This is a genomic window from Streptomyces sp. NPDC001056 (assembly GCF_053598955.1).
Map to the genome: position 1 here is coordinate 115,035 of NZ_JBSFLI010000005.1, position 56,590 is coordinate 171,624.

Annotated in this window: 49 protein-coding genes (2 of these 49 only partly in view); 24 read left to right on the forward strand and 25 right to left on the reverse strand. The window is 72.7% G+C overall.

The window, feature by feature from the left end; all coding sequences use genetic code 11:
- The 4 genes in view from ACWDD7_RS08335 to ACWDD7_RS08350 are tightly spaced (each overlapping or abutting the next) and all read left to right on the forward strand, a layout consistent with a single transcriptional unit that may run on beyond the window.
- Positions 1-721: the 3' portion of an ABC transporter ATP-binding protein gene (locus ACWDD7_RS08335; RefSeq protein ID WP_351865057.1), read on the forward strand. It extends 83 nt beyond the left edge of the window; the window shows 721 of its 804 coding nt (coding positions 84-804); the start codon falls outside the window, past its left edge; it ends in the stop codon at positions 719-721.
- Positions 721-1,521: an ABC transporter ATP-binding protein gene (locus ACWDD7_RS08340; protein WP_450456909.1), complete on the forward strand. Its 801-nt coding sequence runs from the start codon at positions 721-723 to the stop codon at positions 1,519-1,521. The genes ACWDD7_RS08335 and ACWDD7_RS08340 overlap by 1 nt, the downstream gene beginning before the upstream one ends.
- Positions 1,521-2,408: a branched-chain amino acid ABC transporter permease gene (locus ACWDD7_RS08345; protein WP_351865054.1), complete on the forward strand. Its 888-nt coding sequence runs from the start codon at positions 1,521-1,523 to the stop codon at positions 2,406-2,408. Before ACWDD7_RS08340 ends, ACWDD7_RS08345 begins: the two co-directional genes overlap by 1 nt.
- Positions 2,405-3,544, forward strand: coding sequence for a branched-chain amino acid ABC transporter permease (locus ACWDD7_RS08350; RefSeq protein ID WP_351865051.1), 1,140 nt, complete (start codon positions 2,405-2,407; stop codon positions 3,542-3,544). Before ACWDD7_RS08345 ends, ACWDD7_RS08350 begins: the two co-directional genes overlap by 4 nt.
- A gap of 304 nt (positions 3,545-3,848) precedes the next feature.
- Here ACWDD7_RS08350 and ACWDD7_RS08355 read toward each other — a convergent pair whose 3' ends face one another.
- The 7 genes from ACWDD7_RS08355 to ACWDD7_RS08385 all read right to left on the reverse strand — a co-directional run bounded on the left by ACWDD7_RS08355 (position 3,849) and on the right by ACWDD7_RS08385 (position 10,625).
- A complete protein-coding gene (locus ACWDD7_RS08355; RefSeq protein ID WP_450456798.1) occupies positions 3,849-5,258 on the reverse strand; it encodes an NAD(P)(+) transhydrogenase (Re/Si-specific) subunit beta in 1,410 nt (469 codons plus the stop codon).
- 3 nt (positions 5,259-5,261) lie between these two features.
- On the reverse strand, positions 5,262-5,594 hold the full coding sequence (locus ACWDD7_RS08360) for an NAD(P) transhydrogenase subunit alpha (RefSeq protein ID WP_351865046.1): 333 nt from the start codon (positions 5,592-5,594) through the stop codon (positions 5,262-5,264).
- A 19-nt stretch (positions 5,595-5,613) separates the two neighbouring features.
- Positions 5,614-6,816, reverse strand: coding sequence for an NAD(P) transhydrogenase subunit alpha (locus tag ACWDD7_RS08365; protein WP_450456799.1), 1,203 nt, complete (start codon positions 6,814-6,816; stop codon positions 5,614-5,616).
- A 336-nt stretch (positions 6,817-7,152) separates the two neighbouring features.
- A complete protein-coding gene (locus tag ACWDD7_RS08370; RefSeq protein WP_351865042.1) occupies positions 7,153-7,617 on the reverse strand; it encodes a universal stress protein in 465 nt (154 codons plus the stop codon).
- A 188-nt stretch (positions 7,618-7,805) separates the two neighbouring features.
- A complete protein-coding gene (locus tag ACWDD7_RS08375; RefSeq protein ID WP_450456800.1) occupies positions 7,806-8,396 on the reverse strand; it encodes a VanZ family protein in 591 nt (196 codons plus the stop codon).
- Positions 8,397-8,492: 96 nt separating this feature from the next.
- Positions 8,493-9,155, reverse strand: a complete 663-nt coding sequence (locus tag ACWDD7_RS08380) for a DUF4230 domain-containing protein (RefSeq protein ID WP_450456801.1) — start codon at positions 9,153-9,155, stop codon at positions 8,493-8,495.
- Between the two features lie 288 nt (positions 9,156-9,443).
- A complete protein-coding gene (locus ACWDD7_RS08385) occupies positions 9,444-10,625 on the reverse strand; it encodes a cellulose-binding domain-containing protein (RefSeq protein ID WP_450456802.1) in 1,182 nt (393 codons plus the stop codon).
- A gap of 597 nt (positions 10,626-11,222) precedes the next feature.
- Here ACWDD7_RS08385 and ACWDD7_RS08390 point away from each other — a divergent pair.
- From ACWDD7_RS08390 to ACWDD7_RS08400, 3 genes are all read left to right on the forward strand, one after another.
- A complete protein-coding gene (locus ACWDD7_RS08390) occupies positions 11,223-12,374 on the forward strand; it encodes a carboxylate-amine ligase (protein WP_450456803.1) in 1,152 nt (383 codons plus the stop codon).
- A gap of 250 nt (positions 12,375-12,624) precedes the next feature.
- On the forward strand, positions 12,625-14,406 hold the full coding sequence (locus ACWDD7_RS08395) for an N-acetylglutaminylglutamine amidotransferase (protein ID WP_450456804.1): 1,782 nt from the start codon (positions 12,625-12,627) through the stop codon (positions 14,404-14,406).
- Positions 14,382-16,676 (forward strand): prolyl oligopeptidase family serine peptidase, encoded by a 2,295-nt coding sequence (locus ACWDD7_RS08400; RefSeq protein WP_450456805.1) that lies wholly within the window; start codon positions 14,382-14,384, stop codon positions 16,674-16,676. The genes ACWDD7_RS08395 and ACWDD7_RS08400 overlap by 25 nt, the downstream gene beginning before the upstream one ends.
- A gap of 35 nt (positions 16,677-16,711) precedes the next feature.
- On the opposite strand, the gene ACWDD7_RS08405 is transcribed toward ACWDD7_RS08400, so the two are convergent.
- Positions 16,712-17,533, reverse strand: coding sequence for a restriction endonuclease (locus tag ACWDD7_RS08405; protein ID WP_450456806.1), 822 nt, complete (start codon positions 17,531-17,533; stop codon positions 16,712-16,714).
- Positions 17,534-17,733: 200 nt separating this feature from the next.
- The gene (locus ACWDD7_RS08410; RefSeq protein ID WP_450456807.1) at positions 17,734-18,561 is read right to left on the reverse strand and encodes a 3-hydroxybutyrate dehydrogenase; all 828 of its coding nucleotides are present in this window, start codon (positions 18,559-18,561) and stop codon (positions 17,734-17,736) included.
- A gap of 287 nt (positions 18,562-18,848) precedes the next feature.
- Here ACWDD7_RS08410 and ACWDD7_RS08415 point away from each other — a divergent pair, with 287 nt between their 5' ends.
- Positions 18,849-20,306 carry an extracellular catalytic domain type 1 short-chain-length polyhydroxyalkanoate depolymerase gene (locus tag ACWDD7_RS08415; protein ID WP_351865019.1) on the forward strand — a complete coding sequence of 486 codons (1,458 nt, stop codon included), beginning with the start codon at positions 18,849-18,851 and terminating at the stop codon, positions 20,304-20,306.
- Between the two features lie 113 nt (positions 20,307-20,419).
- Here ACWDD7_RS08415 and ACWDD7_RS08420 read toward each other — a convergent pair whose 3' ends face one another.
- Positions 20,420-20,983, reverse strand: coding sequence for a fasciclin domain-containing protein (locus tag ACWDD7_RS08420; RefSeq protein ID WP_450456808.1), 564 nt, complete (start codon positions 20,981-20,983; stop codon positions 20,420-20,422).
- Positions 20,984-21,395: 412 nt separating this feature from the next.
- On the opposite strand from ACWDD7_RS08420, the gene ACWDD7_RS08425 reads away from it, so the two are divergent.
- Positions 21,396-22,910, forward strand: coding sequence for a DUF1254 domain-containing protein (locus ACWDD7_RS08425; RefSeq protein WP_450456809.1), 1,515 nt, complete (start codon positions 21,396-21,398; stop codon positions 22,908-22,910).
- Between the two features lie 108 nt (positions 22,911-23,018).
- Here the strand turns inward: ACWDD7_RS08425 and ACWDD7_RS08430 are convergent, their stop codons facing one another.
- On the reverse strand, positions 23,019-23,651 hold the full coding sequence (locus tag ACWDD7_RS08430) for a TetR family transcriptional regulator (protein ID WP_450456810.1): 633 nt from the start codon (positions 23,649-23,651) through the stop codon (positions 23,019-23,021).
- Between the two features lie 126 nt (positions 23,652-23,777).
- On the opposite strand from ACWDD7_RS08430, the gene ACWDD7_RS08435 reads away from it, so the two are divergent.
- From ACWDD7_RS08435 to ACWDD7_RS08445, 3 genes are read left to right on the forward strand one after another with little or no spacing between them, the layout of a single operon-like run.
- A complete protein-coding gene (locus tag ACWDD7_RS08435; protein WP_450456811.1) occupies positions 23,778-25,373 on the forward strand; it encodes a bifunctional 3-(3-hydroxy-phenyl)propionate/3-hydroxycinnamic acid hydroxylase in 1,596 nt (531 codons plus the stop codon).
- A gap of 8 nt (positions 25,374-25,381) precedes the next feature.
- Entirely contained in the window at positions 25,382-26,245 is an 864-nt protein-coding gene (locus ACWDD7_RS08440; RefSeq protein WP_450456812.1) for an alpha/beta fold hydrolase, read from the forward strand.
- Positions 26,242-27,318 (forward strand): VOC family protein, encoded by a 1,077-nt coding sequence (locus ACWDD7_RS08445; RefSeq protein WP_450456813.1) that lies wholly within the window; start codon positions 26,242-26,244, stop codon positions 27,316-27,318. The genes ACWDD7_RS08440 and ACWDD7_RS08445 overlap by 4 nt, the downstream gene beginning before the upstream one ends.
- A 12-nt stretch (positions 27,319-27,330) precedes the next feature.
- On the opposite strand, the gene ACWDD7_RS08450 is transcribed toward ACWDD7_RS08445, so the two are convergent.
- The 4 genes from ACWDD7_RS08450 to ACWDD7_RS08465 form a co-directional block, all read right to left on the reverse strand.
- The gene (locus ACWDD7_RS08450) at positions 27,331-28,368 is read right to left on the reverse strand and encodes an NlpC/P60 family protein (RefSeq protein ID WP_450456814.1); all 1,038 of its coding nucleotides are present in this window, start codon (positions 28,366-28,368) and stop codon (positions 27,331-27,333) included.
- A gap of 184 nt (positions 28,369-28,552) precedes the next feature.
- Positions 28,553-29,800, reverse strand: coding sequence for an MFS transporter (locus ACWDD7_RS08455; protein WP_450456815.1), 1,248 nt, complete (start codon positions 29,798-29,800; stop codon positions 28,553-28,555).
- Positions 29,797-30,936, reverse strand: coding sequence for a PLP-dependent cysteine synthase family protein (locus ACWDD7_RS08460; RefSeq protein ID WP_351864996.1), 1,140 nt, complete (start codon positions 30,934-30,936; stop codon positions 29,797-29,799). The genes ACWDD7_RS08455 and ACWDD7_RS08460 overlap by 4 nt, the downstream gene beginning before the upstream one ends.
- Before the next feature lie 131 nt (positions 30,937-31,067).
- Entirely contained in the window at positions 31,068-31,502 is a 435-nt protein-coding gene (locus ACWDD7_RS08465; RefSeq protein WP_450456816.1) for a hypothetical protein, read from the reverse strand.
- A 920-nt stretch (positions 31,503-32,422) separates the two neighbouring features.
- Here ACWDD7_RS08465 and ACWDD7_RS08470 point away from each other — a divergent pair.
- Together ACWDD7_RS08470 and ACWDD7_RS08475 are read left to right on the forward strand one after the other, a co-directional pair.
- On the forward strand, positions 32,423-32,662 hold the full coding sequence (locus tag ACWDD7_RS08470) for a hypothetical protein (protein WP_450456817.1): 240 nt from the start codon (positions 32,423-32,425) through the stop codon (positions 32,660-32,662).
- Between the two features lie 77 nt (positions 32,663-32,739).
- Entirely contained in the window at positions 32,740-34,209 is a 1,470-nt protein-coding gene (locus ACWDD7_RS08475) for a SulP family inorganic anion transporter (protein WP_450456818.1), read from the forward strand.
- 606 nt (positions 34,210-34,815) lie between these two features.
- Here ACWDD7_RS08475 and ACWDD7_RS08480 read toward each other — a convergent pair.
- From ACWDD7_RS08480 to ACWDD7_RS08495, 4 genes are read right to left on the reverse strand one after another with little or no spacing between them, the layout of a single operon-like run.
- On the reverse strand, positions 34,816-36,792 hold the full coding sequence (locus ACWDD7_RS08480) for an acetoacetate--CoA ligase (RefSeq protein WP_450456819.1): 1,977 nt from the start codon (positions 36,790-36,792) through the stop codon (positions 34,816-34,818).
- Positions 36,789-38,384, reverse strand: a complete 1,596-nt coding sequence (gene mhpA, locus ACWDD7_RS08485) for a bifunctional 3-(3-hydroxy-phenyl)propionate/3-hydroxycinnamic acid hydroxylase MhpA (protein WP_450456820.1) — start codon at positions 38,382-38,384, stop codon at positions 36,789-36,791. The genes ACWDD7_RS08480 and mhpA overlap by 4 nt, the downstream gene beginning before the upstream one ends.
- A 19-nt stretch (positions 38,385-38,403) precedes the next feature.
- Positions 38,404-39,342, reverse strand: a complete 939-nt coding sequence (locus ACWDD7_RS08490; protein WP_450456821.1) for a fumarylacetoacetate hydrolase family protein — start codon at positions 39,340-39,342, stop codon at positions 38,404-38,406.
- Positions 39,343-39,376: 34 nt separating this feature from the next.
- On the reverse strand, positions 39,377-40,531 hold the full coding sequence (locus ACWDD7_RS08495; protein ID WP_450456822.1) for a VOC family protein: 1,155 nt from the start codon (positions 40,529-40,531) through the stop codon (positions 39,377-39,379).
- A gap of 158 nt (positions 40,532-40,689) precedes the next feature.
- Between ACWDD7_RS08495 and ACWDD7_RS08500 the strand changes: the two genes are divergently transcribed.
- From ACWDD7_RS08500 to ACWDD7_RS08510, 3 genes are all read left to right on the forward strand, one after another.
- A complete protein-coding gene (locus ACWDD7_RS08500; protein WP_450456823.1) occupies positions 40,690-41,325 on the forward strand; it encodes a TetR/AcrR family transcriptional regulator in 636 nt (211 codons plus the stop codon).
- A 623-nt stretch (positions 41,326-41,948) separates the two neighbouring features.
- Positions 41,949-42,386 carry an archease gene (locus ACWDD7_RS08505; RefSeq protein ID WP_351864975.1) on the forward strand — a complete coding sequence of 146 codons (438 nt, stop codon included), beginning with the start codon at positions 41,949-41,951 and terminating at the stop codon, positions 42,384-42,386.
- A 53-nt stretch (positions 42,387-42,439) separates the two neighbouring features.
- Positions 42,440-43,867: an RtcB family protein gene (locus tag ACWDD7_RS08510; protein WP_351864972.1), complete on the forward strand. Its 1,428-nt coding sequence runs from the start codon at positions 42,440-42,442 to the stop codon at positions 43,865-43,867.
- Positions 43,868-43,906: 39 nt separating this feature from the next.
- Here the strand turns inward: ACWDD7_RS08510 and ACWDD7_RS08515 are convergent, their stop codons facing one another.
- The 4 genes from ACWDD7_RS08515 to ACWDD7_RS08530 form a co-directional block, all read right to left on the reverse strand.
- Positions 43,907-44,842 carry a ribose-phosphate diphosphokinase gene (locus ACWDD7_RS08515; protein ID WP_351864969.1) on the reverse strand — a complete coding sequence of 312 codons (936 nt, stop codon included), beginning with the start codon at positions 44,840-44,842 and terminating at the stop codon, positions 43,907-43,909.
- A 130-nt stretch (positions 44,843-44,972) separates the two neighbouring features.
- Positions 44,973-45,848, reverse strand: a complete 876-nt coding sequence (locus tag ACWDD7_RS08520; RefSeq protein WP_450456824.1) for a universal stress protein — start codon at positions 45,846-45,848, stop codon at positions 44,973-44,975.
- Positions 45,849-45,911: 63 nt separating this feature from the next.
- The gene (locus tag ACWDD7_RS08525; protein ID WP_450456825.1) at positions 45,912-47,006 is read right to left on the reverse strand and encodes a baeRF2 domain-containing protein; all 1,095 of its coding nucleotides are present in this window, start codon (positions 47,004-47,006) and stop codon (positions 45,912-45,914) included.
- A gap of 203 nt (positions 47,007-47,209) precedes the next feature.
- The gene (locus ACWDD7_RS08530) at positions 47,210-48,343 is read right to left on the reverse strand and encodes a site-2 protease family protein (RefSeq protein WP_450456826.1); all 1,134 of its coding nucleotides are present in this window, start codon (positions 48,341-48,343) and stop codon (positions 47,210-47,212) included.
- Between the two features lie 291 nt (positions 48,344-48,634).
- On the opposite strand from ACWDD7_RS08530, the gene ACWDD7_RS08535 reads away from it, so the two are divergent.
- Positions 48,635-49,306 (forward strand): lysophospholipid acyltransferase family protein, encoded by a 672-nt coding sequence (locus ACWDD7_RS08535; protein ID WP_351864957.1) that lies wholly within the window; start codon positions 48,635-48,637, stop codon positions 49,304-49,306.
- 10 nt (positions 49,307-49,316) lie between these two features.
- Here ACWDD7_RS08535 and ACWDD7_RS08540 read toward each other — a convergent pair whose 3' ends face one another.
- Positions 49,317-50,420, reverse strand: coding sequence for a baeRF2 domain-containing protein (locus ACWDD7_RS08540; protein ID WP_450456827.1), 1,104 nt, complete (start codon positions 50,418-50,420; stop codon positions 49,317-49,319).
- 224 nt (positions 50,421-50,644) lie between these two features.
- Between ACWDD7_RS08540 and ACWDD7_RS08545 the strand changes: the two genes are divergently transcribed.
- The gene (locus ACWDD7_RS08545) at positions 50,645-50,872 is read left to right on the forward strand and encodes a DUF1918 domain-containing protein (RefSeq protein WP_351864951.1); all 228 of its coding nucleotides are present in this window, start codon (positions 50,645-50,647) and stop codon (positions 50,870-50,872) included.
- A gap of 40 nt (positions 50,873-50,912) precedes the next feature.
- Complete coding sequence (locus ACWDD7_RS08550; RefSeq protein ID WP_450456828.1) at positions 50,913-52,247, forward strand: phosphoribosyltransferase family protein; 1,335 nt, start codon at positions 50,913-50,915, stop codon at positions 52,245-52,247.
- 39 nt (positions 52,248-52,286) lie between these two features.
- Here the strand turns inward: ACWDD7_RS08550 and ACWDD7_RS08555 are convergent, their stop codons facing one another.
- Positions 52,287-53,087 carry a ribosome hibernation promotion factor gene (locus tag ACWDD7_RS08555; RefSeq protein ID WP_450456829.1) on the reverse strand — a complete coding sequence of 267 codons (801 nt, stop codon included), beginning with the start codon at positions 53,085-53,087 and terminating at the stop codon, positions 52,287-52,289.
- Between the two features lie 504 nt (positions 53,088-53,591).
- Between ACWDD7_RS08555 and ACWDD7_RS08560 the strand changes: the two genes are divergently transcribed.
- The 4 genes from ACWDD7_RS08560 to ACWDD7_RS08575 all read left to right on the forward strand — a co-directional run.
- Positions 53,592-54,023, forward strand: coding sequence for a DUF2267 domain-containing protein (locus ACWDD7_RS08560; RefSeq protein ID WP_351864943.1), 432 nt, complete (start codon positions 53,592-53,594; stop codon positions 54,021-54,023).
- 261 nt (positions 54,024-54,284) lie between these two features.
- Entirely contained in the window at positions 54,285-54,971 is a 687-nt protein-coding gene (locus ACWDD7_RS08565) for a FadR/GntR family transcriptional regulator (RefSeq protein WP_450456830.1), read from the forward strand.
- A 71-nt stretch (positions 54,972-55,042) separates the two neighbouring features.
- Positions 55,043-56,407, forward strand: coding sequence for a hypothetical protein (locus ACWDD7_RS08570; protein WP_450456831.1), 1,365 nt, complete (start codon positions 55,043-55,045; stop codon positions 56,405-56,407).
- Positions 56,404-56,590: the 5' end (the start) of a GMC family oxidoreductase N-terminal domain-containing protein gene (locus ACWDD7_RS08575; protein ID WP_450456832.1), read on the forward strand. 1,646 nt of this gene lie beyond the right edge of the window; only the first 187 of its 1,833 coding nucleotides appear in the window; its start codon is at positions 56,404-56,406; its stop codon lies off the right edge, out of view. The genes ACWDD7_RS08570 and ACWDD7_RS08575 overlap by 4 nt, the downstream gene beginning before the upstream one ends.

Consider the following 56,590-nt stretch of genomic DNA (forward strand, 5'->3'; position numbering starts at 1 on the left):
CGACATCGGCTGGACGGTCGGTGGCGCGACCATCGTCGACTCCGTCTCCTTCGATGTCCGCGAAGGCGAGTTCCTGGCCTTCATCGGCCCCAACGGGGCGGGAAAGACGTCGCTGTTCAACCTGGTGAGCGGGCTCAGTCCGGTCTCCCGGGGCACGATCGAACTGGACGGCCGCGACATCACCGCGGAGGCCGCCTACGCCAGGGCCCGGCGCGGCCTCGGGCGCACCTTCCAGACCTCCAGCCTGTGGCCGGGCATGACCGTCGCCGACCATGTGGGCCTGGCGGCCCAGGCCGCCGACGGCGGGTCGTACCGGGTCTGGCGCCGTGCCGACACCTACCCGGAGCGGGTCGAGGGGATACTGGCCCGCACCCAGCTCGCGCACCGCGCGGACACCTGCGCCGACGCCCTGTCACACGGCGAGAAGCGCAAGCTGGAACTCGCGGTCCTGCTCGTCGGCGAGCCCCGGCTGATGCTGCTCGACGAACCGATGGCGGGTGTGAGCGCCGAGGAGGTGCCCGCCCTGACCGAACTCATCCGGTCGCTGCACAAGGAAGAGGGGCGCACCGTGCTCATGGTCGAGCACCACATGGACGTACTGCTCGGTCTGGCCGACCGGCTGGCCGTGATGCATCACGGCACGCTGCTGGCGCTGGACACCCCGCAGGCCGTGATGGCCGACCCCACCGTGCAACAGGCTTATCTCGGGGAGGAGTTGTGATATCCACCCCGACACCCCTGCTGACCGTGCGCGACCTGCGGGTCGTGATCGGGGGCAGGCACATCCTGCACGGAGTCGACCTGGAGGTGGCCGCGTCCGGCACCACCGCCCTGCTGGGGCGCAACGGAGCGGGCAAGACGACCACCGTGCGCGGCATCCTCGGGCTGGTCCCGCGCACCGGCAGCGTGCTGCTGGCCGGCGAGGAGACGGTGCGTCAGGCCACCCACGCCCTGGTGCGCCGCGGCATCGGCTACGCACCCGAGGACCGCGCGGTCTTCGCCGCCCTCAGCGTGGCCGAGAACCTGCGCCTGGCCGAGCGGCCCGGCGCCGGTGAACCGGCCTACGACCTGGTGCACGAGCTCTTCCCGGAGCTGAGACGACGCGCCCGGCAGGCCGCCGGCACCCTGTCCGGCGGTCAGCAGCAGATGGTCGCCATCGCCCGGACCCTGCTCAACGGCAACCGGCTCATCATCGCCGACGAACCCACCAAGGGCCTTGCGCCCAAGGTCGTCACCGAGGTCGCCCAGGCGCTGGAACGCGCCGCCGAGGCGGTGCCCGTGCTGCTCGTGGAGCAGAACCTCGCCGTGGTGCGCCGTCTCGCCCGACACTGCGTGGTGCTCGCCGACGGCCGCACCGCGCACCAGGGGCCGGCCCTCGACCTGCTCGCCGACGCCGAGGCGGCCCGCCGGCTGCTCGGCGTCGGCAGCGCCGGCCACGGCGGCCCCGCGAGGACGCCGGCCGGCCCGCCCGCTCGCACCGCGGCGCGTCCCGCCGCCCGGACCACGGAGGCGGACGCCTGATGGCCACCGTCGTGCTGCTCACCTTCACGGGACTCGGCCTGGGCGCCCTGTACTTCCTGATCGCCTCCGGCCTGTCGCTGATCTTCGGGCTGATGGACGTGCTCAACTTCGCCCACGGCGCCCTGCTGTCCGTCGGCGCCTACGGCACGTGGTGGGCCGCCTCCGGCCACCTTCCCGGTGCCGGAACCGGAGGGGCCGGGTTCGCCCTCGCCGTCGTGTTCGGCACCGCGGTGGGCACCATCGCCGCCGTGCTGCTCGAAGTCGCCGTCATCCGCCCGCTCTACACCCGCCCCCGCGAGCAGATCCTCGCCACGGTGGGCGTGGGCCTGGCCGTACCGGCCCTGCTGTCCGCGATCTGGGGGGCCGACGCCCGGCCCTTCCCCGGGCCGAAGGCACTCTCCGGCACGTTCGGCCTGCTGGGCGCCGAAGTACCGCTCAACCGGCCGGTGTTGATCGGTGTGGCCCTGGTGGTGCTGGCCGCGCTCAAGCTGTTCCTCGGCCGCACCCGGCACGGACTGGTCGTCCGCGCGGGCGTGGAGGACCGGGCCATGGTCACCGCGCTCGGCATCGATGTGCGCCGGGCCTTCACCCTCGTCTTCGCCATCGGCGGCGCGGCAGCGGCCCTCGGCGGCGCCATCGGCGGCCTCTATTTCGGCTCCGTCGACCCCGGCCAGGGCACCTCCCTGCTCATCTTCGCCTTCGTGGTCGTCGTGACGGGCGGCATGGGCTCGCTCACCGGTGCCGCGCTGGCCTCGGTGGCCGTGGGCCTCGTCCAGCAGTTCGCCAACTACTACACCACCGCGGGACTCGGCGACGTCGCCGTCGTCGTCCTGCTCGCCGCCCTGCTGCTCGTCAGACCGCGGGGGCTCACCGGGAGGCTCGCATGACCACCGCCACCCAGCCGCGCGGCCGGGACCGCGCGGCGGACCACCCCGTCGCCGGCCGCTCCGAGCGGCTACGGCGAGCCACCCGCTGGTGGCCGGCCCTGATGCTGCTGGTCCTGTTCACGCTGCCCTACAGCGCGCTGCCGCTGCCGGGTCTGCTCGACGGCCCGATCGGCAGTCCGGGCAACCTGCAACTGCTCGCCCTGTGCCTCCTGTTCGGCGGCCTGGCCACCGGCTACGACCTGCTGCTCGGCCGCACCGGACTGCTGTCCTTCGGTCACGCGCTCTACTTCGCCGCGGGCACCTACGTCACCAACACCGTCATGCTGGAAGCGGGCCTGCCGTTCGCCGTGTCGGCGCTGCTCGGCCTGCTCGCCGGCGTGGTGCTGTCCGCGCTGCTGGGCGCGGTCAGCCTGCGGGTCAGCGGCATCGGGTTCTCCATGGTGACGCTCGCCTTCGCGCAGGCCGCGTCGATCCTCGTGCAGCGCGACCCCGGAGGCGTCACGGGCGGTGAGGAGGGCAGGGCCGCGCCCGCGGACCGGCTGCCCGCCTCGCTGGTCGGCATCGAGCACACCGCCAACCTGTACTGGATCGCCCTGGCCTACCTCGTGGTGGCGCTGGTCGTCGTGCAGTGGGCGGTCCGCTCGCCCACCGGAAGGGTCTGGGAGGGCATCAAGGAGAACGAGCGCCGGGTGGAGGTGCTGGGGCTGCGCCCGTACGGCTACAAGCTGGTCGCCTTCGTCCTGGCCGGCACCCTGGCCGCGCTCGGCGGCATCGTGTACCTGCCGCTGACCGGCGGCGCCACCCCGCAGACGACGACCTCCGATTTCACCCTGTCCCTGCTGGTGATGGTGGTGCTGGGCGGTTCGGGCACCCGGTGGGGACCCATGGTCGGGGGCATCCTCTACACCTGGGCCGACCACCGGCTCGGTGATCTGGCCGGCTCCGGCGCGGTCGCCGGTCTGCCCTCCGTGGTGCGGGTGCCGCTCTCGCAGCCGCTGTTCCTGCTCGGCGCGCTGTTCGTCGCGGTGATCTACCTGCTGCCCGGTGGCGTCGCGCGGCTCCCGGCCCGGCTGCGTACGGCCCGTACGGCCCGCACGTCCCGGCTCGCCGCCCGCCGGGAGGAGGCCCCGGCGTGACGAACGGTCCCAGGTCGGTCCTTCCCCCCCGGGCGGGGCAGGTCCGCCCTGGGCCTGGCGCGGGGGCCACGCCCCGGATCCGCGGCTCGGGCCGGACGGCCACGAGCACGCCATCGGAGTGTGCGCCGCCGCCGCGGTCCGGGCGTCGGCCGTCGGCCGTGGCGCCCGGTTCACCGCGATGAACGACGTCGTCACCGCGCATCGGTGACGACCGGCCCTCGACCCTGTGTTCCCGTTCGAAGAAGCCGGGGCGGTGTACCGGTACGACGAATCGGCCGGCCCGTTCGACCTCCGGTCCTTCGCCTCAGCCGGTGAGGGTCCTGACCGAGCTGAGCAGGGCCGTCAGTCCCGCCTTGGCGTCGGTGAAGAACATGCTGGTCCTGGGGTTCGTGAACAGGTCGTTGTCGATTCCCGCGTAGCCGTGCCCCAGGGACCGTTTGATCACGACGATGCTCTTCGCCGCGTCCACGTCGAGGATCGGCATGCCCGAGATCGCCGTCCCGGGGCGGCGGGCCGCCGGGTTCGTCACATCGTTGGCGCCGACGACGAGGGCGACGTCGGTCTGCGCGAACCGCGCGTTGGCCTGCTCCATGTCGATGAACCGTTCATAGGGCACGTTCGCCTCCGCGAGGAGCACGTTCATGTGGCCGGGCATACGGCCCGCCACCGGGTGGATGGCGAAGGCGACGTCGGTACCGCGCTCGCCGAGGAACCGCGCGAGTGCGGCGACCTCGTGCTCGGCGTGCGCCACGGCCAGGCCGTACCCGGGGACGATGACGACCTTGTGCGCGTAGGCGAGTTGCACGGCGGCGTCGTCCGCCTCCGTGATGTGGACGGGGCGGCCCGCCGCCGGGCCGGACGGGCCCGTGCCGCCGGAGGTACCGAATCCACCGGCGACGATCGCACCGACGGAGCGGTTCATCGCCTTCGCCATCAGGCCGGTCAGGATCGACCCGGCCGCCCCCACCAGCGCCCCGGCGATGATGAGGACGAGGTCGTCGACCACCAGGCCCGCCATCGCCACGGCCAGGCCCGTGAACGCGTTGAGCAGGGAGATCACCACGGGCATGTCGGCGCCGCCGATGGGCAGGGCCAGCAGCAGCCCGTACGCCAGCGCCACGACGAGGAGTACGAACACGGAGGCGTCGTCGCCCGGATCGACGACGAACCACACCGCCGTGCCGAGAGCGGCGAGAAGGGACACCGCGCCCAGCGCACGCCGGCCCGGGATGCGTACCGGCGCGCCCGAGACCAGTCCCTGGAGCTTTCCGGCGGCGACGAGTGAACCGCTGAGCGTGACGGAGCCGATCGCGAGCCCCAGCACCAGCGGCACGCTCACCCGGCCGGGCAGGCCGGCCCCGCGGCCGGTCAGCGCCTGGGTCAGCGAGATCAGCACGGCCGCGCCACCGCCGACGGCGTTGAACAGGCTGACGAGCTGGGGCATGGCCGTCATCCTGACCCGGCGGGCGAGGACGACACCGGCGGCGGAACCCACCGCGACGCCCGCGGCCAGCAGGAACCATACGACCGTGTCGGTGCCGCCGGCATGCACGGCGCGCGCGACGGCCGTGCAGACGGCCACGGCCATGGCGCCGGCGGACAGCAGGTTCCCCCGCCGCGCGGTGTGCGGGGCGTTCATGAGATGCAGGCCGGTCACGAAGCAGACCGCGCAGGCCAGATAGACGAACCAGGTCGCCGTGTCGAAGGTGCTCACCGGTCACCCCGCGCGGTCGTCCGCGGCAGGAGGCGCCGGTGCCGGGTCGGCGGAAGGCGCGTCGCGGAACATGCCGAGCATCCGGTCGGTGACCACGAAGCCGCCGACCACGTTCATCGCCGCGAAGACGGCAGCGAGCGTCACCAGCGCGCGGGCGAGCGGGCCGTCCGCGAGTCCGGCCACCGTGATGACGCCGACGAGCACGACGCCGTGGATGGCGTTCGCCGCGGACATCAGCGGGGTGTGCAGGGTGGCGGGGACCTTGCTGATGACCTCGAAACCGACGAGGACGCTCAGCACCAGGACCGTGATGTCGATGAGAAGGCTCGTGCTCATCGTCGTACTCCCCGGTCGCTCATCGTCGTGTCTCCCGGTTCGACCGGGGGCCGCCCGTGGCCGGCGTCGCGTCCCCCGTGCCGCCCGCGGGGGCCGGCGGGGCGACCGGTGGCAGGCCGGTGACGACCACGGCGGCATCGATGGCGTCGTCCGGATCGACACGCAGACTCCCGTCCCGGACGAAGTGCAGCAGCAGGTCGGACACGTTGCGCGCGTACGCGGTGGACGCCGCACGGGGCACCCGCGACGGCAGGTCCGGCGCGCCGATGACGGTGACGCCGTTGTCCGTGACGACCGACCTGCCCGGCTCGGAGCCCTCGACGTTCCCGCCCAGCGCGCTCGCCCCGAGGTCCACGACCACCGAGCCGGGCCGCATGGCGGCCACGGAGTCCGCGCTCACGAGCAGGGGCGGCTTGCGACCGGGAACCTGAGCCGTGGTGATGACGATGTCGTGCTCGGTGATGTGGTCGCGCAGCGACGCACGCTGCGCCTGCTGCTCCTCGGCCGACAGCTCGCGGGCGTAGCCCCCTTCGCCCTCGCCCGAGGGCGTGCCCAGGTCGAGGAAGACCGCGCCCAGGGACTCCGCCTCGGGCCTGGCCGCCGGGCGGACGTCGTACGCCGACACCCGCGCGCCGAGCCGGTGTGCGGTCCCGATCGCCTGGAGCCCGGCGACGCCCGTCCCCAGGACGAGGACCTTCGCGGGCGGTACGGTGCCGGCCGCGGTCATCAGCATCGGCAGGTACCCGGCGAAGACGTCCGCGGCGAGCAGCACCGACTTGTATCCCGCCACGTTGGCCTGCGACGTCAGGGCGTCCATCGACTGGGCGCCGCTCAGCGTGCGGGGGAGCAGGTCGAGGCCGATCGCCACCGCGCCCGCGTCCCGCAGTCGCCCGACGAGCCGTGGCGACGTGCGGGCCCGCAGCAGCGCCAGCAGGAACTGTCCCCCGCGCAACCGCCCGGCGAGATCGTCCGGGGGAGGTCCGACGGCCAGCAGGGCATCGGAGCCGCCGACGACCTCGTCGCGCGAGGAGACCCGCGCTCCGGCCTCCTTGTACGCCGCGTCCGGATACCAGGCGCGCTCTCCGGCGCCCGACTCCACGAGGACCTCGATTCCGCGCGACGTCAGCCGGCGCAGGCCCTCGGGTGTCATGGCCACCCGGTTCTCCTCAGCCGCGGACTCCTTCAGAACCCCCGCCGTGATCGCTCCTCGAAGGACGCTCATAGAGCCTTCTTCACTGTCTCGTGTGCTCCAGGGCACGGACACTCGTGCGGGGTACGGCGGCCCGGTCGTTCCCCGTTCGGACGACCGGGCGGGAGGCGACCAGGCGCCTCCGGCCGTCCGCGGAACCGCCCCCGCTGCGCACCTGCCGGCCAGGACGCGCGGAATCAGGCCGCCGGGCTGTGGGCGACGAAACCGCGCGTCCACGCAAGCCTCGCACCACGACCCACCGGACGCACCTCGTGCGGCGGACCCGGGACGCGCCCCCGCCTTCCGCGAACCGGCGATCCGGTCGCGGCGGGCCGGCCCACCGGGCGACGCGGGGCGTACGGGCCCTCCTCAGGTTTCCCGGCCGGAGCCCCGGATCACGACGACGGGGCAGGGAGCGTGCTGTACGCAGTGCATGCCGACCGAGCCCAGCAGCGTCTCGCGGAACTCGCCGCGCCCTCGGTTGCCCACGACCAGCAGGTCCGCTCCCGCGGCGGCATCGAGCAGCACGGCGGCCGGATGCCCGTGGACCGAGGTGGTGCGGAGCGCGACCGGCCGTCCCGGCCCCGGCCCGAGGGCCTCGTCGATCGCCTCGTCCAGGACCTTGCGCATGTGCTCCTCGTAGTCACCCATCTCCTTCTGCGTGGGCGGGACGAGGCCGTGCCAGCGCGTCGGGAGGTCCCAGGCGAGGACCGCGTCGACAGCGCCGCCGACCAGCTTCGCCTGGTTCACCGCCCATCGGAGAGCCGCTTTCGACTGTTCGGAGCCATCGACGCCCACCACGATGCGCGCAGGGGGTGCAGCCTCGTTGTTCATCACGTCGTTCCCGCCTGGTCGTAGACGTCACCTTGCTCCACCATCTCCGTGACCGGGGGCGGCCGCCACTTCACGGGGCGGTGGTCCGCACCGCTCGGCTCGGCGGGACGCACCGGCCGGGACCAGCCGCCCTCCGGCGCCCGGACCGGTCGTCTCTCCCGCGCGTCCCGCCTGCTCGGACGTTCGTGTCAGGCGCTCTCGCGGCGGTCGTGCACCCGCCCCAGCCTGCGGCCCATCAGCAGGTAACCGACCAACGCGCCGGACGTGTTGAGGATGACGTCGTCCACGTCGAAGGCCCGCCCGGTGACCAGGGCGCCCTGGACCGTCTCCACCAGCAGCATCACGGTCGCGGTCGTCAGCAGGACCCGCCAGATGCCCCGGGCCCCCGGCGCGAGCACCGGCAGCAGTACGCCGAACGGCACGCCCAGCACGATGTTGCCGCCGATCTGCTTGACGGCGTCCCGCAGTTCGGGCTGGTCCAGATAGGCCTTGAGGGAGCGGCCGGGGTGCAGGTTGCTGTGCGCCAGGGAGGCCGAGGCCGGGGACGGCTCCAGGGTGATCCTGGCCAGTACGACGGCGAAGGCCACCATGAGGACGAAGGCGCACAGCGTCGCCAGTATCCGGACCGGCAGCGCGAGCACATGCCGGCGGCGAGTGGCGGCCGGTGTCGCCTCACGGGAGTCCGCTCCTGTCCCGCTCCGGAACCGGCGGCCGAACCGGGCAAGGCGACTCGTCGGGTGCGAGCGGCCTGCGCGCACGTATCGAGCGGGACGAGCCATTCGGTCCTCCAGTCGTCAGCGGCCCTGAGGGGCAGGGCGGTCACCAGGGGGGCGGCGGGATGCCGGGCGCGGCGGCGCGGGCGGGGCGCGTGCGTGTCAGGACCCGTAGGAGACGTGCACCTCCGTGAAGCCGAGCGAGTGCAGCAGACCCTCCAGCATGTCCGCGGTGTTGGTCTCGGCCCGTGCGGTCAGTCCGCTGCGCCTGGCGGCCTCGCCGATGCGGGACACGGCGAGCTTCTGCACGGCGTGCTCGCTGTTGGGGTTGTCCGAGAACAGGTCGCCCAGCCGGTCGAGCAGTCCGCGCTGCTTGGAGACGGCGTAGGAGTGGTCGGCGTCCAGGGCCGGCCTGCCCAGTCGTGCGTGCGGGAGCCGCAAAGTGGCCGACGTACGGTCCTTGTTCACCGTCACGTCCTCGTCCTCGACCTCGCCGAGGTCCACGTAGGCGTCCACGGTGCCGGCGCCGACGTACAGGGTGCGGGTGCCGCGAACGGCGTCCGGCAGGTACGCGGTGTCCTTCTCCAGGTCGACGACGACCTGGAAGGTGCCCGAGGCCGCGTCGTAACGGCTCATGTCCTTGACGGACTTCAGGAGAGCGGGACCCGAACGGTCGTGCGTCCGCGTGCCGAACAGGTCCTGGACACCCGGGAGCACGGCGAGCCCGATCCCGGCGAACAGCAGCGCGAGCACCAGCACGAAGGCGGTCACGGCCTTCGCCCAGCCGGGCATGCGCCTCTGCGGGCGGCTGAGGGGAGTCGTCATCCGGCAGCCCTCCTTCCTGCTGTCCGGATGCCCCCCAAAGCCGCCGCCAGACACGCGAGTTGACGAAAGGCCGTCCCGGCGCAGGCGGCGCGGGCGACCCGGCCCGCGCCGGCGACGGTCAGGGTGCGGTATGCCTCGGCGCGCACCTGTGACGACGGCGTGTCTCCCGCGGGTGCGGTTCGCCCGGAGGTGCCTGTGGGGACATCGTGCCGCCTGTCGTCTCCCGGCCGGGACACGACGGGCGGCACGGGTGGTGCCGCGCCGGTGCCGCCTTGTTCCGACGGCTGATCAGCAGCCGACGGGCGAGGAGCCGACGGCCACGTCGTCGAACCACAGGGTGTCGTCACCACCGCCGTAGCTCTCCCAGCCGAGGCGCAGACCGGTGGGGCGGGGTGCGGTGGTGCGGGACAGCCACTGCTGGTCGATGTCCGCGGTGGGGACACCGTCCGCGTGCAGGCCGGGTACCTGCTGGTCGCCGAGCCAGGTGTCGAGGTCGCCGTCGGACGTGTCGATCATGAAGCGCAGGCACTGCCAGCTTCCGGTCGGCAGCGGCGTGCTCTGGGCCACGCCGGCCGGGCTCTGGGCGGGCAGGGTGGCGTCGTCGATCTCCCGGTTCCACTGCAGGGCGCCGTTCTGGCCGCCGATCCGCAGCGCCTTGCCGCCCTGGGAGCTGTCGGGCATGGAGACGAAGGCGACATGCCCGGTGGGGAGCGCGGTGGTGTGCCGTACCCACATCCGGATGTACAGGGGGCCCACCGACGACAGGTCGGCTGTCGTGGCGACGAAGGCGTGGTTGCAGTAACCGCCCTTGCCGTCCACCCTCATCGACTTGCCGCCGCTGTGCGCGACGGAGCTGTCGACCGTGACCGTACCGGTGCCCTGGCAGTCGGGTGCCGCGAACCGCCAGGCGCCGGAGGGCGTGGCACCGCTCTGGTCCTCGAACCCGGAGCAGAGCACGGCCCCACCGCAGTCACCGCTGGGCGGCGGAGTCGTCGGCGGCGGGCTGGTCGGCGTTCCCGGATCGGTCGGCGTCGTGCCGCCGCCGCAGGACACGCCGTTGACCGCGAAGTCGGTCGGTGTGGGGTTCGAGGACTGGTAGGTCCCCTGGACGCCGAAGTCGGCGGAACCGCCCGTCGCCAGGCCGCCGTTCCATCCGGTGTCCGTGGCGGTGACGGCGTCGCCGCTCTGGGAAACGGTGGCGTTCCAGGCCGAAGTCACCTTCTGGTCACCGCCGTACGTCCAGGTCAGACGCCAACCGGTGATCGCCGGGCCGAGGTTGGTGACCTTGATCGCGGCGGTGTAGCCACCTGACCACTGGTCGACCGTGTAGTCGACCTGGCAGCCGGCGTCCGCGGCGTTGCTGGGAGGCGCCGCGACGAAAGCGGACAGCAGCAGCCCGACGGCCGAGAAGGCCGCCAGCACCGCCAGGGCCCGGGGTCGATGCCGTAATCGTGTGACGAGAGTGCGCATGGTTGCCTCCGGGACACGGGGAAGGAGGAGTACCGACCAGGACATGGAGAACATGGGAGCGCTCCCATACATGACAACTACTCGGACCGCGCGCTGTCAATGCACCGGGATCCCGGTCCGCCCGCCGCGCCACGAGGCCCGGCCGCGTGCCGCACCGTCCGCCGCGGCGGGAACGACGCTCCGGCGAAGCAGGGGCACCGTTCCTGCGGCCGTACGGCAAGGTCACCGACGCTCCCCGGGGGGCGCGGCCGTCGGGGGTGACGGCGCCGGGGCGGATCCGGCCGCGGGGCGCCGCCGGGGCGGCCGGGACCCCAGCCGTCGGGCGCGTGAGCCGAGCCGAGAAGACCGCGTCGGCCCCGGCACCGGCTCGCGAAAGCGCGGGCGAGGGGTGAAGGTGGTCCATGCGGGCGTCGGGCGCCGGAGGTGCTCCGGACCGCGTTCGTCCGCCGCGGCGTCCTCTCCGTGGTGGCTCCGCGGTGGCCGTTGGTTAACGAGGGGCCTGGTGGGAAGTCGGAGGTGCACAGTTCGCCCACGGCGGGCCGACGGGGCGGTTCCCGGGCGAGGCAGTCGGCGTTCGCCCGTCACCTAGGAGTGCGCGTGACCGTTCGCATCGGAGTGGAAGAGGAATTCCACATCGTCGAGGTGGAGACCGGCCTGCTCGCGCCGCGAGCCGAAACCGTGCTGGAAGGGCTTCCCGCGCCCGCCTTCACGACCGAGTTGCAGCAGGCGGTCGTCGAGACGAACAGCGGTGTGCACGAGTCCCTTGCGGACCTGTACGGCGATGTGACCGGCGCGAGGCGCCGGCTTGACGCGGCGGCGAGCGCACACGGGCTGGCCGTGGTGGCCGCCGGTACCGTCCCGCTGGCCCGCGCCGCGGACACCCGGCCCACCGCCGGGCGCCGCTATCGCCGCATGGTCGACGAGTACCGCATGGTCGCGGACGAGCAGCTGATCTGCGGGACCCACGTGCACGTCGACGTCCCCGACCGGGACCTGGCCGTGCGGATCATGTGCGAGGTCTCCCCGTGGCTGCACGTGCTGCTGGCCCTGTCCGCCAGCTCCCCCTTCTGGCAGGGCGCCGACACCGGCTACGCCAGCTGGCGGACCATGGTGTGGCAGCGCTGGCCCACCGCGGGCCCGCCGGGATGCTTCGCCGACGCCGCCACGTACGACGCGGTCGTACGGAGCCTGCTCGACTCCGGCGTCATCAGCGACGCCGGGATGATCTACTACGACATCCGCCCCTCGGCCCACCAGCGGACCCTCGAACTGCGCATCTGCGACGCCTGTCCCCGCGCGGAGACGGTCGTGCTGATCGCCGGTCTCTTCCGCGCCCTGGTCACCGAGGCCCGCGAGCGGCTGGAGACGACGGACGTCCCCGCCTGCCCGGGCCGGCACGAGTGGCTGCGCGCCGCCGCCTGGCGTGCCGCGCGGTCGGGCCTCGAAGGAGCCCTGATCGACCCCGGCACCCGGCACGAGGCGCCCGCGGCCCAGGTCGTCCGGGACCTGCTGGAGCGGATGCGCCCGGCACTCGACGCCACCGGGGACTGGCCCACCGTCCGGGGCCTCGCCGAACGGGCCCTCGCGAGCGGCAGCGCCGCCCACCGCATCCGCCGTACGGCCCGCCACGACGACCTGCTCGCCTGTACGGACCTGGCGATCGCGGAGACCCGGGGCGAGGACCACCCGCGCCCACGGAGTCCCGCCCCCGCCCGCCGTGTCGCCTCCCCGGGCCAGGCCGCCGCGTAGCCTTCCGGGCCCTCGCGGGCGACGGCGGCCGGCCGAGGCGCACAAGAGGACCTCTGCCGAACCTCGAACACCATCACACACTCTCGTCGCGAAGGAGAGGCATCCCCGTGTCGACCAGTCCCGGCCACACGTCGGAGGGCGTCCCACCGTGGATCTCGCGTGCGTCGGGGGGCGCCCCACCGCGGACCTCGCCGCCGCGCGCCCCGCATGATCCGCGCGCCCCGTACCCGTGGCGGGGAGGTGGTCCCGGATGTGCGGCCTGAGCGGGGAGATGCGCTTCGACGGCACGCGGCCCGATCTGGCGGCCGTCGAGCGGATGAGCGACCGGCTCGCCGCCCGCGGCCCGGACGGCCGGGGGGTCTGGTCGCGGGACGCCGTGGCCCTGGGCCACCGCCGTCTGAAGATCATCGACCTCTCCGCGCGCGGGGCCCAGCCCCTGACGGACACCGCGCGGGAGGTCACGGGCGTCTTCAACGGGTGCGTCTACAACTACAAGGAGCTGCGGGCGGAACTGACGGCCCTCGGCCACCGGTTCGGGTCCGCCTCCGACACCGAGGTCGTCCTCGCGGCGTACCGGCAGTGGGGCACCGCCTGTGTCGACCGCTTCCACGGCATGTTCGCGTTCGCCCTCGTCGAGCACCGGACCGGCCGGCTGATCCTGGCCCGCGACCGGCTCGGCATCAAGCCCCTGTACCTGGCGCAGACCCCCGGGCGGCTGCGCTTCGCCTCCTCGCTGCCCGCCCTGCTCGCGGCCGGCGGCGTCGACACCTCGCTGGACCCGGCCGCCCTGCACCAGTACCTCAGCTGGCACGCGACCGTGGCCGCGCCCCGGACCGTGCTGGCGGGGGTGCGCAAGCTCCCTCCGGCCACCGTGCGGGTCGTCGAGCCGGACGGCACCTTCCGGGAGCACCGGTACTGGCAGCCGTCGTACACGCGCCGCCCGGAACACGCCGGCATGGGCCCCGCCGAGTGGCGGGACGCGGTGCTGGAGGCGCTGCGCACCGCCGTGCAGCGGCGCATGGTCGCCGATGTGCCGGTCGGGGTCCTGCTGTCCGGGGGACTGGACTCCAGCCTGATCGTGGCCCTGCTGGCCGACGAGGGGCAGCGGGACCTGGCGACCTTCAGCGTGGGCTTCGAGTCGGAGGCCGGTGACGAGGGGGACGAGTTCCGGTACTCCGACCTGGTGGCCCGGGAGTTCGCCACCGATCACCATCAGCTGCTGGTTCCCTCGCGGCGCGTGTCGACGGCGCTGGACGCGGCGGTCGCGGCGATGAGCGAGCCCATGACGAGCCATGACGTGGTCGCCTTCCACCTGCTGTCCGAGCAGGTCTCCCGGAACGTCAAGGTCGTCCAGTGCGGACAGGGCGCCGACGAGGTCTTCGCCGGCTACCACTGGTACCCGCGCCTGGCCGACGCGGCCCGCGAGGAGGAGCCGGAGAGGTACGCCGAGACCTACTTCGACCGGCCGCACGCCGACCTCGCCGCGATCCTGCGGCCGGACATGCTGCCACGGGACGACGTCTCCGGCCGGTTCGTCCGCGCGCACATGGCGGCGCCGGGGGCCGAGACGGCGCTCGACGCCGCACTGCGCCTGGACACCCATGTCATGCTGGTGGACGATCCGGTCAAACGGGTCGACAACATGACCATGGGCTGGGGCCTGGAGGCCCGGGTGCCGTTCCTGGACCACGAGCTGGTGGAGCTGGCGGCCGCGTGCCCGCCGGAGCTGAAGCTGGCCGACGGCGGCAAGGGCGTCCTGAAGGAGGCCGGGCGCAAACTGCTGCCCCGCGAGGTGGTGGACCGTCCCAAGGGGTACTTCCCGGTCCCGGCGATCACCCACATGGCCGGACCCGTCCTGGAAAGGGTGCGCGAGGCGCTCAACGCCCCGGAGGCGAAGCGGCGCGGCGTGTTCCAGGACTCGTACGTCGCCGGACTCCTGGCGGCCCCCGACCGACACCGCACCAAGCGCGGAGCGAACGCGCTGTGGCAAGTGGCTTTGCTGGAGATATGGCTTCAGACGCACGGAATCTGACCGGGGAGCCCGTCGCGGAACGCGTCCCCGACGCCGGCACGGACGGTGCCGAACGGCCCTCCACCGTGCACCCGGAGGGGACGCACCCGACCCGCCCGACGCACCCGGAGGGCCCCGGGGGGACCGCCGACGCACCCCCGCCCGCCCCCGACGGCCGTACCACCGCCTTCGCCGCGCCCGCCGCCGTCCCGCTGCCGAACGCCTCAGGGCCGCGCGAGGCGACGACGCGGCTCATCGCGCACGGCTGCTGGTACCCCTCGGCCGACCCGGCGGGCACCCGGCTCGCCTTCATCTGCGACCGGGGCGGGGTGCCCCAGCTCTGGACGGGCTCCGTCGACGGCGACGCCGTACGGCTGCTCGACGACGGACCGGACCCCGTGCGGGAGGTGTCCTGGTCGCCCGACGGCCGCTGGATCGCCTACACCACGGCTCCCGGCGGTGGTGAGCACACCCGGGTGCTGTGCGTCCGCCCCGACGGCAGCGACCGGCACATCCTGGCCGGGACCGAACCGGGCAGCTCCGCCCACCTGGGCTGCTGGGCGCACGACGGATCGGCGGTCGCGGTCACCGTCGCGGTCCCCACCGCCCCTTCCGCCGCCCCCGTCCCGGACGCCGGGACAGGTCCGTACCCCGCACCGGCCGACGTCCGCCTGCCGGACCACTGGCAGGGCCGCGCGGGCGAGACGGAGCTGCTCGGCCCGCCACCCCACACGGACCCCGGTCCGGCCCTGCCGTCACCCGCCGCCGTCACGGTCGGCGCGGCGACGATCGGCGCCCCGGGCGGCAGACCGCCCTCGCCGGCGACCGGCTTCGGCGACGGACTGTCGGCGTACCTCGTCGACCCCGACGGCGCCGCCGCCCCCGTCCTGATCGCCGCCGTGAAGGACGCGGCGACGCTGCGCGTGTGCGACCTCAGCCGCGACGGGGCGCTCGCGCTGCTGCGCCGGGGACCCCGCGGCCGGCGCGAGGCGGTCGTGCTGCGCACCGCGGACCGTGTGACGACCTGTGTGATGCCGGTGGCCGACGGGGACCCGTGGATCGGCAGCTTCTCACCCCGCGCGGACGCCCTCTGGCTGCGCAGCAACGCCCACCGGGAGTTCGCCGTCCTCCTCACCGCCGAACTCGACCCGGACGGGCGGCCGCGCGGCTGGTCGACCGGTGCCGCGCGCCAGGGCAGCGAGCTGGAGCTGCTGCGCTGCGCCCGTGACGGCGCTACCGCCGTGCTCGCCTGGAACGTCCAGGGCATCAGCGAGGTCGAGGTCCTGGACATGGACCCGTCCGCCTGGCCGGGCGCGGAGACCGGCCCGTACCGGCAGGTGACCCTGCCCCACGAGGTGGTCACCCGCGTCACGGCCGCCGGCCACCGGCTGGCGCTGGCCCTGTCGGGGTCCCGCCGCCGCCCCGGCATCTGGTGGCTGCCCGACGGCGCGACCCCGGTACGCACCCGGTGGTCCTCCCGGGACGAGGACGCCGTTCCCCCCGGCCGGCCGCCCGTGCGACCGGTACCCCTGCGGCCCACCGCCCGGGACGGGCTGCCGCTGAACGGCTGGTACTACCGCGCGCCGGGGCGCGATCCCGGCGAACCGGCGCCCTGCGTCATCTACCTGCACGGCGGCCCCGAGGACCAGGAGCGCCCGGTCCTCAACCCCCTGTACCACGAGATCCTCGGGCGCGGCCTGGACATCTTCGCGCCCGACGTGCGCGGCTCCTCCGGATACGGCCGGTCGTTCGTCGACGCGGACCTGGGCAGGGGCCGGTTCGCCGCCCTCGACGACGTGGCGGACTGCACCGCCCACGCGGTGCTGGCCGGCCCGGCCGATCCGTCCCGGCTGGCGGTGATGGGCCGTTCGTACGGCGGCTACCTCACCTTCGCCTCCCTGGTCTGGCACCCGGACCTCTTCCGCACCGGCGTCGCGGTGTGCGGCATGTCGGACCTGGCGACGTTCTTCGAGGGCACCGAACCCTGGATCGCGCAGTCGGCGGCCCACAAGTACGGCCATCCCGAACACGACCGCGAACTGCTGCGGGAGCTGTCGCCGATGACCCGCATCGACGCGCTGCGGGCACCGGTGTTCGCGGTGCACGGGGAGCACGACACCAATGTGCCGCCGGGGGAGTCGGAGCAGTTCGTACGGGCGGCACGCGAGCGCGGCCTCACCGCCGAACTCCTCACCCTGCGCGAGGAGGGGCACGAGTTCCTCCGTGCCGACAACCGCCGGCTCTTCCGCCGCGCCGCGGCCGACTGGCTGCAACGGCACCTGGGCGGCTGACCGGCCCGGGGCGTGCGGTGCCGGCTCCCGCCCGGCTAGCGTGGGTGCCAGGGGGTCGGGCCCGTGCCCCGGTGCCATGCCTCCAGTGCGGCGCCGTCCACGCAGACGATCCCGCACCGCCGCGCGTAGTCGAGCGCGGGTGCCGTGAACTCGCCGGTGGTGACGAGCGCCGCGACGTCGGCCTCATGGATGGTGAAACAGGTGCCGCCGAAGCGCTGAAGGTCCTGTGAGCCCACCTTGTGGGTGTCGCCGTACTGCTTGCACTGGATGACCACGCGCAGTCCCTCCGCGGTGACCGCGACGACGTCCGCCCCCAGATCGCCGGCTCCCCCCACCACCTCCACCTCGCGACAGCCCTCCCGGACGCACAGGCCGGCGACGGCCCGCTCGAATCCGTCGGGGTCCGACTCGGCGTAGACGTCGGGGTGTTCGAGCGGAGCCGTGGGCTCCGCACCGTCCCCGTCCGGCGCGGCGATCACGGTCGGTGGCACTTCCGGGCGGGGGCACTCCTCGTCGCGTCCGGCGTCCGGTACGGCGGTGTCGCCCACCGCGGTGAGGTGGAGACTGCCGGACGCCGCCTCGGCTCCCTCCTCCAGGGCGCGGGCGGCTCGCCGGGCGCACCTCCCGGCGGACAGGCCGCGCCGTCCCGGCCGCCGGAGCAGGCCCCCGGCGACACCGAGCACGGCCAGGACGGCGGCCCACAGCGGACGACGCTCGACGACACCCGCCGCGAGGCGTACCACGAGCGCGAGGAGGCAGAGGACGGTCGCGAGCAGGACGAAGAACCATGTGGTCGTCCGCAGATCGAACCGCTCGAACCGCCGCTCTCGCCGCGCACGCCGCAGAGGGCGCACCATGCCGTCTGCCCTCGCTCCGCCACCGCATGCACCGTTCCCGACGCCGCGGACGGTGCACGAATCCGTACGACCGGCCGTGCGCCGCGGCCCGCGGGTCCACCGACCGGTGACGGAGGACACCGGCCGGCCGACGAAGGCGCGTCGCCCGCCGCCGCACCCGCACCCGTCGTCGTACGACGGCGGGTGCGGGTGCGGCGGCGTCAGTGCGCGGTCCAGCCGCCGTCCAGGGGGATCGAGACGCCGGTCAGACCGGCGCTGCGGTCGGTGCACAGCCACAGGGCCGCCTCGGCGACCTCGTCCGGTTCGATCAGCCGCTTGATCGCGGTCCGTTCCAGGAAGACCTGGTCCATCACCTCCGCCGCCGGGATGCCGTGGGCGAGTGCCTGGGCGGCGATCTGCTTCTCCACCAGCGGCGTGCGGACGTACCCGGGGTTGAGGCAGTTGCTGGTCACGCCGTGCGCCGCGCCCTCCAGGGCGACCACCTTGCTCAGCCCTTCCAACGCGTGCTTCGCCATGACATACGCCGATTTGTAGGGGCTGGCCCGCAGGCCGTGCACCGAGGAGATGTTCACCACCCGGCCCCACGCACCCGCGTACATGTGCGGCAGGGTGCGGCGCAGGATGCGGAACGGAGCCTCCACCATGACCCGTTGGATCAGCGTGAAGCGCTCCGGAGGGAACTCGTGCACCGGCGCGACGTGTTGCAGGCCCGCGTTGTTGACCACGATGTCGGCGTCGTCCGGCAGCGCGTCGACGGCCTCGGCCTCGGAGAGGTCGGCCACGATCGCGATGCCCCCGATCGCCCCGGCCACCTCCTTGGCGGCTTCGGCGGCCCGGTCCACCACGTAGACCTCGGCGCCGGCCGCGGCGAAGCCCTCGGCGCAGGCCCGGCCGATCCCGCTGGCCGCACCGGTGACCAGCGCCTTGCGGCCGGTGAGGAACCGGGTCGAGGCCAGTCCTGTCGCGGCGGAGGCACCGGGTCCGGGATGCTGGGGCGAGCCCTCGGCGGAGCTCTTGGTCCTGTCCATGGCCGATCACGGTAGGCAGGAAGTCCGGGGGGAGACACGTGGCCTGCCGACATATTTCCGGAGGCCAGGATAGGCGTCGCCACCATCCACCGGCGGCGGGAGGCCGCCGGGGCTCGCATGCGTGCCGGGCCGGCGCGCCCGCCCCGGCACGTCTCACAGCACCCTCGCCGACACCATGGCTGCGTACGCCACGCCGGGCACCGCGGCCCTGGCTGCCCCTCACATGGCGCGGCGGTACGGCCGGTCGTACGTTCCGCTTCCTCCCCACCACCCATCGGAGGCGCCCCATGTCTCACATCCCCTGGCGCGGATTCTTCCGGCGCACCGCGCAGGCCGCCGTACTGGCCCTGTGCGCCGCGGGCCTGACCGCCGTCACCCCCCTCACCACGAGCGCGGCCGCCGCAGGCACCCTCCAGCAGGTCACGAATTTCGGCTCCAACCCCGGCAACCTGGCGATGTACGAGTACGCGCCGTCCAATCTGCCCGCGAACGCCCCCCTGGTCGTGGCCCTGCACGGATGCACCCAGTCGGCGAGCGACTACCACACGAACTCCGGCTGGCAGAAGTTCGCCGACCAGTGGGGCTTCGCCGTCGTCTACCCGCAGACCAGCACGGCCAACAACAGCCTGTCCTGCTTCAGTTGGTTCGACTCGACCAAGGACACCCGGGGCAAGGGCGAGGCGGCCTCGATCCGGCAGATGGTCGACACCGCCGTGGCGCAGTACGGCTCGGACCGCGGCCGCGTCTTCGTCACCGGCCTGTCCGCGGGCGGCGGCATGACCGCGGACCTGCTCGCCGACTACCCGGACGTGTTCGCGGGCGGCGCCGTGGACTCCGGCATCCCCGCGCAGTGCGCCACCACCCTGACCGCCGCCTCGGGCTGCCAGAACAGCAACCAGAACCTCACCCCGAAGCAGTGGGGCGACAAGGTCCGCAACTCCTACCCGGGTTACTCGGGGACCTGGCCGCGGGTCGCCATCTGGCAGGGCACCTCCGACACCACCGTCGCCCCGGTCAACGGCACGGAGCTGCGCGACCAGTGGACCGACGTCTGGGGCATCGGCCAGACGGCCTCCAGCACCCAGAGCCTGCCCGGGGGGACCACGGAGAGCCTCTACGACGACGGCACCGGCAAGCCCGCGGTCGCGTTGTTCTCCGTCTCCGGCATGACCCACGGCCTCGCCGTGGACCCCGGTTCCGGCGCCGACCAGTGCGGCGGCACGGGGGCCTACTTCCTCGACTACATCTGCTCCAGCTACTACACCGCGAAGTTCTGGGGCCTGGACGGCGGTGCAGGCACCGGGTCGCTGCCCGCGCCGTCCGGTCTCACGGTGACCGGCACGACCGACACCGGCGCCTCGCTGTCGTGGAGCCCCGTCAGTGGCGCCGCCTCGTACGCGGTCTACCGCGACGGCACGAAGACCGGCTCCACGACGAGCACCGCGTACACCGACACCGGCCTGTCCGCCGGTACCGCCTACCGCTACACCGTCGCCGCGGTCGACTCCTCGGGCGCCGTCGGCGCGTCGTCCGCGCCGGTCACGGCGACGACGACGGGTTCCGCGCCCCAGTGCTACACCGACAACAACTACAACCAGGTCCAGGCCGGCCGCGCGCACCAGAGCGGCGGCTACACCTACGCCAACGGCTCGAACCAGGCGATGGGCCTGTACAACGTCGCCATCACCCACACCCTGAAGGAGACCTCCCCGGGCTACTTCGTCCTCGCCGACTCCGGCTGCTGAACCCACGGACGGTCGCCGCGCCTCGCGGTGGCCGTCACGACGGGTTCCCCGGACCGCCCCGTACGCTGTTCCCGGTCGTACGGGGCGGCTCGGGCAGCACGGTGCCCCAGGTGTCAGGACGGGGGCTGGAGAACGGTGTCGATGACGTAGATGGTGGCGTTCGCGGCCTTGATGTTGCCGCAGACGATGTTCGCCTTGCCGTCGACCTTGAAGTCGGTGCCCGAGCCCGACGTGGTCAGCTTGCTGCCCTCCACCGTCGTGAAGGAGCCGTTGGACAGTTCGTCGGGGGTGATCCGCTTGTCCACGACGTGGTAGCTCAGCACCTTCTTCAGCTGCCCCTGGTTCTGGAGGAGCGAGGAGAGCTGTGAGGCGGTGACGCTCTTGAAGGCCTGGTTGTTGGGAACGAAGACGGTGATGTCGGACTTCCCGTCGAGGTCGCTGTTCAGCCTTGCTCGGACCGCGGCCGAGACCAGTTGGCTGAGCTGCGGGTAGGCGGCCGCGGCCTCCATGACCTTGTCCCTGGCCGTGTCGGCCTTCTGGGCGAGCGCCGCGCAGCCGGGACCGAACGTCCCGGAGGGGCCTGGAGACGCGCCCTGCGCGTGGCTCTGCGCTGCCAGACCTCCGAGCGCGAGCGGGACGGCGACCAGAACTGCCGCGGTGGCCTTTGTTCTACGCATGCGGGTGAACCTCATCGCGACCTTCCTCCCGTGGAGGCGTGAACAGTGCAGAGGTTGGCACGGCGGATGTCCGCCGGCGGGACGGGAGGCGGCTGTTGCGCCACGGCCTCGGCCGTCATCCCCCGGCCCCTCAGCGAGCGTATCCAGCAGGCGTCGGTGACCGCATCTCGAAGCGCGGTCGCGGTGAACGCGCGGGCAGTTGAGACCGCAGGCCGAGGGTGTCGCGGACGACGCCCGTGGCTCCGGGGCCCGGCGGCGTCGCGTCTCCCGTGCCGCCATGGGCGCGGCGGGCAGAACCTCCCCGGCTGCGTCGACCGGCCACACGGGGGAGGATGGTCCCTGGGGGTGGGACCACCGGCGGGGGGTCACGAAGACCTCGTCCCTCGATGCTGTTGAGCGAAGTGGTGCCGATATGTCCGAATCATCGCAGGCCCCCGCCTGGCGGCGGATTCCCGAAGGCGTGGCCGGCGCGGCCGTCACGGTGGCACGGGCCGCCGGGCACGCGGCCCTGCACCCGAGGTCCACGATCGATCGCGCACGCCATCTGCCGGACATCGCGCCGGCGCTGGGACAGGCGCTGAAGCCGATCCTGACCGGGCGCGTCGACGACTGGCGCGGTGAGTACGCCTACACGCTCGGTGAGCAGGCGTTCGTCTACGGGTTCCCGTACATCTACAACGCCCAGCTGAGGTATGACTGGGTGACGCAGCCGCGGAACCCCGCGACGGTGCCGTACGCGGCCGTGAACCATTTCTGGCACGCCGAGCGGTTGTTGGACGCGACGTACCGCGACGGCGGGTGCCCCAACAACGACACCCTGTATTCCGTTGCCTGGGTGAACCTCGCGGCCGAGCCGGTCATCCTCTCCCATCCGGACATGGGCGACCGGTACTTCTCCTTCGAACTGGTGGGGATCACGTCCGACAACTTCGACTACGTCGGCCAGCGCACCACGGGCCCGGGCGCGGGCAGCTTCGCCCTCGTCGGCCCGGAGTGGAAGGGAAAACTTCCCGCCGAGGTGCGACGCCTGAAGAAGGCTCCCAGCCCCTGGGTCCTCGTCCTCGGCCGCACCCTCGTCAGCGGCCCGGACGACGTGCCGCGCGTCCGGGAACTCCAGGAGCGGTACCGGCTCACCCCGCTGAGTCTGTTCGGCAAGCCGGACGCGCAGGTCCCCGAAAGCCGTGACGTCCTGACACCCATTCCGGCGCAGGAGGACCCCCTGGGGCCGTGGAAGACCCTGAACGCGATGCTGGCCGAGAACCCTCCGCCGGCCCATCACCGCGTCCTGCTCCAGCAGTTCGCGCAGATCGGCATCGGCCCCGGCCTCGACGTCGAGGCTCAGCCCGACGCGGTCAAACGCAGCCTGTCCCGGGCCGCCGCCGTCGGTGTGCCCCTGTTCCGGCAGCAGATCCTCAGCGGCGACTGGGCCCACCTCGTCCACGGCTGGCGTTATCCTCCCCCGCAGATGGGACGCTTCGGCGACGACTTCCTCAAACGCGCCGCCGACCAGTCGCTGCTCGGCGTCGCCGCCAACGACCCCGCCGAAGCGGTCTACTTGCTCAACTTCGACGACGCGGACGGCAGGAAGCTGACCTCCGAAGGCCGGTACGAACTGCGCTTCGCCGGCGACGCACTGCCACCGGTCGACGCCTTCTGGTCGCTGACCGCCTACGGGGAGGACATGAACCTCATCCCCAACCCGCACGACCGCTACGCGGTGGGCGACCGCAGCACCGGCCTGGAGTGGGACGAGGACGGCGGGCTGACCATCCGTCTGCAGAGCGAACCGCCCGAGCAGGGCGGGGAAGCCAACTGGCTGCCCACCGCGAAGGAAGGCACCTGGTTCGTGGCCCTTCGCATGTACCGGCCTCACCCCGAGGTGATCGACGGGGCCTGGGAGTGTCCTCCTCTGACCCGCGTCGCCTGACGTCTCGGCGCGTCGCGTCCTCGGTCGGCGCCGGGCTGGACGAGCTTGCGGACGAGGCGGGTGCCGGCTCGCCGGGCGGCGGCCTGTGCGCATCACCGCCGGGCAGGGTCATCCCCTGTTCCTCGCGGCCATCCGGGTGGCGGCCTCCAGGACCAGCTGTGCGTGCAGCTCGAACATCGCCACCAGGTCGACGTCGTCGCCGTTGATCTCCCGCTGCACGAACAGGCCGTCGGCGCCGGCGACGGCGTAGGTGGTGAGGGTGCGCACGGCGTCCTCGTCGAGGCCGGGAAGCAGGGTCCGCACGACTTCGGCGACCTTCTGCCGCGCGATGTCACGAACGTGGAGGAAGACGGTCCTGCCGCGGGGCTCCACCGGCCGCCGCTCCAGGGCGAGCATGAGGCCGAGGCGCAGGAAGTCGGGCGCGTCCACCAGCGACTTCGCCACGTTCGCGGCCATGGCCGTGACCCGCTCCAGGGGGGTGCCCGCCTCTTCCTCCGGCAGTTCGACGGCGGCGAGCCAGGTCTCGAAGCTGCGCTCGATGACCGCGGCGATCAGGTCGTCCTTGTCCTTGAAGTGCCAGTAGATCGAACTCGCGGGCAGGCCGCATTTGGTGCTGACCGCCGCGATCGAGGTGCCCTCGTACCCGCGCTCACCCGCGATCTCCACCGCGGCGTCGAGAATTCGCTGCCGCGACTCCACTCCGTTCGCGCGCTTCTTGCGAGCCGCCTGCGGCCTCGTCATGAGGGTCGCCCTTTCTGTCGTACCAGCCCTTGACCGTCTCTGATGACGACTTTACCGTAGCGGCTGTTCCAATTGGAATGAGCGCTACAGCAACAAGTCGATCAGGGACGACGGCGAGGTGGCCCGGTGAGCGGTGTCAGTGTCAGAGGCGACGACAGCACGTACGACGTGGCGGTGATCGGCTACGGGCCGACGGGGGTGACCGCGGCCAACCTGCTGGGTGCGAGGGGGCTGAGGGTCGTCGTGCTGGAGCGCGACGCCGAGGTGTTCTCCCGGGCGCGGGCGATCTCCACGGACGAGGAGGTCGTACGGATCTGGCAGCGCGCCGGCCTGGCCGAGCGGCTGAAGCCGGACATGCTGGCCGAGCGGCCACTGGACTTCGTGGACGCCAGGGGCCGGGCCTTCGTCAGCGTCCACCCCACCCCCCGCGGACACGGCCATCCGCCGCAGATGTTCATCTACCAGCCGGCGCTGGAGAAGGTGCTGCGTGAGGGCACGGACCGCTATCCGAACGTGGAGGTGCTGCTGCGGCACGAGTGCCTGCGGCTGCGGCAGGACGCCGACGGCGTGGAACTCACGGTCGTGGGCACCGCCGACGATTCCGTACGGCACCTGCGCGCGTCCTACGTCATCGCGGCCGACGGCGGCTCCAGCCTCACCCGCGCCCAACTCAACGTGGGATACGAGGGGCGGACGTACGACGACCGCTGGGTGGTCATCGACACGAAGATGCTCAGGCCCTGGCCGGACCACGACCGACTGCGCTTCCGGTGCGACCCGGCCCGCCCGGCGGTCGACTGCCCGACGCCGCTCGGCCATCACCGCTGGGAGTTCCCGATCCTGCCGGGCGACGACGAGACGTACCTGACCACCGACGACGCGATCTACGCGTTGGTGGCCCGTTACGGCATCGGACGCGACCAGATCGAGATCCTGCGCGCCACCGTCTACAGCCATCACGTCCGCTTCGCGGCCCGCTTCCGGGTCGGCCGCGTCTTCCTCGCCGGGGACGCCGCCCACGCCATGCCGCCGTGGATCGGACAGGGCATGGCCGCCGGGGTCCGGGACGCCGCCAACCTGTGCTGGAAGCTGGACGCGGTCCTGCGCGGCGAACTGCCGCAGGCGGTGCTCGACTCCTACGAGGCCGAGCGCAAGCCGCACGTCAGGGAGGTCACCAGACGTGCCGTGCGCGTGGGGCGGGTCATCACCGAGCGGCGCGCGGCGGTCACCCGGGTCCGTGACCGTGTGCTGCCCGCCATGAACCGCCTGCCGGGATTCAGCCGGCGGCTCCAGGACTCCCACTGGATCCCCGAGGCCCACTACGCCGACGGTTTCCAGGCCCGCCCGCGCACCAAGGCGTCCGGGCACCAGATACCGCAGCCCTGGGTCACCGGACCCGACGGCGGCCGGGTCCGCCTGGACGACGCCCTGGGGAACCGGTGGCTGCTCCTGCACGGGGGAGTGCCGGTACCCCAGCCGGAGTGGGAGTGCCTGGACGTTCCCTCGCTCACCGTCACACCGGCCGGCTCCCGCCCGGTCGAGGGCACGCTCGTCGACAGCGACGGCGTCCTGCTGCCCTGGATGACCGGGCGCGGCGTCACCACCCTCGCCCTGCGCCCGGACGCGTACGTCTACGCGGCCGCGGCCGCCGGCGCCCAACTCCCGCCGCCCCCTGTCGGCTTCACCCCCGCACCGCGCAAGTCCACTTCCCCCGCCTCGTGAGGACCGCCATGACCACGCACACCGAGCTTCCCGCCATGCGGGAGTCCCTGCTCGACATCGCAGGCAAGAAGATCTTCGTCGCCGAGGCCGGTGAGGGGCCGCCCGTGCTGCTGCTGCACGGCGGCGGTCCCGGCGCGTCCGGTGTCTCCAACTACGCCCGGAACATCGCGGAGCTGGCCAAGGAACACCGGGTGATCGTGCCCGACCTGCCCGGCTACGGCCGCAGCTCCAAGGGGATCGACCCCACCGACCCCTTCGGCCACCTCGCCGACGGCATCCGTGGGGTGCTGGACCGACTCGGCCTGGACAAGGCGCACTTCGTCGGCAACTCCTACGGCGGAGCCTGTGCCCTGCGCCTCGCCCTGGACACCCCGGACCGGGTCGACCGCATGGTGCTCATGGGGCCGGGCGGCATCGGCACCACCCGCGCCCTGCCCACACCCGGACTCAACAGCCTGCTCGACTACTACACGGGGGACGGCCCGTCGCGGCGGAAGCTGGAGGCGTTCATCCGCCAGTACCTGGTCTTCAACGCCGCCGACGTACCGGAGAGCGTCATCGACTCGCGCTACCGGGACAGCATCGACCCGGAGGTCGTCGCGGCCCCGCCGCTGCGGCGTCCGAAGTCGCTGCGCGCCCTGTGGCGGATGGACTTCACCCGCGACGCCCGCCTGTCCCGGCTGCCCGTACCGACCCTGGTCCTGTGGGGCGCCGAGGACAAGGTCAACCGGCCCTCGGGCGGCCGGATGCTGGCCGAGCGCCTGCCCGACTGCGACCTCTACATGGTCGCCAACACCGGCCACTGGGTGCAGTTCGAACGCGCCGGACTCTTCAACCGCCTCTGCGCGGACTTCCTGGCGGGCCGACGATGAACACGTACGCGAAAACCTCCGTCTTCGGTGCCGTGCACCTCGGCTACATCGTCATCGAGACCGACCGCTTCGCCGACTGGCGCCGTTTCGGCACCGACGCCATCGGCATGCACCACGACGACCTCTCCCGTGACCTGATGCGCTTCCGCCTCGACGACCAGGAGTGCCGCTTCCTGGTCCGGCGCGGCCCCGCCGAGGACGTCGTCGCCACCGGCTGGCACATCGACGACCACGCCGCCTTCGAGCGGATAGAGGCCCGGCTCCGTGCCCACGGCGTTCCCGTCACCGAGGGCACCGCCGAGGAAGCGTCCCTGCGCGGCGTCGAACGCCTCCTGCGCTTCCCCGGCCCCAAGCGCATCACGCAGGAGATCTACACGACCCCGCGCCGTTCCACCGAGCCGCTGCGCATGCTGGCCTCCGGCTTCGTCACGGGCGATTCCGGCATGGGGCACATCGCGATCACCTCCACCAGACCGACGCGGCTGCGCGGTTACTTCGACACCGTCTTCGACGCCCGCCTGACCGACTACATCGACGAGACCATCGGCGGCATCAAACTCAAGATCCGCTTCCTGCGCGTCAACGAACGCCACCACTCCGTCGCCATCGCCGCCACCCGCGGCCTGCCCCTCGACCCGATCCGCACCCGGGTCCAGCACCTCAACATCCAGGCCGCCACCCTCGACGACCTCGCCCAGAGCTACCGGCGCGTGCACGAACTCGGCTTCGACATGGCCCTGTCCATCGGCCAGCACACCAACGACAAGGAGCTTTCGTACTACGCCCGCACCCCGTCGGGCTTCGAGTGGGAGGTCGGGTGGAACCCGGTCGTCATCGACGAGAGCACATGGGAACCGAGCACCCACCAGGGCATCAGCGTCTGGGGCCACACCCCCGTCGGTCAGACGATCACCGACAAACTCGCCCAGTTCCGCCGCGCCGGCCTCTCCCTCACCCGCAGGGAGGAGACCGTGGCCGCCCTCAGCGGCGCGGGCGTTCCTGACGACCAGGGACGAAGCCCCGTGCCGACCCGATGCCGCCGGGTGCCACCGATCTCCCGGCCCCGGCGGTGATCGGCGCGACGGTCAGACGCGGACGCCGAACATGAACGGTCCGCCGATGGTGTCCATCGACTCGTACCGGACGACCGTGCCGGTGCGAGGGGCGTGGAGGACCTGGCCGTTGCCGGCGTAGAGGCCCACGTGGTGCAGGTCGTTGAAGAAGAAGACCAGATCGCCGACCTGGAGCTGGCTTCGGGTGAGGCGGGTGCCGATGCCGGCCTGGGCCTCGGACGTGCGCGGTAGGGAGACGCCGGCCTGGGCGTAGGCCCAGGAGGTCAGGCCCGAGCAGTCGTAGGAGGAGGGACCGGTGGCGCCGTAGACGTAGGGCTTGCCGATCTGGCTCTGGGCGGCGGAGAAGGCGGCACCGGCCCGGCCGGAGGCGGAGGTGTCCTTGCCGAGGTCCACGCGGGCGGTGGAGGAGCGGTCGGCGCGCTGCTGCTCGGCGGCGAGGGCCGCCTTCTCCTTCGCGGTCAGTGTGTTGAGGAGCTTCTGGGCCTCGGCGAGCTTGCCCTGGACCTCCTTCTTCTTGTTGCCCAGCTCGGTGCGGGTGGTGGCGAGGTCGTCGAGCTTCTCGGCGGCCTCGGCCCGCTCCTGGGCGAGTTCGCGCTGCTTTCCCTGGATCTTCTTCAGGGCCCCGACCTGCTGGCTGCTCAACTGGTCGATGGTGGACGCCTTGTCGAGGAAGTCGTCCGGGTCGGAGGACAGGAAGAGCTGGATCGAGGAATCGATGCCGCCGGAGCGGTACTGGGCGCTCGCCAGCGAACCGAGGCCGTCGCGAAGCTTGTTGAGCTCCTCCTGGCCTCGGGCGACGCTGTCCTGGATCGTGGATATCTCCTTTTGCAGCTTTTGCTGCTTCTCCTTGGCGCCGTTGTACTTCTCGGTGGCCTGCTCCGCCTGCTCGTAGAGCTTGTCGACCCTCGCCTTGACCTCGTCCTTGCCGGGCTTCTCGCTCGGTGCGGCATGGGCGGCGTTCGCGCTCAGCGCGGCGGCCGCGGCGGCCGCGGTGGTCAGCACGGTGACGCGCGTGCGGCTCGGCTGCTTGGATCGACGATGGGACGCCACAGGGGCGAGCTCCTTGTGCCTTCAGCCGCCTGCCAACGCGTTGGTGGGCGGAGCCCCTCCACCGTCACTCCCTCTGAGTGATCACCAGAGCGGGGGCTGGAGCAAGACCTTAATGACTGTCCCACGATCAGATCAAATGTTGGCATGGAAATTTCGTTCGTTGTGTGCCGCCCAGCCCGGACATTCACACGGCGAGGGGCTTCGGCCGCCGTGCGGCCAGGCGTCCGGAGCGGGACAGAGCGGCCACCGAGGCCGCGCACGCCAGCCCGGTGGCCGCGAGGGAGCCCCAGGTCAGCCACAGGGCGTCGTGTGTCGTGGCGAAGTCCCAGAGGGCGCCGGTGGCGAGGTTGCCCAGAGTGATGCCGAGGCCGGAGACGGTGTTGTAGAGGCCGTAGTGGGTGGCGACCAAACGGTCGCCGGAGAGGGTGACCACCGTGTCCATCTCGAAGGGGTAGACGACCGCCGAGCCGGCCGCGAGCAGTACCACCGCCACCACGAGGCACACGAGCACGGCGCCCGACGAGCCGCGCGGGGCGAACGCGAGCGGCAGGAAGGCCAGGCCCATTGCGGCCAGCCCGCGTACGAGCGCCGCGTCGGGCTGCCATCGTTTCCTCGCCCATCCGGTCAGGCGCAGCTGACCGATGACGGCCACGGCGGCGGAGACGACGAACAGGCCACTGCTGACGGTGGTGCCGTTCGAGCCGAGGGCGTCGTCGGCGGCGAGCGGCAGCGCCAGGTACACCTGGAAGGTCAGGACGTACGAGCCGATCATCGCCGCGGCGAAGAGCAGGAACGGCCGGTTGGCGACGACCGTGCGCCACTGCGCCAGCACGCCCCCTGGTGTCCTGGTGGTGCCGGTGTGACGTGCGGGCAGCGCACGCCATTGCAGCAGCGTGAGCACGCCGAAGATGCCCGCCGCGATGGTGCACACCAGGCGGAAGTCGGCGGCGAGCAGAGCGAGCCCCACCAGTGGACCGAGCAGCATCCCGGCCTGGTAGTAGACGTTGAAGGTGGCGAAGGCGTCCACGCGGCGCTCGCCGGCTTCGGCGGCCAGGCAGGCGCGGACCGCCGGGTTGAACAGGGCCCCGGCGAACCCGGTCGCGGCCGAGGCGGCGATGAGTGCGGGCAGATCGTCGACCCAGCCGAGGAGCCCGAAGCCGACGGTGCGCAGGAGGCAGCCGGTGATGATGGGGATCTTGTAGCCGAGGCGGTCGGCGAGGGTGCCGCCGATGAGGAACATGCCCTGCTGGGAGAAGTTTCGGACGCCGAGGACCAGTCCGACGGCCCAGGCCGCGAGGCCGAGCCCGTCGGACAGGTGGGCGGCGAGGTAGGGCATGAGCATGTAGAAGGCGAGGTTGATGGCGAACTGGTTGGCCATCATCAGCCGTGCGCCGCGCGGGAAGGAACGGGTCTGCTGCCACAGGTGCCTCATCGGGCGGCTCCCGCGAGACCGTGGCGCTCGGGGTGGGCGAGGGGATCGGCGACGTGGGTGCAGCGGGTCCAGCGGGTGACGGTGCGCCGGCGGCTGTCGGCGATCTCGTCCGGGTGGTCGGCGGGCGGCTGCCCCAGGAGATCGTGGCGGTGGCAGTAGGTGTCATCGAAGACCGTGCCGACGTAGCGTTGCGGGCCGTCGGGGAAGACGGCGACGATCCGTTCCTCCGCGGGCCGGGTGCGCGCCAGCCAGCGGGCGACCAGGGCGACGGCGCCGACGCTCCAGCCGCCGGTGGCGTAGTGGTCGCGGGCCAGGCGGCGGGCCGCCCACACGGCTTCCGGCGCGGCCACCCAGTGGACCTCGTCGAACAGGTCGTAGGCGACGTTGCGGGGATGGATGCTGGAGCCCAGGCCGCGCATGAGGCGAGGGGCGGCGGGCTGGCCGAAGATCGTCGACCCGGTGGTGTCGACCCCGACGACCCGCAGGCGGGGGAAGAATCCGCGCAGCACGGAGCCGATGCCCGCGGAATGGCCGCCCGTGCCGACGGAGACGACCAGGGTGTCGATGCGGCCGAGCTGGGCGACGAGTTCGTGGGCGAGCGGGGCGTAGGCGGCGACGTTGTCGGGGTTGTTGTACTGGTCCGGGCACCACGCGTCGGAGTGGACGGCCAGGAGTTCTTGGACGCGCTGTCGGCGGGACTCCTGCCAACCGCCTTCCGGATGGGGCGTGGTGACGAGGTCGACCTCGGCTCCGTACGCGGTGAGCAGGCCCGTCATCAGCGGCTCCATCCCCGGATCGGTGACGACGGTGACCGGGTGGCCGTAGGTCGCTCCGGCCAGGGCCAGGCCGAGCCCGAGGGTGCCGGAGGTGGACTCGATGACGCGGGCGCCGGGCCGCAGCCGACCGCGTTCGCGGGCGGCGCGGACCATGTGCAGGGCGGCGCGGTCCTTGATGCCGCCGGGGTTGTGGCCCTCCAGCTTGGCCCAGAAGCCGCGTCCGGTGGCGGTGAAGGGGCCGCCGATCCACAGGACCGGGGTGTCGCCGACGAGTCCGGCGGGGGTGTGCATCGGGCGTTTGGCTTCGACGAGGAGTTGGGCCGGGGAATGCGGAGTACCGGTCGGGGCGGGGTGGTTCATGGCGTGCTTCTCCTGCGGACGACGGTCTCGCGGGTGTCGTCCGCTGTGGTTGGCGGATCGTGACTGATCGACTGCCGCATCCGGGAGCGGGCGGGCGGGAAGGCCCTTTGCTCGTGCGGCTCACTTGTCGGTCACGTTCTCCACACACCGAGTCGGGCTCTCGCCCGACCGGGACGTGCCGGCCGCTGAGCCGACCCCGGGGGCGGGCCCGGCTTCGCAGGGCCGAGCATGCCCGTGTCCGCGGCGGACGCCGGCACGCTGTGCGCGGCCGGTACGGGCGAGGCGATGTCGCGGGGCGGCTGCACGGTCGGCACGTCGCCGCCCCAGCAGTGCTCCCGGTTCTCGCCCGGCCGGGGCGCGGACCGTTCCGACGCGTCGTCCGCCGGTGTCGACGCCCGCGCCCAGGAAGCCGTGGTGGCCAGGAGGCTGTCCGCCCGGCCGATCCCGGTGGGTGTGGGGCCGTGGGCGCACCCCAGCAGGTGGATCAGTGCGGCGAGCAGCACCACGAGGGCCGCCCCGGCGCGCGGCACGGGGCGGTCGGCGCGCAGCACTGACCCGGCCACCATGAACGCAGACGGTAACCGATCGTGCGCATAAGGTTCATGTGAGAGATGGGCCCGAAGTGCCGTCCGGGCCACCGTGTGCGGGGCGCGCGACACCGGGAAAGCCCATGGGGCGACCGGGTGCGACCGCGTCTCCGAGAGGCTCACTCGATCACTGGATCGGGTGAATACGGCCTTCTGGTTCATCACTCTTGCCATACAGGGTCGGGTATTGGCCAAATCGCCATCTTTGCCCGGGTGTTCGATATGTACGAGCAGCGCGGGCCGGTAGCGTTTCGGTGTCGCCGGAAACGAGACGTCGGGGGTCCAGCAGTGGTGCGGCGAGTCGCAGCGGTGGTGGTCGTGCTGGCCGCTTCCCTGCTGATGCACTTCGCCAAGCCGCATCACACCACCACCTCCACCTCCACCTCCTCCTCCCCCTCCTCCTCCTCCTCCACCACCACTACGCTTGCGTCCGCGATGGCTCCCGTCGCGGAGGCCGAGTCGAGGAAGCTGCGAGGACCGTCGTCCGCCGTTTCCAGCGCCGGAACACAGAAGCGGCACCAGGGCGTAACGGTTCATGTCCTCGCCAGGCCCTCACGTGCAGTGGGGCCGCAGGCGCAGCCTCCGGCCGCGGACAACCCCGCGGCCGGGGAGACGGACACCGCTCACTCCGCGGCCGGTGCCGCGCGGCCGCGCACGGCGAGAGACTCCTGGAACCCCGCTGCCGGAATCACACCCACCTCCAGCACACTGCAAACGTTCCGCTGCTGATCGGCGGCGTGCCCCCGCGGTTCTGACACACCGGCACGCCGCGGCCCGTCACGCGTCGAGCGGCCTGACGCCTCGCTCGCCGTGCCGCCTGGGCGAGCCGTCGCCCGCCACGGCACGCACTCTTCGCGCCCTTACCCGCGTAGGACCGCCAAGAGACACGAGACCGAATCATGCACACGCTCATCGAGCACGCCCGTAGCTTCCCCACCGAGACCGCCGACATCGTTCCCCGCCACCGGAGACGGGCCGCCTGTGGTGCCGCGGGCTCGCTCGGATCCGCCGTCCAGGCCCCTCAGGTCCCGGACCTCGTGGTGCGCGGCCGCCTCCGACCGCACGCCTGGTGCGGCACCGCCGAAACCGGCGAGGTCCCGGCCCGCGCGTCGGGCAGCCGCACCGTCCAGCCCCGGTGACCGACCGGACCACGGTCCCGCCCGTCTCGCACCGGTCGCGCCTTCCCGCGACGTTCCTTCCCCACAGAGAGAACGCCATGACCTCACAGACCTTTTCGCGCGCTGCTCTGCGCAGCGACGTCACCGCCTCCCTCGTCGTCTTCCTCGTCGCCGTCCCGCTGTGCGTGGGCGTCGCCGTCGCCTCGGGCGTTCCGGCCGAACTCGGCCTGATCACCGGCATCGTCGGCGGGCTCGTGACCGGGCTGCTGCCCGGCAGCAGCCTTCAGGTGTCCGGGCCCGCGGCCGGGCTGACCGTGCTCGTCCTCACCGCCGTCAAGGACTACGGGCTGCCCGTCCTCGGCGTCGTCGTCCTGCTCACGGGCCTGCTGCAACTCGCCCTCGGAGCCCTGCGCCTGGGGCGCTGGTTCCGGGCCATCTCCCTGTCCGTGGTCCACGGCATGCTCGCCGGCATCGGCCTGGTCCTCATCGCCGGTCAGCTGTACGCGCTCGGCGACCGCGGCGCACCTGGCAGCGGCACGTCCAACGTCGCCGGCCTGTACGACCTCACCGTCGACATCCTCGCGTCCCGTTCGGCCCTGGCAGCGTCCGCCGTCGGCGTCGGCACCATCGTGGTGATGACCGGGTGGAAGAGGGTCCCGGGCCGTGCCCGACTCCTGCCCGGTCCGCTCGTCGCGGTCGGCGCGGCGACCGCCCTCACCGCGGCGTTTGATCTGCCGGTCCGGCGGGTCGAGGTCAGCGGCCTGGTCGCTGCCGTCCAGCCGCCCGCCGTCGGCGACTTCTCCCGGCTGGCCGATGTCGGCCTGCTGGTCACGGTCGTCGCCTTCACGCTGATCGCCTCGGCGGAGTCGCTGTTCAGCGCGGCGGCCGTGGACCGCCTCCACGACGGGCCGAAGACCCACTACGACAGGGAGCTGATGGCCCAGGGAGCGGGCAACACCGTGTGCGGGCTGCTCGGCGCGCTGCCGATGACCGCCGTCATCGTGCGCAGCGCCGCCAACGTGCAGGCCGGTGCGCGCACCAGGCTCTCCCGCGTTCTGCACGGCGTATGGCTGCTGTTGTTCGCCGCGATGTTCCCCGACGTCCTGGGCCTGATTCCCACCGCGGCGCTCGCCGGCGTTCTCATCCATGCGGGCTTCAAGCTGCTGCCGGTCAAGGAGCTGGGACCGCTGTGGCGCGACCACCGGGGAGAGGCCGTGATCCTCGTGGTCACCGCGGGGGCGATCCTGATCACCAACATGTTCGAAGGCGTCCTGCTCGGTCTCGCCCTGGCAGTGGTGAAGGCCGCCTGGGAGGTTTCCCACGTCCACGTCGACGTCACCGACCCGGGTGAGGGCATGGTGCGGGTCCGTATCCAGGGCAACGCCACGTTTCTCCGGCTGCCGCGCATCCTGGACGCACTGGAGAGCCTGCCGGCCGGTCGGACCGTGGAACTGGACCTCGCCGGTCTGCGGCACCTCGACCACGCCTGCCTGACCGCCCTGCGAAGCTGGGCCGACCAGCACAACGCGCACATCATCCAGCCCGGACGTGTGCCGAGCGCGGCCTGACGGCGGCGGCTGACGCACGGCAAGGAGGTGCCGCCCCGCGGCTCGGCGGGGCGGCACCGCTGGACGGGCGGTTCACGCGGGACGCGTCGGTGCGCGCTCTCCGGGCCGGTGTCGCCCAGCAGCGGCGCGCTTGGGGTGCGCGCGGCCGTCTCGGCGGCCTTCTCGAACGCTTGGGAGCGGTCTGCACCACCAGCCCGTCGACGTGGACGACCGCCCGGCCGACCCGGACGGCCACGGTGATCCGGTCGGCGATCCCGGCGCGTGGCGGCGCTCCCGTGACATGCGTTCCGCTCCCCGGCGAACACCGCCGCGCCACTCGCTACGCCACGTCGGACGGCCCGTGACCTCCGGGATCGAGTCGCCGTGGCGCGGACGCACCGGGGCTGCCGCGGCCAGCCGGTCCCGCCGTCACGCCGGGCGGGACCGACACCGGCCTGGGCGGCAGCCCGGCGACCCTCCCCAGCGTGCCGACGACGCCGTAGAGACCCGGTGCCCTGCCGAGACGGGGCGCCGCCTGGCGAAGGACCGGCACGGCGGCGATCCGCGACGCGCCCACCGGCAGGAAGACCGGAGCCGGGACGACGGCGGGATCGATCCGAGCCGTTTTCACGCCTCGGCGGTCCTCCGGCTGCGGCGCTCGGCTCCCAGGCGGGCGAAGTAGCCGATGAGATCCGGGTTGTCGACCGCGGCGGGGTTGACGACCTGTTCGGCCGGGGCGCCCTGGAGGAGGCGCTTGACCGGGACTTCGAGCTTCTTGCCGGTGCGGGTGTGCGGGATGGCCGGGACTTCGAGGATCTCGTCGGGGACGTGGCGCGGTGAGGTCCCGGTCCGGATCGCCTCCTTGATCCTCTCGCGGAGGGCGTCGTCCAGGGCCACTTCCGCGGCGGGGACCACGAACAGCGGCATCCAGTAGCCGCCGTCGGGTTCCTCCGCGCCGATGACGAGGGCCTCGGCGATCTCGGGGAGGCGTTCGACCACGTCGTGGATGTCGGCGCTGCCCAGGCGGACACCGTTGCGGTTCAGCGTGCTGTCGGAGCGGCCGTGGACGATCACCGAGCCGTGCCCCGTGACCGTGATCCAGTCCCCGTGCCGCCACACGCCCGGGTAGGAGGAGAAGTAGGCGTCGCGGTAGCGGGTGCCATCGGGGTCGTTCCAGAAGTACAGCGGCATCGACGGCATGGGGCGGGTGACGACCAGTTCACCGACCTGGTCCACGGTCGCGCGGCCCTCGCCGTCGTACGCGGCCAGCGCCACGCCCAGGTGCGGTGCCGACAACTCGCCCGCCCACGCGGGTGTGTTGGGCGCGCTGCCGGCGAAGCCGGACACCACGTCCGTGCCGCCGCTGATGGACGCGAGCAGGACATGGCCGCCGACGTGATCGCGCACCCACGGGTAGGCCGAGGCCGGCAGGGCGGAGCCGGTGCAGCCGACCACACGGACGGACGACAGATCGTGCACGGACGGGTCTATGCCGGCCTTGGCCATGCCCAGCAGGTACTGAGGGCTGGTACCGAAGACCGTCACCCGGTGGCGGGCGGCCAGCTCCCACAGGACGTCCAGCCTGGCGAAGGGTGCCGGGCTGCCGTCGTACGTGCAGGTCGTGGCACCGGTCAGCAGCGTCGAGGCGACCAGGTTCCACATCATCCAGTGCGTGGTGGTGTACCACAGGAGGCGGTCGCCCGGACCCAGGTCGGAGTGCAGGCCGAGGGTCTTGAGGTGCTCCAGCAGCACCCCGCCGTGGCCGTGGACGATGCCCTTGGGCAGGCCGGTGGTGCCGGAGGAGAAGACGATCCACAGGGGGTGGTCGAACGGCACGGCCGTGCAGGTGAGTTCCTCCGCGCGGGTGGCCGCGTCCTCCCACCGGACGACCGGCGACGGGTACGTCCGCTGCGGCCATGCCAGGCCCACGTGCCCGACCAGCACGGTCGCCTTCAACGTCGGAAGTGCGTGGGCGAGCTCGATCGTCGCGTCGCGGCGGTCGTGGGTGGTGCCGTTGAAGAGGTAGCCGTCGGCGGCGATCAGGACGGTGGGTTCGAGCTGGGCGAACCGGTCGGCGGCGGCCTTGGCGGAGTAGTCCTGCCCGCACACCGACCACACGGCGCCCAGGCTCGCTGTGGCCAGGAACGCGACGATCGCGTGCGGGGTGTTGGGCAGGTAGCCCACGACCCGGTCGCCCTGCCGCACTCCCGACTCGCGCAGGGTCGCGGCCACCGAGGCGACCTGGGCGCGCAGTGCCTTCCCGGTCACCTCGTAGCCGGAGCCGGTCTCGTCGAGGGCGAGGATCGCCGCGTCGTCGTCCGCGACGTTGCGCAGGGCATGGTGGGCGTAGTTGAGAGCGGAGCCGGTGAACCAGCGGGCGCCCGGCATGGTCTCCTCGGCCAGGACCTGCTCGTACGGGGTGTCCGCGTCGATGTCGAAGTACTCCCACACCGCGCCCCAGAAGCCCTCCAGGTCGGTGACCGACCAGCGGTGCAGGGCGGCGTAGTCGGTGCCGTCCAGCCCGGCATGGCGGGCGAAGTCCATGATGCGGCTGGAGGCGACGGTCTGCGGATCGGGTGTGTGGAAGGGATCGGGCGTTGTCATCGTGGGGTGCTCCTCGACAGGCTCTCGGTGACGTTCCGTGGGAAGTTTCGCGCAGTGTGCAGCAGGGGCGCCCAGGAGGTGGTGCCCGTGAAGGCGTGGCCGCCGGACGGGACGACGTCCATCACGACGCGGTCCGGCCGCAGCAGTACGGCGTCCGCACGCCCTTCGCGCAGCCATGCCGCGAGCCGGCCGTCGTCGCCGAGGCCGACCGCGAGGACGGTCCGGGCGCCGAGGCCGTCGGCGACCGCCTTCAGGGAGGGAGAGAGCGGGAGGGCGGTCACCACGGCGAAGGAGTCGCCGAGCAGGTCGTCGAGGCGGGCCCGGCGTCCGTGGACGATCACCCACGGCTGCGGGCAGAAACGGCCGCCGAGTCCACGGCCGACCCCGCGGACCGGACGGCGCACCAGCGGCCCGGAGACCAGGGCGGGGCTGAGGTCACGGGCGGCCGCCGTACTCAGCCCGGGGACGCGGACGGCGGCACCCAGGACGCCGCGTCGGACAGCGGCGGCGCCGTCCTGGCCGCCGGTCATGGCCCAGCCCATGGCGACCGCGAGCCGTATCATCCGGCGGGCGTGCGGCTTGCGCTCGCTCTCGTACGTGTCCAACAACCGCTCGTCCGCCTCCTGTTGGAGCACGCGAGCGAGCTTCCAGCTCAGGTTGTAGGCGTCGCGCAGCCCCGCGCACAGCCCCTGCCCGATGAACGGCGGGGTGAGATGGGCCGCGTCACCGAGGAGGAAGACGCGACCCCGGCGCCAGCGGTCGGTGATCCGCGCCCGGAAGGTGTACCGCGCCTGGCGCAGCACCTCGAAGTCGGCGCCGGGCGCGAGATCCACCCACGGCGCGACCAGCCGTCGAAGCCGCTCGTCGTCCAGCTCCGAGTCGTCCCCCAGCCGGAACTCCCAGCGGTAGCGGTCCTCGCCGATCCGCATGAACGTCCCCGGCCGCCGCGGATCACAGATCTGGTCCACACCTTCCCAGCAGGAGACCGGCAGGCTCGTGCGCACGTCGACGACCGTCCAGCGTTCCTCGAAGCGCAGGTCCTCCCACTCGGCGCCGATGGCGTCACGGGTGAGGCTGTTGGCGCCGTCGCAGCCGAGGACGGCGTCCGCCCGCACCACATGGTCGCCCTCGCCGTCGCGGTAGGTCACGCGGACCGGACCGTCGCCGTCCTGCTCGATGCCGATGGCCTCCGCCCCGCCGCGCAGCTCGCACTCCGGGACGCGGGCCAGGGCGTCGCGCAGCACCCGCTCCAGCTCGGGCTGGTCGAACATGCTGGTCTGCGGGAAGCCGTGGGCCCCTTGCGCGGTGCGCGGGAACTCGGCCATCACCCGGTGCCGGGCGTCCAGCAGCCGCAGCCCCCGCGCGGGTCGGGCGATCGCGGCGAACTCCTCCTGGACCCCTGCGGCCTGGAGGATGCGGCGTACCTCGTCGTCGGCGGCGACGGCGCGCGGCAGGGGGTAGACGTCGTGGTGGCGTTCGAGGAGGAGGGCCCTCACCCCGCGCCGGGCCAGGAGGAGGGCGGCGGTCACGCCCACGGGCCCGGCTCCGACGATCACCACGGGTATGTCTGACAGGTGTTGCTCCACGGTCATGTGCGGCTCGCTCCCGATCTCAGCGCGCGTCGGCCACGGGCGTGCGCTGCTCGCCCAGGTCGATCCGGCCGTCCGGGGTGGCGATGGTCGCGTTCACCACATCGCCGTGCCGCAGGTAGTGGGGGTTCTTCGCCTGGCTCTTGAAGAACGCGTTCCACTTCACCGCGGGCGGCAGCAGTGCGCCGATCTTCTCGACCGGCTTGGGCGGTGCCTTGAGGGCCGTGCCGCCGGGCGTGCCGGTCAGCAGCAGGTCCCCGGGGTCGAGGGTCTGGAACCGGGCCAGCAGGGACAGCGCCTGCGCCGGACGGACGATCATGTCGGCGAGGGTGCGGTCCTGACGCGGCTCGCCGTTCACCGACAACCGCAGCCGGAGATCGAGGAGATGGTCGAAGTCCCGCGGTTCCAGCAGGGTCAGGTACGGGCCCGTCGGTGTGAACGTGGGGTACGACTTGCTCTCGTAGAACTGCGTCCTGGTCAGCTGCACGTCACGGGCGCTGACGTCGTTGGTGATCACCAGCCCGGCGACGTACGACGGCAGGTCCCGTTCCTCGACGACGGTGCCGACGGGCAGCGGCGCCCCCATGACCAGACCGAGCTCGATCTCGTAGTCGAGGAACTTCACATGCGACGGCCGGACGATCCTCTCGTGCGGTCCGCTGACGGACCCGGAGGCCTTGCGGAAGAAGGCGGGCGGGATGTCGCCGGTGAAGCCCGAATCGCGGGCGTGACTACGGTAGTTGACCATCTGGGCCACCACTCGGCAGGGCGTGGTCACCGGGGAGAGGGCCGTCAGGCCGGCTACGGGCGTGCCCGTCGCGTCGGAGGCGGCGGCCGCGTCGACGGCGGCCCGGTCGGCCAGCAGCTCGGCGGTGGTGACGGCTTCGGTGTCGACGGGGACGGCGTGTCGGCCGCGGACGACCCACCAGCCATCGACGGTGCGGAGGACGTTGGTGCTCATGTCGGTTGCCTTCGGTACGGGAGGGATCGAGGGGTCAGGAGTTGGCGGCCCTCAGCAAGGCCACCAGGCGCGACGCGTCCATCTCGTTGTCGCCGCGCAGGGCCTGGACGACATCGCGAACACGTTGCGGGGAGGGGCCGGCGCCGAGGAAGTCCCGGGTGGCCGGCGGGCCCCACTGGGCCAGGCCGCTGGTCGACATGGGTGCCCAGCCGGGCTCGACGTCGCAGGAGAACAGGTCGCCGTCGGCGAAGTGCTCCAGCATGAAGTGGTCGGGGTCGCGCCAGTAGTCGAAGAGCTGGCTGCCCTGGATGTGCCGGCCGATGCCCCAGCTGCGCCGGTATCCGCGCTCCTTGAGGTACTCGCCGCCGGCCGCGATCGAGTCCAGGTCGGTGACCTGGTAGGCGGAGTGGACATAGCCGGTGCCCGGTCCCAGGTGCATCGCCAGTGTGTGGTGGTCCACGGCCACGCTGCCCTGGTCGCAGCGGACGAAGGCCATCGTCGGGCCCCGGTCGCGCTGCCCGTCGAGGAACAGGAAGTCGGACACGATCATGCCGAGCGTGTCCAGGTACCAGTCCAGGCTCCGGGCGAACACGCGGGTCTCCAGCACCACATGGCCCAGCCGCTGGATCCGGGACGGCTCGCGCGGAGGCCGTTGCGTGGCGTTGACACGGCGGTGATCCATGCCGAAGTTGAACAGCAGCGGCTGTTGTCCGGGCAGCGCCGGCAACTCCTCGCCGCAGTGCACCACGCGTACCGGGATTCCCGACGGGTCGAGCAGGTCGACCATCCTGCCGCCGCCCGGCACGTCCGCGTCCCGTACGGCCGTGCCGGTGGCCCGGGCCAGCCGGTCCACGTCGGCCCGCTCCGCGGCGCGGAACGCCGGGCCGATGAAGCGGGAGGTCCGGCCGCGCCGGATCACCGTGCAGGGCGAGCCCGCGAAGGTGCCCCGCAGCCACAGCTCCCGCTCCGTGCGGGCCGCGATCCCGAAGCCGAAATCGCGGGCGAAGACCTCCGCACGGTCCAGATCGGGCTTCTCGAACTCCAGCCAGGCCAGGTCGGCGACCTTGATGACAGGGTTCCGCGACCGCCCGGGGTGTTCGCCGCGCAGGGCGCCCTTCGCGCTGTGGAGGTCCTGGTGGGCCGTCCTGACGTCCGTGACGCCGACTGCGTTGACGTGGGTTTCGGACATGGTGTCCTCCAAGCAATATCGCTGTAATGAGGAAATCATCAGCTTTGACACTTCAATCGTCAATGGCCGGGCCCGGGGAAGTGGCGGCTCCATCGGCCGATGCGCTGATCGATTCATCAGAACTGTGACGTAATGGGTCCATGGGTAGACTCGCGTGTATGCCCACGTCAGCCCCGCCCCGCAACCGCTTCGAACGACGCCGCGCCGAGACCCGGCAGGCACTCGTCCGTGCGGCGCGGCAGATACTCGCCGAGACCGGTGACACCAGTGCCAGCATCCAGGCGATCGCCGAGCGTGCCGACGTCGGCTTCGGCTCCTTCTACAACCACTTCGAGTCGAAGACGGAGCTGTTCGACGCGGCGGTGCGGGACGCCCTCGAAGAGTTCGGCCAGACCTTTGACGAGCACCTGCGGGACGTCCGCGACCCGGCGGAACTCGTCGCGGCGGGCTTCCGGCTCAGCGTTCGCCTGTCCGACTCCCGCCCCGAGCTGATGCAGGTGCTGCGCCACCGCGGCCTCGGCTACATCCACTCGGACTCGGGTCTGGCCCCGCGCGCCCTGCGTGACCTGGAGGTCGGCATCGCCTCCGGCCGTTTCACCGTCACCGATCCGATCGCCGCGGTGACCGCCCTGGGCGGCTCCCTGCTGGCGCTGGTCGACCTGCGGTTCTCCCGGCCCGAGCTCGACGGCGACGAGGCCGCGTCCAGCCTGGCCGAGATGCTGCTGCGCATGCTGGGCGTCCCGCCCGAGGACGCCCGCGACGTCGCCCGGCGTCCCCTGCCCGACCTCGACTGACCGGCACTCGGATTCCCGCCGACCGGAGCCGGCGGGAATCATCGCGCGCCGTACGCACCGAACTCGTGCCGCTCCGGCGCACGGTCCAAGCCGCCCGTCGTGAAGTGGTTCGCCGACGGACGGCTCGACGCCTCGTTCCACCGCGCCGATCGGCCTGTCGGGGACGGCCACGGTGACCAGGCGGCCGTCCATGGGGCTGGGGAGCCCGCCGGGGACACAGGCGCACGTGTGACGCGCGAGGAGCGGCACGCCGCGGACCGTCCCGGCCGCGCCTGTCGGGGACGGGACGGCGGGCCGGAAGCCGTGCTCCGCGCTCTTTCCCACCCTGGCGGTGCGAGTCGCAGACCGGGCGGCCGGCGCCCATCATGGAGAGGGCGCACGGCTGTGGGACTTCACCCACGCGGAGGTGAGCCGCATGATCTGCCCGTACGGCACGGGTCCGGCAGCCTGCTGGAGCGGGCCTGCCCCTGGAACGAGCCGGTCGCCGCCGAGTCGGATCGATCCTTCGAGCGAACGAACCGGTTCCCGGAGTCCGCCCGCCCCGTCCTGGACCGAACGAGAGCGGAAAGGTGACACGAGGTGATGCGACGTCCGCCACGCCCGGGAGAAGGTGTCCGGGCGTCGTGACCGACCTCGGGCCCGGACGGTCGCCACGCGGTCATCGCGGTGTTCCGCACACCGGCGACCTGTGTGTCGAGGCGTGGGCGCCCACGCGCGAGGAGTGCATCGCCGAGGCGGCGCGGGGCATGCTCGGCAGTTTCGCCGATGTGCCTGTGGACGTCTCCTGGGTCGCCCGGGAGTGCGTGGTGGCGGCCGACGACGACGGTCGGCTCCTGGCCGCCGTACTGGAGGAGATCATCTACCGCATGGACGCCGCGGACGAGCTGCCCGCGGACATCGCGGTGACACCGGAGCCGGGCGGCGTACGCGTGAGCTTCAGGATGGCCGACAGCTCGACGGTGACGCAGACCGGGGCCGTGCCCAAGGCCGTCGCGCTGCACGGGCTGCGGCTGGCGCGGGACGCGCACGGGTGGGCCTGCCGGGTGACGCTGGACGTGTGAGGTCCGTCCGGGCGCCCGGCGCCGCGAAGGCTGGCCGAGGAGGCCGAACCGACATGGACATCCGGCTGGTGGCGGAAGGGCCCTGGCGGTTCCGTATCGAACCGACCGGCGCCATGCGCGTACCCGGAATCGTCCTGGCCCCACGGGACCTGCTGCCGGACGAGCCGGGTGACCAGGCTCTTCAGCAGGTGGCCAACGTGGCCACGCTGCCGGGCATCGTCCGCGCCTCGTACGCCATGCCCGACATCCACTGGGGATACGGCTTCCCGATCGGCGGCGTGGCCGCGACCGACGTCGCCCACGGCGGGGTCATCTCGCCCGGAGGGGTGGGCTTCGACATCTCCTGCGGGGTGCGCCTGCTCACCGCGCATGTGGACCGCGCCGCCCTGCTGCCGAAGCTGCCCGTCCTGATGGACCGGCTGGACACGCTGATACCGCGCGGGCTCGGTCGCGGCGGTCTGTGGTACCTGGCCGACCGGACGCAGCTGTACGAGGTCCTGCGCGGCGGCGCCCGCTACGCGGTCGAGCAGGGCCACGGGGTGCCGCGGGACCTGGACCGGTGCGAGGACGGCGGAGCCGTCAGCGACGCCGACGTCACCCAGGTCGGCGAACGCGCGTTGGAGCGCGGCGCCGGGCAGGTCGGCAGCCTGGGGTCGGCCAACCACTTCCTGGAAGTCCAGGCGGTCGACGCCGTCTACGACGAGACGTACGCACGGGCGTTCGGCCTGCGCCCCGGCCTGGTGTGCGTCATGATCCACTGTGGCTCGCGGGGACTGGGCCACCAGATCTGCTCCGACCACGTACGGGCCATGGACGCCGTGATGCGCCGCTACGGCATCGACGTACCCGACCCGCAACTCGCCTGCGCCCCTGTCGACTCGCCCGAGGGCCGCGCCTACCTGGGCGCCATGGCCGCCGCCGCGAACTTCGCACGCGCCAACCGCCAGCTGCTGGCCGATGCCGCCCGCAGCGTCTTCCGCGAGGCCACCGGCACGGGGCTCGACCTGCTCTACGACGTCTCGCACAACCTTGCCAAACTGGAACGCCACATCGATGGCGGCGCCGCCCGGCCGCTGCTGTGCGTCCACCGCAAGGGCGCCACCCGGGCCCTGCCGCCGGGCCACCCCGACCTGCCGGACACGCTCCGCCCCTTCGGCCAGCCGGTGTTCGTGCCCGGCACGATGGGCACCGCCTCCTACGTCATGACCGGTACCACCGGCAACCGCGCCTTCGACTCGTGCTGCCACGGCGCGGGCCGCGTCTGGAGCCGGCACCGAGCTCACCGCGAGACGTCCTCCCGGCAACTGCGCCGGGAACTGGCCGGTGCGGGGGTCGCGGTGCGCCCCGCCTCCTGGCGCAGCGTCACCGAGGAGGCACCCGAGGCGTACAAGGACGTCGACGCCGTGGTCCGGGCAAGCGAACACAACGACCTGGGCCGCCTTGTCGCCCGCCTGGTGCCGCTGGGCGTCCTCAAAGGCTAGAGGGGGCCGGAGCGACCCGAACCGGCCCCGCGAGCACGCTCAGGCGCGCGTCAGCAGAGCGTCCAGGGGCTCGCTGCGGTGCAGGCGGTCGATGGCGTCGGCGAGCAGCGGGGCCACCGACCGCACCTGGAGCGGAAGCCCTCGCGCCTGTTCGGCAGCGAGGGTGTCGGTGATGAGCAGGCGCCGGACAGCAGGGTGCCCGAGTCTGGCCTGCGCGGCTCCCACCAGGAGGCCGTGGGTGGCAGCCACGGTGATGTCGGGAGCGGCCCCGCGGTCGAGCAGGAGCCGCACGGCCGCCTCGACCGTCCCGCCCGTGCTGATCATGTCGTCCACGACCACCGCGGGCCGTCCTGCGACGTCGCCGACCAGCTCCTCGGCTCGCACACTCGTGCCTGACACGCGGGTCTTGCGCACCACGACGACCGGTCGCCCCAGTCGTCCGGCGTAGTGCTCGGCCAGTCTGACCGCTCCCAGATCCGGTGACACCACCACGGCGGTGTCGGGGATCTCCCGTGCGAGTGCCTCGGCGATCACCGGCACCGCCGTCAGCATGTCCACCGGAATCCCGCACATCGCCTCCAGCGCGGTGGTGTGCGGGTCGACGACGAGCAGCCGGTGCGCACCGGCCGTCGCCAGTGCCTCGGCGACCACCCGTGCCCCCACGGGCTGCCCCTCCCGGGTACGGCGGTCCTGCCGGGCGTAGCCGAAGTAGGGCACCACCGCGGTGATCCGGTCGGCACCGCCCCTGCGGCATGCGTCGAGGAGCAGGAACAGCTCGATCAGGTGCTCGCTCACGTGAGGCCCGGTCGGCTGGACCACGTACACGTCGCCGCCGCGCACCTGCCCGACGACGGGCCGTACCTCTCCGTCGGGGAAGCGGGTCGACTCACACTCCACCGGCACGGCGCCCAGGGCCGTCGCGATGGCGTCGGCCAGCGCCCTGTGAGCCGTACCCGCCACGACACGAACGCCCATGGTGATCCTCCCGAACCGGCCGGGCCGACCGGGATCAGCCGGTCGACAGGCATCGCATGCCCCTGCCTCAGGGACACGGCGGAGACGGTCACCGGTGACCGGGCCTTCCTGGCACCGGCAAGCGGCGCGGTCATTCGCGCGGGACGATGGCCACCGGGCACTGGGCATGCTGCAGAACCGCGTGCGCGACCCGGCCCACAGCACGGCCCAGGTGGTGCGCGGGCCTGCGGGCGCCCAGCACGACGAGATCCGTGTGCGAGGACGCCGCGACCAGTTCACCGGCCGGCGACGGGGCCCTCGCCACCTCTTCGGTCACCCTGAGATCCGGGAACTCCTCCTGGACGGAGCCCAGGACGCGGGTGCTCGCCGCGGCCTCCGCCTCCACGGTCTTGCGCACCTCGTCGGCCAGGGGCACCATGCTCCCGACGTACTGGACGTAGGACCACGCGCTCAGCAGCCGCAAGGCAGCCTTCCGCCGCCTGGCGGCCTGTCCGGCGAAGCGCACCGCCCCGAGGTCCTTCTCGTCCCGTACGCCCACCACGACCACCCTGCTCGGCGGCCGCTCCGGACCCCGCACGACGACGACCGGACAGCTCGCCCGCCCGGCCACCGCCAGACTGACCGACCCCAGCAGAAGCGTGGAGAAGCCGCCCGCTCCCCTCGAACCGACGACGATCGTCGCCCTGGCGCCCTCCGCCCGCAGCGCCACCGCCGCGGCCGCCCGCAGCAGGCTGTCCGCCGCGGGTTCCTGGCCGACCTCCGTGGTGACCACCAGGCCGGGCGCCCCGTCGGAGGCGGCGGCCGCCGCCTCGGCCGCCAGCGACAGGGCGGCCTCGCGGACGCGCGAGGCGGTTTCGGCGGACAGGCGCCGCGCCAGGTCGAGGTCGACGGCGCACACGATGTGCAGGGGCTGATGCCGGAGAGCGGCCTCCCGCGCCGCCCACAGCACCGCACGCGCTGCCCCCGCCGAGCCGTCCGTCCCCACCACCACCGGTCCCTCAGACATGTCCGACCAGCTTTCCCCAGTACCAGGCGGAACGCGCGGCAGCCCCCGACGGGCGACGGCCGGTCACGACGGCACCCCCGGATCGGTGTACCGCAGCAGCGCCCCGACCCCGTCCTCCAGGGGCATTTCCGCCCCGACCACCAGCTCGGCCCCGGTGCGGACCAGTGCGCGGATCAAGGCCGCGCCCGGTGATTCCTCCTGGAAGCCGAGGACGCCGAAGGACTCCAGGTCGGCGGACGACAGGGCGATCTGCGTCGGCTCCGCGCCCGCCCACAGCCGCGAGGGCGGATCGGCGGGCGTGTTGAGCAGCAACGCGCCCGCCTGGGCGCGCTGCAACGCGGCCACGACCGAGGGCATGCCCTCGACCGCTTCGGCGTGCCGGGTCCGCCGCGCCCGGAACGTCTCCACCCGAGCCTGGTCCCGCTCGCTCATCCGGCCCCGGAAGACCTCGGTCAGCTCCTGCTCCAGCAGCGCCCGGCCCGCACCGGCCCGGTGGCCGTCACCCCCGACCGTGACCACGCGTTCGCGCAGGGGGCCGGACATACGGCTCGCCAGGACGTCGAGCGCCCATTCCTCCCCGCTCAGCACGATCGCCTCGGCATGGGTGCGGTGGACCGGCTCCGCCAACTCGGCGGCCACCTCGGCGGCACTGTGCGGCCACCGGGCCGCGGGACCACTCCGGTGGTGACACGTTCCGGGTGCGACCGTGCTGCTCGGCCACCTCCCGGTCTGGATGTCCACCTCCAGTTCCTCCGGCGCGCCGGTCTCGGGGTGGGCGACGCGGCGCACGGTGACGGCCGCATACGGGATGTCCGGCGCGTGCTGGACCGCGAGCGGCATCACGTCGGGCAACGCGCTGAACCGGGCCGCGTCGTGCGCGAGCGGGGCGGGCAGCTCCTCCACCAGGGTCAGTCGGCCGTGGCTCGCGAAGATGGCCTGCCCATGACGCCCGGAGACCTCCCGGTCCGAGCCCGCCGTATCGGAGACAACGGCCACGGTGGCCCTGTCGGCCCCCTGCTGTGCCAGATCCTCACGCAGATGCCTGCGGCGCAGCCTGATCGCCGCCTCCGGGTCACGGACGTCACGTGAGGTGTCCAGGTAGGCGCAGGCATAGGGCCCCGGTCGTGCGTACACGGGATCGAGAAAGGTCAGCTCCACGGTCGCTCCTCATCACGATGGCCGGCCGAGCCGCCCCGAACGGTTCCTCCTCCACCTCCCGGCCACCGCTCGCGCGTTACCGAAGCCTCCGCTCCCTCCAGTAGACCTCCGGGCCACCGACTGTGCGCGCCGGACGGCGCCCGCGTCGCCTCAGGGGAAGGCCGAGCCACGCGGTTCGCGGACCGAAGGCCGCGATCAGTGCCTCACCGTCCCTGGCCGGGATTCATCAGCCAGGTCACCGTACGGCTGACGTCCGACAGCGACAGGATCCCGACGAGTCCGCCCTCGTCCAGCACCAGGACGCGATGCTCGGCGCCGGGCTCCATGCGGGGCAGCAGGTCCGCCAGTGAGTCGTCCGGACCCGCGACGGTGGTCCGCGACAGCGGCACCATCACCTCGCCCACCGTCACCGTCCCCCGCTCCTCGGGCATCACCTGCCTGGCGCCGTCCAGCGTCACCAGCCCGGCCGGTGCCCCGCCCTCACCGGTCACCGGGAACGCCGAATGCCGGTACCGGTACCGCGGGTCGGCCAGCATGTCCGCGACCGGCAGGACCGCGGGCACCGTCAGCGGGTCCCTTGTCATGGCGTCCCGCACGGGGACACCGGCAAGCACGCCGCGCAGCTGCGCCTGCCGTCCCTCGGCGGTGGCGGCCGCGATGAGGAACCAGCCGATCAGGGCCAGCCAGAGCCCGCCGAACCCGCCGCCCCTCATGAACACCACAAGTCCCAGCGCGACGAGCACCCAGCCGAGGCCACGTCCGGCCGCGGTGGCCCCGGCGGTCGCCCGCAGCCGGTCTCCCGTACGCCACCACAGGAAGGCCCGCAACAGCCGCCCGCCGTCGAGCGGAGCGGCGGGAAGGGCGTTGAAGACGGCGAGCAGGAGGTTGATGCCCGCGAGCCAGGCCGTCACCTCGACCAGGAGCCTGGGGGCGGACACCAGGGCGAGCAGCCAGGTGCCCAGCAGGAAGAGCCCGCCCAGCAGAAGGCTGACCAAGGGGCCGACACCCGCGATCCGCAGCTCCGCCGCGGGGCTCGACGCCTCCGACTTCAGCCGGGCCACCCCACCCAGCAACCAGAGCACGATGTCGTCCACGGCCACCCCGTTGTGCCGCGCCACCACCGCGTGCGCCACCTCGTGGGCGAGCAGAGAGGCGAAGAAGACCACGGCAGCCCCCAGGCCCGCCGCCCAGTACAGCACCAGGGCATGGCCCGGATACACCTGGGGGAGACGGCCCTGCGCGAGGCCGAACGCGATGATGCCGAAGATGAACAGCACGCTCCAGTGGACCCCGATCCGGACCCCCGCGATCCGCCCCAGCGTAAAGGTCGCACGCACAGCGTCTCTCCCCTGCTCGAACGGGATTCCCGTGTGAGTGGTGCAGGTCCGCGGACAAGCCCTCCGCGCGAAAAGGGCGGGAACATCACCCTTTGCTCCATCCATCCTCGCCCAGGAAGGCCCGACCCGAGCCCCCGCACCGGCTGCGTCGTCAGCGGCCGGCAGGGCGGCAGGCCCCGAGCGAGCCGTTCGGCAGCCGCCGGAACGACACCTCCGGCATAAGGTGATCACGGTGCTCGCCGCTGCGGCGGGGACGAGCGCCACTCCTGGTCGTCGCCGCACTGGGGTGTCATGCTCAGTCGCATCGCAGGTGCTGTGGTGCCCGTCCTCGGCCGTCTGGACGTCACCACGGACGCGGGTGCCGCGCCGAGCGCCGGCAGCATCATCATCGCCAACCACACCTCCCTCGGTGATCCGGCGGTCGTCCTCGCCGCGTTGCGCCGCCTCGGCACCGAACCCGTCGTCCTGGCGGCCGCGGGGCTGTGGCGCATCCCGCTGCTCGGCCGTGCCCTCACGCGGGAGGGACACATCCCCGTTCACCGTCACGACCCGCGGGCCGCGCAGGCGCTCCGGAGTGCCCAGGCCGCACTGGCCGCGGGCCGGTCCGTCCTGCTCTACCCGGAAGGCGGCCTCCCGCACCGCCGCGGCGCCCGCGAGGCTCCGCCCCGCCCGTTCCATCCGGGCGTCTTCCAGCTCGCGCGCCGCAGCGGCGCCCAGGTCGTGCCCCTCGGGCAGGCGGGAGCCCGGGCCCTGGCGTCGGGCAGCTCCGTCGAGCAGGTGGCCAGGGTGCTCACGGCTCCGCTGCGCCGGCCGAGGCTGTACGTGCATGTCGGCGCGCCCCTGCGTCTCGACGGTGAACAGGAGCAGGCGCGGGCTCTCTGCCTGGCGCGCAGTGCGCTGACCCGGGCCTGGCTCACCGCGGCCCGACGACTCGGCACGCCGATCGTCCCTGTCGCGTCCTGAAGGCAGCTGCTCAGCCGCCGGACGCGGGGTCGGCGTAGCGCAGCAGTACGCCCACGCCCTCGCTCAGCCAGAGCTCCTGCTCGGGCACCACGACCAGTTCGGCTCTCGTGCCGACGAGGGCGCGGGCCAGGGCGGTGTCGGCCCGTTCCTCGCTGGTCTCCCGGATGCCGTAGGAGCGCAGTTCCTGTTCGGTGAGGGCGAGTTGGCCGGGCTCCGGGCCGATCCACAGGCGGAACGGTGACTCGGGGTGGTTGTTGAGGAAAAGAGCCTTGACCCTGCCGCGTTGCAGCGCCGACACGGAGGGCGCAAGGCCCTCCGCGAACGCCCCGTCGCGGGCGCGCTCGGCGAGGAAGGCGTCCAGCAGTGTCCGGTCGTGCGCGGCCATGCGCCCGTGGAAGAGGCTTTCGAGCCGCCGCTCCAGCAGGGCCCGTCCGGGCTCGGACTCGCCGGCGTCCTCCACCGTGGTGACCTGCCGGCGCAGTGAGGCCGGCAGCCGGTGGACGAGGATGCCGCGGGCCCAGACGTCCCCGGCGACTACCACCGTCTCGACGTCGATGCGCCGCGCGTGACCTTCCAGCTCCCGGCCGACCTCTCCGGCGGCGCGGGGCCAGTCGGCCACCGGGATCTCCTCGTCCAGCCGGTGGCCCGGCGTGACCTTGGTCAGCGGCCAGGTGCCTGCCTCGGCCTCGATCCGCACGCTGCCGGTGGCGTCCGTCGAGTGACGGCCGCTGTAATGCACGTGCACCGCCAGGTACGGGATGCCGGGCGCGTGCTGGACGATGAGCGGCATGGTGTCCGGCAGGGTCCCGAAGTGCGCGGTGTCCCGCGCGGGCGGCGCGGGCAACTCGTCCAGCAGGGCCATGTGCCCCTGGGCGGTGAACACGGCCTGGCCATGAGTGCCGGGGACTTCCGTGTCACTGCCCACGGTGCCCGCCAGCACGGCGAGGGAGTCCCGGTCCGCCCCCTCGCTCGTCAGCGCGTCCTGAAGACGGCGCCAGCGCAGTCGTATGGCGGAATCGGGGTCCTCGATGGCGGCGTCACGGGACGTGTCCAGGTAGACGGACGCGAACGGACCCGACTGCTTGTAGAGAGGTTCCAGGAAGGAAAGTTTCATGACCACTCCCGAGAGGGCTGTCGGCGCCACTTCCAACTCCAGGATGCGCCTGCCTCACGAACCGTGACGCTCGCCGCACGAGCCGTGGGGCGTCGGTCACCGACCTTGTTCCCCGACCCGATGGCCGGCCGGAGGTGCCCGAACGGCCCCTTCTGCGCCAACCGGCTCCCCGAGGCAGTCTGAACGAAGACAGGGAACGACGGCAGGGAGCGAGGTGGGCCACGATGAAGGCGCATGAAGGTGACGTGCTGAGGTTTACCGGCAGGGCCGTGGGATCCCCCGAACACCACGCCACCGTCCTGAAAGTGCTCGGCCAGAACGGCGAACCGCCCTATCGGGTGCGCTACGAAGACGGTCACGAGACGGAGATCTTTCCCGGCCCGGGATGCGTGATCGAAACCCGGCCGGCACACGCCGCTTCGTTCGGACAACCACACCGGGACAGGCGGTGACCGGACCACTCCACCGAGTTCCGCCGGGCAAGGAGGCCGCATGTACTTCGCGGATCGTCGGGATGCCGGCCGACAGTTGGCCGCCCGGCTGAAGCATCTCAAGGCTTCCGGCGTCGTGGTGCTGGGGCTGCCCCGCGGAGGGGTCCCGGTCGCCGCGGAGGTCGCCCACGTCCTGGGCGCGCCGATGGACGTCTGCCTGGTGCGCAAACTCGGTGTTCCGTTCCAGCCGGAGCTGGGCATGGGGGCCATCGGCGAAGGCGGCGTCCGTGTGATCAACGACGAGGTGGTACGCGCCAACCGTGTCCCCCCGGACGCGCTGGCCGAGGTCGAAGCGCGGGAGCGGGAGGTGCTGGAGAGCCGTGCCCGGCACTACCGGGGCGGCCGGGAGCCGCTCGCGCTCGAAGGCCGCACGGTGCTGGTGGTCGATGACGGGGTGGCCACGGGTTCGACGGCGCGCGCGGCCTGCCGGATCGCCCGCGCCCGCGGGGCCGCGCGGGTCGTGCTCGCGGTTCCCGTCGCACCGCATGACTGGGCCGCGCGGCTGGGCGCGGACGCCGACGATCTGGTGTGCCTGCACACCCCCTGGCACTTCTATGCGATCGGTCAGTTCTACGCCGACTTCTCCCAGACCGACGACGACGAGGTCGTCGCCTGCTTGGAGGAGGCGCTCGCCCGCCCGGTGAGCATTCACCGGGCTCCGCCGGGTCATGCCCTGCCCGAGGACCGGGACGCCGATGTGCGAGCGGGTCCGCTGGTACTGCGGGGGCAGCTCACGGTCCCCGCAGACGCGCTCGGGATCGTGGTGTTCGCGCACGGCAGCGGCAGCAGCCGCCACAGCCCGCGCAACCGGTTCGTCGCCGCCGGACTGAGCCGGGCCGGGCTGGGCACCCTGCTGTTCGACCTCCTCACCGAGGCGGAGGAGAAGGACCGGGCCAACGTCTTCGACACGGACCTGCTCGCCCGCCGGCTCACGGACGCCACCGGCTGGCTGCGCGAGCAGCCCGAGGCCCGGGGGCTGGCCATCGGATACTTCGGCGCGAGCACCGGCGCTGCCGCCGCGCTCTGGGCCGCCGCCGAGCCGCGGGCGCGGATCGCCGCGGTCGTCTCCTGCGGTGGCAGGCCCGATCTCGCCGGACCACGGCTGCCGGAGGTGACGGCGCCCACGCTGCTGATCGTCGGGGGCCACGACGAGTCGGTGCTCGACCTGAACCGTGACGCCCAGGCCCGGCTGCGTTGCGAGAACAAGCTTGAGGTCGTCCCCGGGGCCACCCACCTCTTCGAGGAACCCGGAACCCTTGAGAAGGTCACCGAACTGGCCCGTGACTGGTTCACCGGCCACATGGCCCCGGCCGCCCACACGGCCGCTCGACGCTGAACGTCCCGCATGGGCACGGCCGTTCCCTGCGACGGGCCGCTATGCGACGGGAGAGATCAACCCGTAATGGCCGTCGTAGCGGTGATACAGGACGTTTCCCCGCCCGGTGGTGGCGTCGGCGAAGAACACGAACGGGAACCCGGTGAGATCCAGCCGCTGTTTCGCCTCGGCCACGCTCATCCGGGGAGCGGGAAGCTCGCTCAGGGTCAGCGGCACGGCCGCGGGGCCGGCCGGCTCGGGGTGCGGGTGCACCTGCGCGAGACGGTAGCCCGTCGGGCCCGCCCGGTACAGGACGCTGTCCTCTCCGGTGCCCATGTCGGTGAAGAGGTGGAAGTCGTAGTCCATCGACTCCAGTTCGAAGGCCGCCTCGTCGGGCGACTCCAGGGCCAGTGAATAGGACTTGTGCCGTACGACCTGCCGATCCTCGGCCGGGCGCGGGAAGTAGTCGGGACGGTGGGTCGGCTCACTGCCATGCCGCCACTCGTGCGGGTCCGGCACCGGCGTCTTGCCTCGCCGGGCCTCCCAGTGCTCCTCCAGCCGCTTCAGCCGCACGGCCAGCCGGTCCTGCAACCGGTCGACGGCCTCGTGCATCGCCGTGGCCGCGACGTGCGCCCGGACCGGACGCCCGTTGACGTCCAGGTTGGCCTGGGCGATCGCCGGCCGCTCCACGGCGGGGTTGGCCATGTGAGTCAGTTTGACGCGGGCGTACAGAACCGGTTCCCGTGTCCGGCCGGTGAGCGCCCCTACCTTCTCCCGCGCGTACTCGACGGCTCCCGGCGGCATCTGCCCCTGGGTCTCCACCTGGATCTCGGGAGCCAGCTGTGGTGCCGATCGCTTCATGGCAGCCTCCTTGCGCCATATGTGCCACCTTCCACACTTGCGCTCATTTCGCCCGTCCGCACGGCCGACGTGGCCGTCCCCGCTCGGTCAGCCTCCCCGCCCCTGCCCTTCGCGTCCGCCTCGGCCCGCCCGATCCCCAGCTCCCGGCCGGCGTTCCCCGGAAGTGGTTGCCCCCTCCCACGACCACGGCGATCCGCACACCCAGGTCGTGCACCGAGGCGACCTCGTCCACCATCCGCCCCAGACAGACCGGCTCGGTGCCGACCGCGGCCGACCCGCGTCGACGCACCTCGCGCGTCGGGTCGAAGACCCCCGCGGCCTGACGCACGGCCTCGCGGCACCGTGCGGTCGTGCGGCTGCCAACCGTCCCGGCCCGCCCTAGCATGGAGTTCTGGGCAGGGAGAACCGGAAACGGGAACCACCGGGGCACAAGGATGCCCATGGGGGCGCCCCGGTCCGTGCTGCAACCCCCGCCCCCAGCCGATGGACTGGAAGGGATCACCCATGCCCCCCACACATCCACCCGACTTCGAGCACGCCATCCACAGCGCGAACATCTGGCTCAAAGGGGTGTCGGAAGCCCTGGGGACGGAGGACCGCCACCTCGCCCACCGGATCCTGCGTGCCTGGCTGCACACCTTCCGTGACAGGCTGACCGTCGATGTGGCCGCCCACTTCGCCGCGCAGCTGCCCGAGTTGATACGGGGTGTCTACTACGACGGCTGGGACCCCAGTGTCGTGCCGGTCAAGTACGACCGCGCGGGATACACGGACCGCTTCGTCCAGGCGGCCAAGGTCAACGCCGAGGACGTCCCCCGGATCGCCGCCGCGGTCACCGGCGTCGTTCGCGCGCACGTCTCCCCCGGACACCTGGAAGCAGCACTGGAACAACTTCCTCACGACATCCGCGCTCTGCTCCTCCAGCCGACCGTCTGACGTCGAGGACCACCGCCTCGTAGGCATGATCGGTGAGGCGGGCGTCGCGCGCCGACGGAGTTCCAGCAGCTCTCCGTGGACCGGCGGCCGCGGCCTCCTGGGCCGGCCGCACGCCGCGTGCGCCCGCCGATCGCCTCCGCGCCTCCCGCGACCGCTGCCGAGCCCGGGGCAGAAACCACCCAGGCCCTTTTGGTCGAGACCGTTGACCCCGCGGACGCGAATTGGTTGAGTGGCTCATCCACTGAGCCACCGGAGGACGGCGTGGAGACACTGCCCCGCGAGACCATCGTCGACGTCCTGGAAAACCGCCTGCGTGAGGACATCCTCACCGGACGGCACCCCACGGGCAGTTACCTGCCGCCCGAGCGCGCGCTCGCCGACGGGTACGGCGTCACCCGCACCACCCTCAAGCACGCCTTCGGCCGTCTGACACAGGCCGGACTGCTGGAGACCCGGCACGGCGTCGGCACCCGCGTACGGGACTATCTGCGCCTGGGCGGCGCCGACTTGCTCCCCATGCTCGTACGGCACAGCCCGGACTGGATCAGTGAGGTCTTCGAAGTGCGGTGCAGTATCGGCGCGTTGATCGCCGAGCGCGCCGCGGCCCGTGCGTCCGACCGGCAGCGAGCCGAGCTGCGCGCACTTCTGACGGCCGTGGGGGACGCGGCGGACCCCGATGCCGTACAGCTCGCGGACGTCGAGGTCCACAAGGCGCTCGCCCGCGCCACCGGTAACCGCGTCTACGTCCTGCTGACCAACACGCTCTTCAACGCCTATCTGCCGATGCGCGCCGCGCTCAGGGGCCCGTTCATGGACGCGGAGGTGGCCCGCGGGCGCCTGGAGCCGGTGGTGGACGCGGTGGCGGCCGGCGACGAGACGGGGGCCCGGCGGGCGGCCGAGCGGTATCTGACGGAGACCGAGCGGATCATGCTGGACGGTCTCGCATGAGCGCGGCGAGGGCCGCACGCACGGCCACGCGCACCGGCGCGCCCGCTCGTGGAACCACGTTCCGAGAGACGATGCTCGGCACGCTGCGACTCGACGGCGAGGACCGCACCCGCCGGGTCCGCCTCGACCTCACGGTCTCCGCCGGCCACGTCCTGCGGCTCCTCGGTACGACCGAGGCGCGTGCCAACGGCCGGATACGCATCGCGGGCATGGTCGACGACCCTTACGCCGAGGGCGAGTTGGAGATCTCGCCGCTCGCGCGTCGCCGTATCCGCTACCGCGTCACCTTCACCGCCGACGGCCGCAGGTTCACGCTCGACGGCTGGAAGTCCGTCACCCCGCGCAGGCCCGTGTCCTCGATGACCGTGCTGGCGTACACCCTCCACGAGGACGGTGCACGGATCGGCACCGGCACCCTTCGCTTCCCTCTTGGCACACAACTGCCCCTCTTCCTCGCGAGTTTCCGCTTCCCGAGGCAGGAGGATCCGGGTGCGTTCCTCGTGCCCCGCTGGCACGGCGAGCCGGGCCGTACCGAGGTCTGGTACACCACCCTCACCGACCCGGCCACCGGCACCGGGCTGTGGCTGCACCACGAACTGACCGCTCCGGCCGACGGATCCGAGCCGTACGCGCACGGCTGGGCCGCGGTGTTCCCCCAGGACGGCCCCGTGCGGCACGCCCGGTTCGGCCCGGCCCCGTGGACGCCCGACGAGTCCGGCTTCAGCGCGGACGGGGTCGCGGTCCGGCCCGGACGCCTGTCCGGAGCGGCCGGGGGCGGCACCCTGAGGTGGGACTTCGCCGAACGGTCCGTCGGCGAGCCGCTGTTCACCTTCCCTCGCTGGTCCTGGCGTCGGCCCCTGCTGCCCGCCGCCCAGATGCTCCCCGCAGCCCGGGCCCTGTACGACGGCACGTTCACCCATGACGACACGACGCTCACGCTCACCGCCGCCCCGGGGGCATCCGCCCGGATCTACGGCCACGGCAACGCCCGACGCTGGGCCTGGCTGCACGCCGATCTCGGCGGGGGAGACGTCCTGGAGATCGTCGCCGCCGTTTCGATGCGCCCGGGCCTGCGCAGACTTCCCCCCTTGGTCTTCCTCCGGCTGTGCCGTCAAGGGCGCAGCTGGCCGCGCCGCCCCGAACGGTCGGCGGCCGGATGGGCCGGAGCGGGGCGTTTTCGCGCGGGGATCGCCCTGCCCACGTGGACGGTCACCGGCCGCACCGGCCTGCGTCGGATCCGGGTCGAGGTCACCCAGCCGGCGGACCGCACCCTCGCCCTCGACTACACCGACCCCGACGGCGGTCACGCGACGTGCCGCAACAGCGAACGCGCCGACGCGCACATCCTGTTGGAGCGATGGTGGTTCGGTGGCTGGCGCACCGAGGCCGAATGGACGCTGGCAGGTACGGCCCATGCGGAGGTGGGCACACGATGAGTCTCACCGGCCTCGTGGCCGCCCTCATCGCCGACGACGGCACCACCGACTGGCCCCGCCGCGTCCCCGCCAGGCTGGAGACCGTCCTCACCACGATGCCCCTCGCCGCCCGGGCCGGCGTACGGGCAGCGGCGCGCGGCGTCGACGCGTACGCCCTGACGCGTACCGGACGCACCCTCAGCG

Excerpts from the sequence above, each read along its gene's own strand:
- ACWDD7_RS08345 (WP_351865054.1), top strand. The coding sequence starts at position 1,521 with ATGGCCACCGTCGTGCTGCTCACCTTCACGGGACTCGGCCTGGGCGCC.
- ACWDD7_RS08350 (WP_351865051.1), top strand. The coding sequence starts at position 2,405 with ATGACCACCGCCACCCAGCCGCGCGGCCGGGACCGCGCGGCGGACCAC.
- ACWDD7_RS08360 (WP_351865046.1), bottom strand. The coding sequence starts at position 5,594 with ATGAGCACGAGCCTTCTCATCGACATCACGGTCCTGGTGCTGAGCGTC.
- ACWDD7_RS08365 (WP_450456799.1), bottom strand. The coding sequence starts at position 6,816 with ATGAGCGTCCTTCGAGGAGCGATCACGGCGGGGGTTCTGAAGGAGTCC.
- ACWDD7_RS08370 (WP_351865042.1), bottom strand. The coding sequence starts at position 7,617 with ATGAACAACGAGGCTGCACCCCCTGCGCGCATCGTGGTGGGCGTCGAT.
- ACWDD7_RS08375 (WP_450456800.1), bottom strand. The coding sequence starts at position 8,396 with ATGGCTCGTCCCGCTCGATACGTGCGCGCAGGCCGCTCGCACCCGACG.
- ACWDD7_RS08380 (WP_450456801.1), bottom strand. The coding sequence starts at position 9,155 with ATGACGACTCCCCTCAGCCGCCCGCAGAGGCGCATGCCCGGCTGGGCG.
- ACWDD7_RS08385 (WP_450456802.1), bottom strand. The coding sequence starts at position 10,625 with ATGCGCACTCTCGTCACACGATTACGGCATCGACCCCGGGCCCTGGCG.
- ACWDD7_RS08395 (WP_450456804.1), top strand. The coding sequence starts at position 12,625 with ATGTGCGGCCTGAGCGGGGAGATGCGCTTCGACGGCACGCGGCCCGAT.
- ACWDD7_RS08400 (WP_450456805.1), top strand. The coding sequence starts at position 14,382 with ATGGCTTCAGACGCACGGAATCTGACCGGGGAGCCCGTCGCGGAACGC.
- ACWDD7_RS08405 (WP_450456806.1), bottom strand. The coding sequence starts at position 17,533 with ATGGTGCGCCCTCTGCGGCGTGCGCGGCGAGAGCGGCGGTTCGAGCGG.
- ACWDD7_RS08410 (WP_450456807.1), bottom strand. The coding sequence starts at position 18,561 with ATGGACAGGACCAAGAGCTCCGCCGAGGGCTCGCCCCAGCATCCCGGA.
- ACWDD7_RS08415 (WP_351865019.1), top strand. The coding sequence starts at position 18,849 with ATGTCTCACATCCCCTGGCGCGGATTCTTCCGGCGCACCGCGCAGGCC.
- ACWDD7_RS08420 (WP_450456808.1), bottom strand. The coding sequence starts at position 20,983 with ATGCGTAGAACAAAGGCCACCGCGGCAGTTCTGGTCGCCGTCCCGCTC.
- ACWDD7_RS08425 (WP_450456809.1), top strand. The coding sequence starts at position 21,396 with ATGTCCGAATCATCGCAGGCCCCCGCCTGGCGGCGGATTCCCGAAGGC.
- ACWDD7_RS08430 (WP_450456810.1), bottom strand. The coding sequence starts at position 23,651 with ATGACGAGGCCGCAGGCGGCTCGCAAGAAGCGCGCGAACGGAGTGGAG.
- ACWDD7_RS08440 (WP_450456812.1), top strand. The coding sequence starts at position 25,382 with ATGACCACGCACACCGAGCTTCCCGCCATGCGGGAGTCCCTGCTCGAC.
- ACWDD7_RS08445 (WP_450456813.1), top strand. The coding sequence starts at position 26,242 with ATGAACACGTACGCGAAAACCTCCGTCTTCGGTGCCGTGCACCTCGGC.
- ACWDD7_RS08455 (WP_450456815.1), bottom strand. The coding sequence starts at position 29,800 with ATGAGGCACCTGTGGCAGCAGACCCGTTCCTTCCCGCGCGGCGCACGG.
- ACWDD7_RS08460 (WP_351864996.1), bottom strand. The coding sequence starts at position 30,936 with ATGAACCACCCCGCCCCGACCGGTACTCCGCATTCCCCGGCCCAACTC.
- ACWDD7_RS08465 (WP_450456816.1), bottom strand. The coding sequence starts at position 31,502 with ATGGTGGCCGGGTCAGTGCTGCGCGCCGACCGCCCCGTGCCGCGCGCC.
- ACWDD7_RS08470 (WP_450456817.1), top strand. The coding sequence starts at position 32,423 with ATGCACACGCTCATCGAGCACGCCCGTAGCTTCCCCACCGAGACCGCC.
- ACWDD7_RS08475 (WP_450456818.1), top strand. The coding sequence starts at position 32,740 with ATGACCTCACAGACCTTTTCGCGCGCTGCTCTGCGCAGCGACGTCACC.
- ACWDD7_RS08480 (WP_450456819.1), bottom strand. The coding sequence starts at position 36,792 with ATGACAACGCCCGATCCCTTCCACACACCCGATCCGCAGACCGTCGCC.
- mhpA (WP_450456820.1), bottom strand. The coding sequence starts at position 38,384 with ATGACCGTGGAGCAACACCTGTCAGACATACCCGTGGTGATCGTCGGA.
- ACWDD7_RS08490 (WP_450456821.1), bottom strand. The coding sequence starts at position 39,342 with ATGAGCACCAACGTCCTCCGCACCGTCGATGGCTGGTGGGTCGTCCGC.
- ACWDD7_RS08495 (WP_450456822.1), bottom strand. The coding sequence starts at position 40,531 with ATGTCCGAAACCCACGTCAACGCAGTCGGCGTCACGGACGTCAGGACG.
- ACWDD7_RS08500 (WP_450456823.1), top strand. The coding sequence starts at position 40,690 with ATGCCCACGTCAGCCCCGCCCCGCAACCGCTTCGAACGACGCCGCGCC.
- ACWDD7_RS08510 (WP_351864972.1), top strand. The coding sequence starts at position 42,440 with ATGGACATCCGGCTGGTGGCGGAAGGGCCCTGGCGGTTCCGTATCGAA.
- ACWDD7_RS08515 (WP_351864969.1), bottom strand. The coding sequence starts at position 44,842 with ATGGGCGTTCGTGTCGTGGCGGGTACGGCTCACAGGGCGCTGGCCGAC.
- ACWDD7_RS08520 (WP_450456824.1), bottom strand. The coding sequence starts at position 45,848 with ATGTCTGAGGGACCGGTGGTGGTGGGGACGGACGGCTCGGCGGGGGCA.
- ACWDD7_RS08535 (WP_351864957.1), top strand. The coding sequence starts at position 48,635 with ATGCTCAGTCGCATCGCAGGTGCTGTGGTGCCCGTCCTCGGCCGTCTG.
- ACWDD7_RS08540 (WP_450456827.1), bottom strand. The coding sequence starts at position 50,420 with ATGAAACTTTCCTTCCTGGAACCTCTCTACAAGCAGTCGGGTCCGTTC.
- ACWDD7_RS08545 (WP_351864951.1), top strand. The coding sequence starts at position 50,645 with ATGAAGGCGCATGAAGGTGACGTGCTGAGGTTTACCGGCAGGGCCGTG.
- ACWDD7_RS08550 (WP_450456828.1), top strand. The coding sequence starts at position 50,913 with ATGTACTTCGCGGATCGTCGGGATGCCGGCCGACAGTTGGCCGCCCGG.
- ACWDD7_RS08555 (WP_450456829.1), bottom strand. The coding sequence starts at position 53,087 with ATGAAGCGATCGGCACCACAGCTGGCTCCCGAGATCCAGGTGGAGACC.
- ACWDD7_RS08560 (WP_351864943.1), top strand. The coding sequence starts at position 53,592 with ATGCCCCCCACACATCCACCCGACTTCGAGCACGCCATCCACAGCGCG.
- ACWDD7_RS08570 (WP_450456831.1), top strand. The coding sequence starts at position 55,043 with ATGCTCGGCACGCTGCGACTCGACGGCGAGGACCGCACCCGCCGGGTC.